The organism is Epilithonimonas caeni DSM 17710 (assembly GCF_000426465.1).
Taxonomy (GTDB): Bacteria; Bacteroidota; Bacteroidia; order Flavobacteriales; family Weeksellaceae; genus Epilithonimonas; species Epilithonimonas caeni.
In genome coordinates this window covers 1-57,671 of sequence record NZ_AUFK01000018.1, presented here as the reverse complement: position 1 = coordinate 57,671, position 57,671 = coordinate 1, and the positions used below count along the sequence as shown (strand labels likewise).

Sequence of the window (57,671 nt, the reverse complement as noted above, 5' to 3'; positions counted from 1 at the left end):
TTAAATTAATTTGATTTGTTGGTTATTTCGGCTATTTTACTCTATTTTTGTGGAGTTCTCAAAACTATAGACCGAATTAAAATTGGATATTATTTGATTTTATCAACTTTATTTTAATTATTGTAGCTTCAAAAAAGTTCTGAGTGAAAAATCAAACAGTTAAAAAAATCATCAATGAAACTTACAGAAGAAAACCAGGAAAAGCTTTCTGTCTTAGAAAAGATTGCAAACGGAATTATTTGGTGGGTAGGTTCTATCCAGTCATTGGTTTTCCATACGATTTTTTTTATCGTCTGTTTTGCATTGCCGATTTTCAATATTGTAGAGTTCGAGCATATGTTGCTGGTACTTACTACAGTTGTCTCTTTAGAGGCCATTTATTTGGCTATTTTCATTCAAATGTCAGTGAACAAAAGTTCTGAACATATCGAAGATCTGAAAGAAGATGTTAATGAGATCCAGGAAGATATTGACGAGATCCAGGAAGATATTGAAGAGATCCAAGAGGACGTAGAGGAGATTCAGGAAGATGTTGAGGAGATCAGCGAGGACGAGGACAGCGAAGACCACAGCGAACGCGCCAGGACCGTAATGTTGAAAAGTAAGGTTACCAATAACAAAAACGACATCAAAAACCTGAAAGATAAGATCAAAGAACTGGAAGGTTTGATTGAAAGTCTAAAAAAAGAAGAGGAGTGATTTAGTTAAAAGCAAGTTGTAATTGTTATTAGCATTACAAAAAAAGCAAGACCAAAAAGTCTTGCTTTAAAATCATTCGATGAATGAAAAATATTATTTACCAAGGTAAGACTTAAGAATCTTACTTCTTGTATTATGTTTCAATCTCTTGATCGCCTTTTCTTTGATCTGACGAACCCTTTCTCTTGTAAGGTCAAAAGTTTCACCGATTTCTTCCAAAGTCATTGGATGTTTTCCGTTCAGCCCGAAATATAATCTCACCAAATCGGCCTCTCTCGGAGTCAAAGTTTGTAGTGCTCTTTCTATCTCGATCTGTAGAGATTCCAGCATTAGATCCTTATCGGGACTTGGCGATTCTCCGGAACGCAAAACATCATATAAGTTAGAATCTTCACCTTCCACAAGTGGCGCATCCATCGATAGGTGACGACCACTGTTTTTCATAGATTCCTTGATGTCCTCCTCGCTCATATCCAGAACTTCTGCCAGCTCTTCCGGAGAAGGCGGTCTTTCGTTCTCTTGCTCCAGGTGAGCATAAGCCTTGTTGATCTTGTTGATAGAACCAATCTTATTCAAAGGTAATCTTACGATTCTCGACTGTTCGGCCAGCGCTTGCAAAATCGATTGACGAATCCACCAAACAGCATAAGAGATGAATTTGAAACCTCTCGTTTCATCATATCTTTTTGCCGCTTTCATCAGACCAAGATTTCCTTCGTTGATGAGATCCGGAAGAGAAAGACCTTGATTCTGATACTGTTTAGAAACCGAAACCACGAAACGTAAGTTAGCTTTGATCAGTTTTTCAAGAGCAGCTCTGTCACCGGCACGGATCCTCTGAGCCAAATCTACCTCCTCGTCAGCGGTGATCAATTCAACTTTTCCGATCTCTTGCAGATACTTGTCTAGTGATGCGGTTTCCCTGTTGGTAACCTGTTTTGTAATCTTTAATTGTCTCATTATAAAAACCTCATTCTATTAGGTTGCATTATATTATACGATCATAACTTGCAAAAGGTTACAAAAATTTTACTTTTGTCAGATTTATATGAGATTTTAACGCTTTTTAAAACATATTAATACAATTTGGGCGTGCTCCGTTTTTTCCCAATGCTTTTCCCAATACAAAAACGGGTCGGTCTACGGGCAGTCGCTTCCCGATGACAAACTTTGCAAAGTTTGTCATCGGGAGAGCTCCAACAATGCCCTTCGCCCTCACGCATTTGCAATTCAGCGCTTGTAAAACATCTTCTCAAACTGCTGTGGCTTTGGAACACTACATCATCTTAACCAACTCAATTTCACAATTAATCCCCATTTCTCTGTAAATCAATCATTCTTAACAAAATTTTGGGAATCAAAATTCTCAGTATCAATTCTAATTGTTATTTTTGCCGGATGTTAAAAAATCTGTTCAGACTTTTTATTGGACTCACCTTATTTTCCTGTGGCAAAGAACCCATCCCGAAGCCAAAAGGAGACCTCCGCCTGGAATATCCAAATCCAAAATATTTGAGATTCGATTCACCTTGCAATTACTCTTTTGACTATTCGGATTTTTCCAGGGTGGAAGATGCCAAAGAAAATTGCTGGTATTATGTCAACTATCCAAAGATGAAAGCAAAGGTTTTCCTGACTTATTTCCCTATCAAAAATGATTTCCCGCTTCACGTGAAAGAAGTTGAGAAAATGGTTTATGAACACACGATCAAAGCAAGTTCCATCGATACCAAATTTTTCCAATACCCGGAGAAAAAAGTATATGGGAATTTTTATGTTCTGAAAGGTCAGACGGCATCTAATGTTCAATTTTTTGTGACGGATAGTACAAGGCATTTCGTAACGGGGAATCTGTATTTCAACTCCCGCCCAAGACCTGATTCATTGGGACCTGCCATCGATTACGTCAAAAGAGACCTTCTCCATATGATAGATTCCTTTGAATGGAAGAAATAAGATTTGAAATTTAGAAAATAATATATAAATATAAAAACTTAGGATTTCCATAACCGGGAATTCCGACATAAAAACTTAAAATATGAAATTACTAGCAGTAGGAACTGTAGCATTTGATGCCATCGAAACACCTTTTGGTAAAACAGATAAGATCCTTGGAGGAGCAGCAACTTTTATTGGTTTGGCGGCTTCTGCTTTGGATACAGACGTGAGTTTGGTTTCTGTTATCGGAGGAGATTTCCCTCAGGAATATCTTGATATGATGATATCTAAAAACATCAATGTTGATGGAGTAGAGGTTGTAAAAGATGGCAAAACCTTTTTCTGGAGCGGAAAATATCACAATGATCTTAATTCTAGGGATACTTTGGTTACAGAACTTAATGTTTTGGCAGATTTTGACCCAAAAGTTCCTGAACATTCATCGGAAGCAGAGGTTCTTTTGTTAGGAAATCTGGACCCTGTGGTTCAGCTTTCGGTTTTGGAAAGAATGAAAACGCAACCGAAACTGGTAATTCTTGATACCATGAATTTCTGGATGGATATCGCCTGGGATAACCTGATGAAAGTGATCGCAAAAACGGATGTCATTACAATCAATGATGAAGAAGCAAGACAACTTTCAGGAGAATATTCTCTTGTAAAAGCGGCTAAGAAGATCCACGAATTGGGACCAAAATATGTGATCATCAAAAAAGGAGAACATGGCGCATTGCTTTTCCACAAAGGGAAAGTTTTTGCAATCCCTGCTTTGCCGCTTGAGGAAGTTTTTGATCCAACAGGCGCTGGTGATACCTTTGCAGGTGGATTTGCCTCATATCTTACCAAGAAAGGTGATTTCAGTTTTGAAACTATGAAAACAGCGATCATCGTTGGTAGTGCAATGGCTTCTTTCACGGTGGAGAAATTCGGTACAGAAAGGATACAAGCGGTTACAAAAGAAGAATTGAGCGAAAGAATTCATCAATTTAAGGAACTGACTTCTTTCGAGTCTGTAATATAATTTAACCTAATCAAAATTTATCACTCAAAAAGGTGTTATAAATTAAAATATACAAAATGAAGAAGATTTTTTTTCCTGTTGTCCTAGCTTCACAAATGGCCTTTTCCCAATATCTTATCGTGGGTAATGACAGTATCTCTGTAAAAGATTATATGAGAGAGAATAAATATGGACTGGAGAATTCTGGTCCGGACAAATCTGTGAACTCTACAGTAGAATTTTTGCTACTGCAACAGTTGGCAAAAGAAAAGAAGGCAGACACGCTTAGTTTTTTTGTGAATACTGTAAATCAGAAATTATCAGAACTAAGAGAGCAAAAATTCTATCCAAAGAATTTGGTCGACCCGTTATTACAGGATTTTGTGAAATCCAGCAATAATGAGATCCAGGTTTTACTTTTCATAAAGGAGAAAAAAGCAGAAGACAAGACCGATTACAAAGCACTTTATAATGAGGTGAAAAGCGGGAAATTGAAGATGGAGGATTTCCTGGCAAAAAATGCCAATCCGGAAGCTGGCAAAGCATTTTATGTAAAACCGGGAATGCTGGATTACGAACTTTATCAGCAAGTAAAAAATACTCCGGTTAACTCTTATACCACTTTCATTGATAAACCGAATGTCGTAGCTTTTGCAAAGGTTGTAAACACAAGACCAAGTCTGGGATATATGATCTTCGGTGTCTTGACAATTCCGAATGATGCAAACTATGAAACAACAAAAGCCAAGATCTATAAAGAATTGGAATCGGGGAAGAAATTTCAAGAAGTCGTAAAAGAATTTGGAGCAACTGAGGATGAAAAGAAATCGGGAGGTGCAGTCATGGGATCTCCTATTTTACCGGATGAAGTTTATAATGCCTTGAAAGGTCAGAAAAAAGATTACTATACCAAAGTGCCGATTTTGTTCAACGACAAATATTTCATTTTCAATATTTATAATATTGAACCCTATACACTTACTGATGCAAATAAATCTTTTTTCCAGAAAGAAATGCTATCAACGAGCTATGGTGAGGAAATGACGGAGAAATTGACAGACTGGCTGAAAACTCAGAACAAATATACGGAAACAACAAATTTTGCGGAAATCAAAAAATCCTACCAGAACTATTTAAATCCAAAAGACACAAAAGAAGTTCTTTTCACTTACGGAAAAAACAAGGTGACCTATGAAGATCTAAAAAAAGCAATGGACTCCCAATACAAGAATCTTGAACAGATGCCAAGCAATCAATGGTCGGATCTTGTGAGTTATCAGGCTATGCAGTATATACTAGGGACTTATGCCAGAGGTTTTGAAGATCTTCCGGAGATAAAACCTGAATTGGATGAACTGAAGAAAAATCTCTATTCAGAATATATCTTCTCAGAATATCTTAAGAATGAGGTCAAGAATAATCCTCAACTTTATACCCAGTATTATAATGAGAACAAATCCAAATTTGTTTGGGAAAAGAGAGCTGTTTCCAGAGTAGCAGTTGTTTCTGATCCGAAACTTGTAAAAGATGTGGAGAAAGAACTAAAGGATCCTAAAAAATGGGAAGCACTCAAAACAAAGTATAAGGATCTGGTAAACGATAAAAATCAGGTCTTGGTCCATTTTGAGGAGGGAAAAGTCCAGGAATCTGCTGATATTTTCAAAAAGCATAATGTACCATTCAAAAAAGGAACATTTCTTACCAAAATTGGTGAGAGGGATGTGATCGTTACTATCGATGAACTTTTGCCGGAACAACAGATGACCCAGGCAGAAGCAGAGCCGGAAATGGATGATGCTGTTACTGAGAAATTATTACAAAAAACAATTGCTGATCAACGTAAAAAAACAAAAGTTGAAATTCAGCCTGCTTTCATGCAAGAACTGAATAAAAATTTTAAGAAATAATTATAATTAAAAATAGAGTAGAATTGGCTGATAATTCTAATTTTGCACCTTAATAAACAATAATAATGTCAAAATACACTAAATGTCTTTTTTTATTGTCAGTATTTATTTTCCTTTTCAGTGGAAAATTATCTGCACAATTACAAAAAGGTCAGCTTATAGATGGTATCGCAGCCGTAATTGGTGATGAGATCGTTCTGGAATCTGACATAGAGGATCAGGCGAACTATGCTAAACAGCAAGGCGCCAATGTCGGGGATAAATGTGATTTTATGGAAAGTATCCTGAATAACAAATTGCTGATCTACGAAGCTAAAAAGGATACGCTTATAGAAAACCGGTCTGCTGCTATAAAAGAAATGGCAGGTAATAAATATAACCAGATCTTGGGACAGTTTCCGGATGAAAAGGCGATGTTGGCGGCGTATAAATTCAGAACAAGTTACGAGATGAAAAATGCGATCGAGAAGATCGATGCGGATAATTATTACGGGCAGGCAAAGTACGGACGTATTACGGATAAAGCGGATGTAACGCCTAATGAAGTAACAGATTTTTATAATCAATTCAAATTCCAACTTCCGAATGTGAAGGATGAGGTATCGCTTTCCAAAATCAGTATCTATCCGAAATTAACTGAAGCCCATAAAAAAGAGATCGTAGATAAACTGAACAAGATCAAGCAGGACATAAAAGGCGGAGAGTCTTTTGAGAATATGGCAAGGATCTATTCAGAAGACGAAGGTTCTGCTGCTGTGGGAGGACTTTATAAGAATATCAATACAGGCCAGATGGTAAAGCCATTCGAAGCAGCGGCTCTTAATCTTCAGGAAGGTGAGCTGTCCGACCCGGTTGAATCCGAGTTTGGCTATCACCTGATACAATTGGTTAAGAGAAATGGTAAAAAATACGATGCCAGACATATTCTGATAAAAAGTACACCGAATGCAGAAGAACTTACGGCCGCTAAAAAAGAATTAGATAGCATCAGAACATTGATCATCGAGAAGAAAATCAGCTTCAAAGATGCAGCTTATAAATTCTCGGATGATAAGAGCAACAAATTCAGTGCAGGTGTGATTGCTAATAATAGTGATGGATCGGACAAATTGGAAAAATTAGGGCTAGATCCTACAATTTCTTATCAGATCGCTGGTCTTAAAAAGGGTGATATTACAGACCCATTTCAGCAAGAAGATTCTCAGAAAAGAAAAATGATAAGCATTATTCAGGTGAATGATATCATAGATGCACACCAGTTGGAGTTATCTACTGATTATGAAAGGATCAAGGATATGGCTCTAAACAAGAAGAAGAATGAAATTGTGGAAAAATGGGTCAATAATAAAATCCCTTCCATCTTCATTTCCATTGATAACAAATACAAGGATTGCAAGTTCCACAGCAATTGGCTGAAAAGTTCTGTAGTGGAAACTAAATGATAATCAATTTTAAAAAACAAAAGGATGGGCGTTTGCTCATCCTTTTTTAGTTTTTTGTAATAAATTTTTTCTAACCAAGATAAAAGGCCTTACAATATCAAATTGTGAGGCCTGTACATTTTAATTAAAAGAGTCAGTAGGATTAAACTTTTAAGATCTCGGCTTCTTTTACTTTCAGATGTTCGTCAGCTTTTTTCACGTAAGCGTCTGTAAGGTCTTGGATATCTTTTTCAACACCTTTTATAAGGTCTTCAGCTACGCCATCCAGTCTTTTCAGTTCTTTGTTACCTTCCTGTCTTGCGTTCCTGATGGTTACCTTTGTCTGGTCGGTTTCTCCTTTTGCCTGTCTTGCCAATTCGCGTCTTCTTTCTTCTGTCAAAGGAGGTACATTGATAATGATCACGTCGCCATTATTAGACGGTGCAAAACCAAGGTTGGAGTTGACGATCCCTTTCGCTATTGCTCCCAAAGCCGTTCTGTCCCAAGGCTGGATAGAAAGTGTCATTGCATCTACTACAGACACGTTCGCAACCTGGCTAAGTGGAGTCGGAGCCCCGTAATATTCTACCATCACATCCTGAACCATAGATGTGGAAGCACGTCCGGCCCTGATCTTTTGAAAAGCGTGTTCCAAATGCTTGATTGCAGCATCCATCTCTTGCTTTACCGATGCTACAATGAGTTCTAATTCTTCCATTGTATATTTAAAATTTGATAATTGACACATATTTTATGAATGATGGATTATATAATTAAGTGATAAATGATCTTAAATCAAAATATCAAAAATCGATCCTCATTTAAACGTTGACTAGTGTTCCTATATTTTCTCCGTCTACTAGTTTTTCCAGATTACCTTCTTTATTCATATCAAAGACGATAATTGGCAGCTTGTTTTCATGACTTAAGGTAAATGCCGTCATGTCCATTACTTTCAGGTTTTTTTCAAAAACTTCATCAAATGACAAGCTGTTGAATTTCACGGCATCTGCATTTTTTTCAGGATCACTATCATAGATTCCATCCACTCTTGTTCCTTTTAGAATCACATCAGCATCTATTTCAATTGCTCTAAGCGTTGCCGCAGTATCTGTTGTGAAATAAGGGTTTCCAGTTCCAGCCCCAAAGATCACAACTCTTCCTTTTTCAAGATGGCGAACCGCTTTTCTTTTGATGAAAGGCTCGGCAACTTTGTCCATTTCTATGGCAGATTGCAATCTTGTAATGATCCCGGCGTCTTCCAAAGCACCTTGTAAAGCCATTCCGTTGATCACTGTTGCAAGCATCCCCATGTAATCTCCCTGAACTCTGTCCATGCCTTTTGCAGCACCTGCTAATCCTCTGAAAATATTACCGCCGCCAATTACGATTGCAACTTCGCAACCCTTATCAACTACTTTTTTGATCTCTACTGCATATTCTTTCAGTCTATCATTGTCGATACCATATTGGCGTTCTCCCATAAGTGCCTCACCACTTAGTTTCAGAAGGATTCTTTTATATTTCATTATTTTTGTTGTTACTTTTTCTTAGTTTATCAGATCGAATTCCTCTTATCAGGCAAATTCAAATTTATTTTAAATTTTGACTGTGCAAATATAATGAAAGCAAAAGAATTACGTTAATGAAAAAGATAGTAGTGTAAAAATTTTGATTAGTATCAAAATAGATTATTTTTGCAAAGCCAAGATATAGTGTTGAAGAAGTTTTACTACCTTTTTTTTATCATAATTTCCAAAGTGGTTTTTTCCCAGACAGGGACCACGGTCTATCAGTTCCTTAATATTCCGATTTCTCCGAGGCAAGCCGTTTTGGGAGATGCTATCTCTGTTCGTGATTATGATGTGAACTTTACAGCTGCCAATCCGGCTCTGATGAACCTGGAAATGGATAAAATGTTATCTGTAAATTATGCTTCTTATCTTGCGGATACAAAGATCGGGAGCATTAGTTATGTTCGTGATATGGAGTATGGCCATCTGGTCTCGTTCAATGCAAGATATATGGATTATGGCTCTATGCCGAGGACCGATGAAAGTTCTAATATCAATGGTGATTTCTCTGCAATGGATGCATCAGTAGGATTAGGTTATGCCTATCAGTTCGAAGATGATTGGACAATAGGGATGAATGTAAATTATGTGACCTCTAAAATAGATACCTATTCATCTTCTGCCATTACAGCCAATGCAGGAGTTACCTATTATTTTGATAAGACCAATGAAACGTTGGCCCTGGTTTTTCGTAATTTTGGTTATCAGATTCGCCCTTATAATGGTGTAAGGGAAAAACTTCCTTTTCGCGTAGACCTTGGTTATACCAAGATTTTGAATGAGTTTCCTGCTGCGCTTACTATTACTGCACACGACCTGCAAGAGTTCAATATCTCTCCGGATACCGATATCAATGGACAGCCTACAAAATTCGGTAGGAAAGTTTTAGACCATTTGTCTTTGGGAGCCGAGTTGTTTCCTGGTCAGGCTTTTAATATTAGAGTAGGTTATAATGTGAAGAGAGGAGGTGATCTTGCTGTGCTCGACCAGAGAAATTTCACGGGATTATCAGCTGGATTCAGCATCAAGATCTCTTCTTTCAGGTTCGATTATTCTCATATGCGTTATCACAATGCTTCCAATGTCAACATGCTTGGTCTTACGATGGATCTTATAGAACTTGGAGGAAACAGGAGATAAAGTCAAGTTTCTAAAGAAGGATATTGAAAGTCAATATTTAAAGAATTAAATTTCTAGATCAAACAAATTCCTTAATGTCGAGAGCTTAAATTTTTTTAATTTTGTGGCATGACAAAAAAGCCGGTAATCGCTATAGACGGATTTTCATCTACAGGGAAAAGTTCTATTTCTAAAATCATTGCAAAAAAATTGGGTCTGATTCATATGGACACGGGTGCACTTTATAGGGGTGTTACTTTTTATGCTATTCAGAATTGTGTAGATGCTGACAAAAATGTAGACATTGATAAATTAATTGCTGATCTTCCAAAGATCAATCTGGAATTTCAGGATATTGATGGCGAGCTTAAACTTTTTCTTAACGGTAAGAATATAGATAGGGAAATCAGATTTCCACAGGTTTCGGACAATGTAAGTCAGGTAGCAAAAGAGGCTGATGTGAGAAGTTTTTTACTGAAAACGCAACGCGATATTGCTAAAAAAGGAGGTGTGATCATGGATGGCAGAGATATCGGAACAGTTGTCCTTCCAAATGCCGATTACAAATTTTTTATGACAGCAAGTCAGGATGAACGTGCCAGAAGGCGTTTTCTGGAATTGGAATTGGCTGGCGAAAAAACTGATATTGAAACAGTGAAGAAAAATCTCATCTCGAGAGACAAAATTGACAGCGAAAGAGAAGTCTCCCCTCTTAAACAAGCTGATGATGCCATTCTTATAGATAATACAAATATCAATAAAGAAGAAACGATAAAGTTGATTTTGTCCTATATCAAAAAGTTTTAACAAAATTTTAAGAAGTTTATTTTTTCTTTGGCATTTTAGTTGTAAATTTAGAATTATCAAATCGAAATTTTTAAATTAACTAAAAAATTATAAATAATGTCAAAAAAATCAAATTCAGCAGCGGTATTAGCTGCATTGTTGGCAGGAGCAGCTACAGGTGTAGTTCTAGGATTGCTTTATGCGCCAGAAGAAGGTAAAGAAACCAGAAAAAAAATCAGAGAAAAGGCGAATGACCTAAAAGATAAAGCTGTAGACGAGTATGGCAAAACATCTGAAAAAGTTAAAGATAAATACTCGGAAGTGTCCCACAATGTAAAGGATAAATATCAGTCTTTGTCTTCAACGTTCAAAGAAACAGCTCAAAATGTAGCTTCAACTGTGAAAGACAGTTATGATAAGTACAAAGATCAGATCGTTTCAAAAACTTCTGATGTTGTAAAAGATGTAGAGACCGAATTGGATGGTTTGAAATAATAACCCTTTAAATAGCTATAAAAAGGAATTTAGTTTCTAAGTTCCTTTTTTTGTAAATAAAAGTGTAATTTTATATTTAACAAGATTCTTATGATTGATATTATAAAAGATTATACAACCAAGCGATTGGATCTTCTCAAGTTGCAATTTACAGAGAAGTCTTCATTGTCAGCTGGCATCATCGCATTTCTTTCTATTGTTTTGATTGCATTCTCATTTTTTATTATTCTTTTCAATTTCGGGATTGCGTTTCTTATTGGGCAGTCTTTAGGTAATGCCGCTTATGGATTTTTGATTGTTGCCGGATTTTATTTTCTATTGATGTTGATCGTCATTGTCTTGAAGAAAAAAATTGTGACATCTATAGCAAATCAGGTAATAGAATTTTTAAAACATTAAAATTATGGCAACTAACTACAATAATCTGCAAGAGCTTAGAAATCAGAAAAAACTCCTGAAACATGAGATCGGAGAACTCGAGGATATTATTACTTTCAAAAGTAAGAAAGAAAGTCTAGGAGTGTTGACCCATGGTTTTACAGACAAGTTCTTGAAAGAAACAAAAAATGAGGATGGTGATACTTCTCTCTCTCTCGATACTCAGAATATTATGAGAGAAATATCTTCCGGGATTAAAGAATCCGCATCTAAAAAAAATATTCTCGGTCTGGCCAATGATAGTTTACGATCAGGATTGCTGGAGAATACGATAAAAATGGGCGTTGTAACTTTGGTAGGTAATTTTGCGAAAAAAAGTGTGATGAATAAAAATTGGAAAAGAAAAGCCTTAGGTCTTGCGCTGGTATATGTTGCACCCTATGCTCTGAGATTTATCAGAAAAAAACTAGACGACTATCAAAAGAATAAAGCAGCCTCTAGCCTCGAGAAACTAATTTGAATTTATTTCAATAGTGGATAATTTTTATTTTTTAGAAAAAATTTCCCCCAGTATGATTCCGGCGGACATAGATACGTTCAGACTTTCGGTAGATTGATTTTTGCCGAATCTTGGGATTGTGATCATTTTTGAAATAAGATTTTCTGTAGAAGCTCGCAGTCCGTTTCCTTCATTCCCAAATATCAATGAGAATTTTTCCGGAAAATCGGTTTCATATATATTTTCCCCGTTCATATCCGTCCCCAGGGTCGGATATGGATATGTTGATAGGTATTCTTCCAGATCTGTATAGCAAACATTCACTCTTAGAAAGGATCCCATCGTTGCTTGTATGACTTTTGGATTATAAACATCTACTGTATCATTGCTACAAATGATCTGTTCTATCCCGAACCAGTCCGCCAGTCTTATGATCGTTCCAAGATTGCCCGGGTCCTGGATGCCGTCTAATATCAATTGAATGGAAACCTCTTTTAATATTTTATTCTCTGGGATCTTACAAACCGCGACAGAATCTTTCGGATGTTGAAGAAAACTTATTTTTTTCAGTTCGTTGGGCAAGATTTTCTCAATTTCTTTCGTTTTAAAAGATAAATTTTCCGGATTTACGGAGTACAGATTTTCAATTTCATAATCAGAATTTGGCAGTTCTTTTATGATTTTATTACCTTCAACTAAAAACAAATTGTATTTTTGCCTGTATTTCTTTTTGTCCAGAGATTGTATAGTCTTTATAGTATGAGCCGTAAGCATATCAACAAATATTTTCAAAAGTATCATATATTTTATTATTCCACAATTTTAAGTGTGTTTTTGTATGCTTGTAACGTGACAAAAAAAGTTCCCGATGGTGACTATCTGCTTACAAAGAACAAATTCGAATATACCGATGGACAATTACTTTCGGATGAGATCCCAGATCTTGTCGCCCAGAAGCCTAATAAAAAAACGCTGTTTGCCATACCTTTGGGATTGATCCTCTATAATAAAGCCAATCCCAAGTATGATACCATTTTGAAAGAATATATGACCTATCCGAGTGAGATGAGAAATCAGAAACTCAGAGATTCCCTTTTCAGGAAATACGAACATCCGGAATTTGTGGGACGAAACCTTTTTTGGAATCGATTTTTTCATAGTGTTGGAGAAGCTCCTGTTATATATAGCGATGCTAAAACAAAACAAAGTGCTAAGAGTATTAATAATAAACTGATCAACAAAGGATACTGGGATGCGGAAGTTAAAACCAGTGTGAAAAAAGATTCTGCAGGTAAAAAAGCGGAGGTCAGCTATATCATTACTCATAAAGATCCTACTTATATCAAGGATTATTTTTATAATATACCAGATCAGAATATCAGAAGTCTGTATGAATTCCAATTCCATAAAAGTTTTGTTAAAAAAGGACAGATTCTGGATGAAAGTGTTCTTGAAAAGGAGATCACTAGAATCAATAATCAAATGAAGGAAGAGGGTTATTATAAATTCAATAATGATAATCAGGATATCTATTTTGTTGCAGATTCTCTGCATGGCAGAAAGAATGTTCCAGTTGTGATGAATATCATCCGAGATTCTCTCAACACACCTTACAGAAAATCGACAATTGGTAAAATTACAGTTGCAGTGGCAAGGAATATCAATGATGTCAATAAGCTTCCTTTGAAGGATAGTTTGAGAGGTATCAATATTTTGAGGAAAGATACTGCGTATTCTGTGAATTCTTTATGGCTGCCAATTATTTTAAAACCTGGCGAGGTTTATAAGCAGACCAATTTGGATCTCACCAGAAAGAATCTCATTGCTATGAATAATTTTACGATACTGAAAGCTTCCGATGATTTTAGGAAAGGCTCAGATAGTATCATAGATGTGGAATATGTTTTGAGTCCATTACGAAAATATGAGTTCAATATTGCTACTGATCTGCATTATTCTCAAATCCTGAATTTTGGTTTTTCGCCATCTGTAGATCTTACGTCCAGGAATATATTTGGTGGGGCGGAAAACTTGACGACAAGTTTTTCCGGGATCATAGGAACGACAAAAGATCCTAAAAATCCTGATGCATTTTTCAATGCCTACGAATTATCTGCCCAAACATCTCTTCAGTTTCCGAGATTGTTGGTTCCATTTAGAAAATATTATAAATGGATTCCAAAGAAATATTCCCCGATAACGAGCATAAATCTGGGAGCCTCTGTACAAAATAATATCGGATTGGGCAGGATCAACTTCAATGCAGGGCTTAATTACTTTGCCAATGTGGATAATGGAAGGATTCAGCATAAATTGACACTTTTCAATACACAGCTGAGTTTGACACAGAACAAAGATAAATATTATGATTACTTCCCTGCAGAAGATGTGATCAGGCAAACGGTGTTTGGTTGGTATGAAGATATCTATCCCGATGTAAACACAAATAATTATTCTTATGACCAGATCTCTAAAATGATCATCAATGACCAGGCATTTTTGTCATCTATTTCTACAGAGAATCAAGATACGATCAATGCTTTCAGACAATCATTGATCAATAAGGACAGACAAACTCAGGATGTTATCATTTCTTCGATCATCTATAATTTTACATATAATGAAATAGGGAAAAAAGATTACACAAATCCAATGTTTTTTAGTGGGAAAGTAGAATTTGCGGGAAATACGCTTAACCTTCTTTCTCGTAGAGAACACGAGGATGGAGTAGTTTCGGGTAATTCTAAAACAATTTTCAAGATCCCGTTTTCGCAGTTTATAAAATTTGACCTTGATTTCAAAAAATATTTCAGCTTCTTTAATGATAGGACTAAGCCTCACACATTGGCATTTCGTCAGTTTGTTGGGGTGGGGATTCCTTATGGGAATTCTTCTTCCATGCCTTTTGTCAGATCATATTTTAATGGTGGTGCTTACGATATCAGAGCCTGGGTTGCTTTCGGAGGATTAGGTCCTGCTGATTCCCAATTGGATGAGAGAGTGCGTTCTTATGCTATGGACAATGTGAAGCTCACAACCAGTATAGAGTATCGTATGCCCCTTACAGATATGTTTGAAGCAGCACTTTTTACAGATGCGGGTAATATCTGGGGGCTTAAGGATAATGGATTTGGCGATCAGTTCAAGTTCAAAAAATTTATTAGCCAGATGGGAGTCGGGAGTGGCTTTGGATTAAGGATCAACATTGCCTATGTCAATCTTAGATTGGACATGGCCTACAAAGTACATGACCCTAATAGACCGGAAGGAAGCCGATGGGTGATCAATAAAATAAAACCATTGCAGCCTACCGTTAACTTTGCGATTGGTTACCCTTTCTAAATCTGATATTTTACAATGCGTCTTTTCAAATTTATAATCATTATATCCTTTTGCCTGTTCGGTATCTATTCTATTTCCATGAATTTTGTGGATGAGAGTAAAAATTTTACTTATCGATCAGAGATAAACTATCCTGTGGACAAAGTTTTTCCTCAGTTCAATAATCTTCAGAACTTTACCACTTGGAATGATTATTTCACAGGAAAGAAAGATCTGAATTTTACATATTTTACACCTTATGAGGGAATTGGAAGTGCCATGAAGTATTCTGACAAGGATAACGGAGAATTTGGCGATTTTTTTATTCGTTATTCCAATCCCAATCGTACGCTTCGTTATCAGCTTTTCGACGGGGAGAATGAGAATCCTTATTTGATAGACGTCAAATTTACAGCAGCAGGCAATAAGACCAAAATGCTTTGGAATGTGCAAACTCCCAAAAGAAGCTATCTTGAAAGGTCTTTGAACCTAGTTGCAGAAGATTTTTTTGTTGAGAATATTGATAAAAGTGTGAAAAATCTTTATCAGTTATTAGGGAATAAAGTAGATAAAGAGCAGAAACTGGCATCTGTTAAATATGACAGCCTGATGGTAGAAAACAGGGAAGGAGGATTGCTATTAGGTGTTAATGTGAGTACAAGGAATACGAAAGATATACTTTTCAAAAACGTCATTATGAATCATGGTAAGGTTCTGAATTTCGTCAGGTCTGATCTTGGCAAAAAAGATGATGAATTCGGTGCGCCCGTATTGCTTATAAATCCTTCCAATCTCAAAGACAAGGAGGTCTCCTATTTTTATGGCGTTCCGTTGTCAAAAAGAGTTGCCGTAAGTGATAATAATTTCAACTTTCAGACCATGAACGCTTCCAAGGTCTATGTGATGTATTATCAAGGAAATTATAACAACAGGGTCAAAAATGTACAGCAACTGTTAAAACAGGCAAAAAAAGATACTTTGAGAAACGGTCTTCTTATAGAAGAGTTTCTTGAAGATCCAACTGAAAATCAAGACGTAAAGCTTAAATTATCCTTGCCAGTTTTCCGATAGGTCAATCTGATAAATATCACGTATATTTATCGCAATAAATCATTACATTTAATGCTGATCAACAAAAATTTAGTAATTTTGTTGGCAATTATTTAAAATTAAAATTTTAACAGATAATCTGTAATAATGGATAAATTTTCATTTCTAAATGCCGTACATGCTCAGTTAATTGACGATATGTATGAGCAGTACAAAAAATACCCTGATGCTCTAGAACCTTCTTGGAAAGCATTTTTTCAAGGTTTCGATTTCGCTTTAGAAAATTATGGCGAAGATGCAGAGGTTACAGCAGTATCTACAGGTTCTGCACCGGTTCAATATGCTCAGCAAGCTGTTACAAACAACACGGTTTCAGAAGATATCACAAAAGAATTCAAAGTTGTAAATCTAATCGAAGCTTATCGCTCAAGAGGACACCTTTTTACAAAAACCAATCCTGTAAGAGAAAGAAGACATTACTTTCCGACACTTGATATAGAAAATTTCGGATTGTCCAAGGACGACCTTAATAAAAAATTCAATTCTGCAACTCAGACCGGGATGCCTGGTCCTGCAACTTTGCAAGAGATCATCACACACCTTCAGAACATCTATTGTGATTCTATCGGTGTGGAGTATATGCATATTCAGAATGTAGAAGAGAAAAAGTGGATCATGGAATGGGTGAACGTCAACGAAAACCACCCCAATCTTTCTGCTAAGGAAAAAACTGAAATTCTTTTCAAATTGAATCAGGCGGTTGCGTTTGAAAATTATTTACATACAAAATTCGTGGGACAAAAACGTTTCTCTCTGGAAGGTGGTGAATCTTTGATTCCTGCGCTTGACCAATTGATCACGCGTTCTTCTCAGTTAGGTGTTGATGAGGTTGTTCTTGGGATGGCTCACAGAGGACGTCTGAATGTATTGACCAATATTTTCCAAAAGTCTTACAAACAGATTTTCTCAGAATTCGAAGGAAAAGAGTTCGAAGAAGATGTTTTCTCGGGTGATGTTAAATATCACTTAGGTTCTTCTAAGAAAATCACTACAGCAAACGGAGAAGAAGTAAGAATCAACCTTACTCCGAATCCATCGCACCTTGAAACTGTTGCCGCACTTGTAGAAGGAATCTGTAGAGCTAAAGTTGACAATACTTACAAAGACGATTATTCCAAAGTTTTACCAATTGTGATCCACGGTGATGGTGCAATTGCCGGGCAGGGTATCGTTTATGAGATTGCTCAGATGATGAACCTGGAAGGTTACAGAACAGGTGGTACAGTTCACATTGTTGTCAATAACCAGGTCTCTTTTACAACCAATTATATGGATGCAAGATCGTCTGTCTATTGTACTGATATTGCAAAAGTAACAGATTCTCCTGTGATGCACATCAATGCTGATGATGTAGAAGCGGTGGTTCATGCGATCAGATTTGCCGCAGATTTCCGTGCGAAGTTTGGCAAGGATGTTTATATCGATCTTTTGGGTTATAGAAAATATGGCCATAATGAAGGCGATGAACCAAGATTCACTCAACCGAATCTTTATAAAACAATTTCAAAACACCCAAATCCAAGAGAGATCTATAAAGACCTTTTGATCAAGGAAAATGTAGTTTCTGATGAAGTTTTGAAAAAAATGGAGCAGGAGTTCAAAGCGTTGCTTGATGAGAACTTTGATGCATCCAAAGAAATAGAGAGAAACACGATGGACATCTTTATGAAAGATGACTGGACAGATTTCCCAATCGGAGGAAAAGGTTGTGTTTCTAATTCTAAAGTTGATACGACTTACGATCTGGAAAAACTTAAAGAGCTAGCAATCAAGATTTCGACACTTCCTGCAGATAAAAAGTTCATTAATAAAATTACCCGTCTTTTCGAAAATAGAGTCAAGATGGTAGAAAATAATTCTTTGGATTGGGCATTAGGAGAGTTGTTAGCTTATGCAACACTTTTGACTGAAGGCTACAATGTAAGAATCTCCGGTGAAGATGTGGAAAGAGGAACATTCTCTCACCGCCATGCTGTTGTGAAAACAGAAGATACTGAAGAAGAATACATCCCGCTTCGTCACGTCAACGAGCAGAGATTTGATGTTTATAACTCTCACTTGTCAGAATATGGCGTCTTAGGTTATGACTACGGTTATGCGATGGCTGCACCGAAAACTTTGACAATTTGGGAAGCTCAGTTCGGAGATTTCACAAATGGTGCTCAGATTATTGTTGACCAATATTTGGTTGCTGCCGAAGAAAAATGGAAGATCCAAAACGGATTGGTAATGATGTTGCCACATGGTTCAGAAGGCCAGGGTGCAGAACACTCTTCCGCAAGGTTGGAGAGATTCCTGACACTTTGTGCCAATGAAAATATCATTGTTGCAAACATTACTTCTCCTGCAAACTATTTCCACTTGCTGAGAAGACAGATGAAATTCGGATTCAGAAAACCATTGGTTATTATGACACCGAAATCTTTATTGAGACATCCAAAAGTAGTTTCTCCATTGGAAGATTTAGCAAACGGAAGTTTCCAACCGGTTTTGGACGACCCGACTGCCGATGCTGCAAAAGTTGAAAGAGTGGTGCTTTGTACAGGTAAGTTATATTACGATCTATTAGCTAAGAAAGAAGAGATCAATGATGATAAAGTAGCTTTGGTAAGATTGGAGCAGGTTTACCCATTGGATCTTGAAAAAATCAATTCGATCTTTGATAAATATAAAAATAAGAAAGAACTGATCTGGGCTCAGGAAGAACCTGAAAATATGGGTGCTTGGAGTTTCATTCTTAGAAACTTCAGAGATACAGGTATCCAGCTGATTTCTCCGGTTGCAAGCGGAACTCCTGCTCCGGGAAGTCACAAAATGTTTGAGAAAAATCAAACCAAAATTATCAACGAGGTTTTTCAAACAGAAGATGCACCTGCAAAAAGACCAGTAACAGCTTAATAAAATTAATAAACTATAAAGAATAACAATCTTAATAGGATTGTTCTGAAATTAAAAACAATTATTAGTATGTCAATATTAGAAATGAAAGTTCCTTCACCGGGAGAATCAATCACAGAAGTTGAAATTGCAACGTGGTTAGTACAAGATGGTGATTACGTAGAAAAAGACCAGCCGATTGCAGAGGTAGATTCTGACAAGGCAACTTTGGAACTTCCTGCTGAGCAAAGTGGAATCATTACTTTGAAAGCAGAAGAAGGAGAAGTGGTACAAGTTGGTCAGGTAGTTTGTCTTATCGATATGGATGCTGCAAAACCAGCAGGAAGTGCTGCAGCAGCTGAGGCTCCGAAAGAAGAACCAAAAGCAGAAGTTAAAAAAGAAGAGCCTGCTCCGGTAAAAGCAGAAGCTCCAAAAGTTGAAACTTATGCTGCTCAAACACCTTCGCCTGCTGCTAAAAAAATCCTTGACGAAAAAGGGATTGCTCCAAGCCAGGTAACTGGTACAGGCAGAGATGGCAGAATCACGAAAGATGATGCTGTAACTGCTTCTGTTCCTGCAATGGGAAATGCTCCGGCTGGTGGAAACAGAGCCCAGACAACTACAAAACTTTCAGTTCTTAGAAGAAAGATTGCTGCAAGATTGGTTTCTGTTAAAAATGAAACGGCGATGTTGACAACTTTCAACGAGGTTGATATGTCTGAGATCTTCAGGATCAGAAAACAATACAAAGAAGAATTCGCTGCAAAACACGGGATTGGACTTGGCTTTATGTCTTTCTTTACAAAAGCTGTAACAAGAGCATTGAAACTTTATCCGGACGTGAATGCTTCTATTGATGGTGATTTCAAAATCAATTATGATTTTGCAGATATCTCTATCGCAGTTTCCGGGCCAAAAGGTTTGATGGTCCCTGTTCTTAGAAATGCTGAAAATATGACCCTTAGAGGTGTTGAAGCTAACATCAAGGATCTGGCAACTAAAGTTAGAGACGGAAAAATCACTGTTGACGAAATGACTGGTGGAACATTCACGATTACAAATGGTGGAACTTTCGGTTCTATGATGTCAACTCCGATCATCAATCCTCCTCAATCTGCAATCTTAGGAATGCACAACATTATCCAAAGACCGGTTGCAGTTGACGGGCAAGTTGTTATCAGACCAATGATGTACGTTGCAATGTCTTATGACCACAGAATCATCGACGGAAAAGAGTCCGTAGGTTTCTTGGTTGCTGTGAAAGAAGCGATTGACAATCCAGTGGAATTCCTAATGGATGGCGACGAAAGAAAAGCATTAGAATTGTAAGAAATTACAAACAAGATATTTAAAGAGAGCATTTTGCTCTCTTTTTTTTGTTAAATAATTATTATTTGGGCAGCTATTTCCGCCTTCCGCTCCCAATCTTTTTTGCAGAACCATTTGATATTAAATAGAAATTTTGCACAAGCAAAAAAGGATTTCCGCTCAAGTCGGGCTGCAGATTCGACATCAAAACAACAGTTGCCTTAAAAACATATTATTGTCATTCTGAAAGAATCTAAACTTAGCTGTCGAGATTCCTCCGGAGTGACAAACACACTTTTATGATTATGAAACTTTGATGAGTTTTGAAGTTTATGCTGAGCTTGTCGAAGTACCTTTGCGAACCTTAAAGATATTTTCAATAATTAATAAAATCTTTGTGTTCTTGGCGTTCGAAAAATTTTTCGAGTTAATCGAAAACAATTTCGAAAATCCACAATTATTCCTTACTTTTGAACAATGGAAAATTTCATCGTATCCGCACGCAAGTACCGTCCGCAAGAGTTTGATACTGTTGTTGGACAATCTCACGTTACGGATACTTTGGAGCATGCTATAGACGAAAGTCAGTTGGCTCAGGCATTATTATTCTGCGGACCGAGGGGTGTAGGTAAAACGACTTGCGCCAGGATTCTTGCCAGAAAAATCAATGAAAAATCCGGCGCAGCAGATGATGACGGATTTGCATTTAATATCTATGAATTAGATGCGGCTTCCAACAATTCTGTGGATGACATCAGAGAATTGATAGATCAGGTCAGATTTGCGCCTCAGGTCGGAAAATATAAAGTTTATATTATCGACGAGGTTCATATGTTATCTCAGGCTGCTTTCAATGCGTTTTTGAAAACTTTGGAAGAACCACCTGCACATGCGATCTTTATTCTTGCAACGACTGAGAAGCATAAAATCATTCCAACGATTCTTTCAAGATGTCAAATCTATGATTTCAAAAGAATCACGATTGAGGATATTCAGGAACATTTGAGAAAAATTGCTGAGAAAGAAAGCATCACTTACGAAGATGATGCGCTTTACCTAATCGCCCAAAAAGCTGATGGAGCATTGAGAGATGCTTTATCAATCTTTGATAGGTTGAGCACATTTTCTCAGAAAAACATCACGCTTGAAAAAGCGGCAGAAGTTCTCAATATTTTGGATTATGACCAATATCTGAAAATTGTAGATTTGGCGAAAGAGAATGATATCCCAAGTGTTTTGACCGCTTTTGATGAAATTGTTAAAAAGGGATTTGACCCACATATTTTCATTGCAGGACTAGGAAATCATTTCCGCGACCTTATGATGGCACAGAATCCGAAAACTCTGAATCTAATTGAAGTTGGAGAAAAAACAAAAGCTAAATTTGCAGAACAATCTCAAAAATGGTCTGCACAGCAATTGATTGATGGAATTGAGATTTGTAATTTTGCTGACATCAATTATAAGAATTCTAAAAACCCGAGATTGACCGTTGAGATTGCATTGATGCAATTATCAAGTCTGACAGCGGGTTTGGAAGCTAAAAAAAAAAGTTCTTAATATTAGCCCCGCTTCTTGAAGCTAATTTAATTTCCGATAATAGGCCTGTTTCTACCGAAACAAAAGTTTTGGCTGAACCAAAACCAGAACCTGTAAAATCTATTTTTGAAGAACCAAAAAAAGTTATTCAAAAAGCCTCTGAGCCGATTGCAAAGACTAATTCTGGTTCCAAATTCAGTATAAAAGCAGCTTTAGAAAAGAAAGAAGAGATAGAAAAGGACAAATTTTCGGAAGTTAAAGATGAGAATCTTCCTTCCAATCATTTTTCACAAACGGACATTGATAGAGAATGGGGGATTTTTCTAAAGAATATTGCTAAAACCAATACCTTGGCGTATAATGCAATCAATACTTTTAAGTTAGAAAAATCAGATGAATATCAGATTACAGTCAAATATTCTTCCGAAACGGCCAAAGGAGAGTTTGATAAGTTAAGCCCCGAATTTTTCAATCATTTCAAACATAAGGTCAACAACTTCAAGATTGAAATCGAATATCAAACGGATCTGTCAATTAAAAAAGAAGTGATGACCAAACGGAAAATATTCGAAAAATTTGTAGAGATCAATCCTCTTTTGAAAGATTTAGACGACTTGATGAGGTTTGATTTGACATAAGCTGAATCTTATTAAATTTTGGAAAATTCCTGCAATTTATTTTCATATCCTGTTGTCTTTTTTTGATAAAGTCTGTGGGTCTTATTCCATTGATCTCCATAAAAAGATTGGAAAAATTGGTTCTGGAAGCGATACCGCATTTCTCGGCTAAAGTTTCTATTTTGTAATTGAGATAGACCTTGTCATTATATAACTTATTGGTAATATAATTGATGCGAAGTTCTCCGAGGTATCTGTTGAAATTCACGCCTTTATACTCATTGATGATTTGCGAAAGATAGGTTGAATTGGTATTTAACTTATGTGCTAATTTGTTGATGGTCAGGCCGTACTCAATAAAACCGTGCTTTTCCTCAAAACTTTGCAATTTTTTAAGGATGTTGTTTACCATTGTTTCATTTAATGCGGATTTGTCCTCGTCTTTTATTTTTGTGATAACTTGTGTAGGTGGTAAATATGAATAATTGATGATCTTTTCCTCCAGGATCTGATAGTTCAGTTTGATTTTCTGCTCGTTTTTGAGCCTTATTATAATACATATTGCAAGACTAATGGCTAATATGATCAGCCCTGCAATGATGTTTATTCCCCAGGAAGTCACTTTTTCTAATTTTTCCTTTTCGTCAAGTAATGTTTTTGTGTCATACTCTTTGTGAATAGTTGAAGAAAGATATGCGAAATCTTTTGAAATAAGCTGGTCTGCATTCAGGAGTTGTTTGGTGTAATATAATTCATTTGCGTTATTTTTTTCATTTTTATAATGATGAATAAGTAATTCGTAGTTCTCTCTTAATTCCGGAAGAATAAAATTATGTTTGTTGAAAACAGAATCTACTTTTTGAAAATAGAGTAATGCTTTCTGAGGGTTATTGATAGCTAAATATGACTTGCCAATATAAAAATAATCTACTGTTGCCCATGCAAAATCATTGATCTTCACAATTGGAGGTAAGGACCTTTTTAATGAAACCAATGCATTCTGATAATCCTTCTTCCGAAATTCCTCAATCCCTTTTTCTTTTAAGAAATATCCATATTCCTGGGAAAGATCTTCGTCATTCTTGGTTCGCAACAAACCTCTTGTTATTAGGGAATCAACAGAATCATATTTTTTCAGATTTCTTTGACATACTATTATCCTGTGCAAGGTGTTGTAGTATCCTTTTTTGTTGTTAAATATTATATTGGGGTGAGCCTTTTCTTGCAATTTTTTGAAGAAAAAACTATTCGCTTTTTGAAAGTGTACCAATGCAGAATCGTAATATCCCAGATGACTTTTCACAACTCCAAGATGGTAGAGGATCTCATTTTTAAGATAACCATCCTTCGAGTCTTTGGAGTATTGATAGGCCTTTAAATATTCCTCCAGTGCGGGTTTGTATTTTTTATAATTGAAATAATAGATGATTCCTTTCCCAAGATAAGCATCACTGATCAGATCATTGTTCTTGGTCAATAGACTTGCCATGATCGTGCTGTCGGCATACATTAATTTCTGCTTTTCCGAAGAAGAATAAAATACAGCATCTTCATAGGCTTGTGTCAGATGTTTATTGTTGTTTTCTTGCTTTGCAAGACGTATGTAATTATTGAGGTATTTGAAAGCCCGAATATCATTTTCCGGATAATTTTCGTAATTCTTTTTGATCTTGTAGTAATTACTGATCTCTTCTTTTTGAGAATAGTATATCCCGAAAAAGAAGTATGTTATTAAAAAACAAACTTTTTTCATCTTGTCGAGTGTTTTATGGGGATTAATTTTTTGTATTAAAACTAGCTAAAATTATGCTAAAATAAAGGGAAGGGCAGTTTTTCATTTCTTTGAATAAATTAAAATAATTGCTGTATTTATTTACATATAAATCAATTGGTTAAGTATTGTTAGTCATATTGATAAATACGTGCTTATTCCTAAATAAGCACCACGATGGTTTTTATGCTTGCATTTTGTCGCCTAAATTCGGTGTCAGAATTCTAATATAAACCGGCCGGGATAACCTTTAAATCTAAAATTATGAATAAGATTATCTCAACAATTTCAATTTTAATAGTTATGGTCACAATGTGCTCTTGTAGAGAAAGCGATGTTGACCTTCCAGTAGAGAACAGCAATATGTCAGAAAATAGTTCTGTTTTTCAAAAAACTAATGATAGCATACTAGCTCCAGATAGTTTAAATCTCGCAAACCAACCATTGCCTGCTGATCCACCTCCCAAGAATGGACACCAATGGTAAAACGAGCTGTAATCATAGCTGTTGGTTTTTTATTGATCAACAGATAAAAATATCCAATTATCATAAAGAATCCATGAGTGCTGGAAATATTTAAGTTCTGTGATTTGACAAAACTATAGAGACTTTATTTTTTGCCTTTAAAATAACTTTTTAACTCATATGACATGGAAAATAGAATTCGCATATTCGTGATTTCATTATTATCGAATATCATATTTGCACAAGTAGGGATTAATACAACTGATCCCAAAGCTACATTGGACATCAATGGAAATCTGAAAATTCGGGATGTGACCAATATACCTTCAGTAAGTAGCAACCATACTTTTTTGGTAAGAGATAAGACGACGACAACTGGAGACTTTGAAATTAAAGAAATTAATTCTGACATTTTGGTAACCGGTAATGCTAATGCATATTATGCTTCAAAAAGCGGCTCTTGGTCACTGATCGATTTGGGACTTGGTAATTCTTGGGCTAGAATTAACCTTACGGGATCTGCAGATACTAAGTTAGGAAACCCAGCACTGTTTAATACGGGCGTTTATACAGCACAACAGGCAGGAACCTATTCTGTCTACTATGAATTTCAATTTGCATCAGGAGTTAATTTAGAGGTGTTAGGAGGCAAGAGATTGGGCATATTGAAAAATAATGCTGTATGGGATGAAAAAATCTTTGATGGTGTCAGGCTGGTTTTACTCACAATTAATATTGCTTCATTACCAATTACGTCTACTAAGTTAAGTTCTATAGTACAATTAAATGCCGGAGATACATTGACGTTTGCGGTTAATACTTCTGGTTTGCTACCAGCAGATATTAACTTGCTAGGACAAGCGAAGGTGAATGTCTATATTTATAAAATCTCCAATTAACATTAAATTATTTTCTTATAAACTAAAACACAAGTCCGATTCTAAGCAGGATACAAATGTTGAAATTAAATTTATTAGAGCAGGGGTTTCCCTGCTTTTTGTTTTTATGTGTTTTATGAAATTGATCTTATTATGAAAGATTTATAAATTTAATGACTTGTGGTTTCACATTAATTTATATATTTGTCCAAGATTTCTCCGATAAAAGGAGAATTAATATTAATCAAAATAAGCTAAGTATCCTTTTAGTAAAGGATTTATAAAAATGGAATCGAACAAATTTCCATATTTCACCACTACAGCATCTGTCTTTTATTGGGACGGATTGTTTAGCTTTTTTGGAACTTATCACAGAAATTTTAGAAACTATTACCGATTTTATTGGTTTAGCTAACTAAATTTCTTTCTCAAAAAACTACGGAAATATTCACTTTTCCGTGACTCATTTAAAAGCTTTAAACGTTATTTTTTGGAAAAGAATTATAAATCAAGATTTATAACAGATATACTATTGAATTAATTTAAAATATATAAAATTAGAAATATGAACCTTAATGAATTGAAGAACGACTGGATCCAAGACTTTGCAAATCCAATGATTATCGCAGGACCTTGTAGCGCAGAAAGTGAATCTCAAATGCTGGAGACGGCAAAGAGGCTGAAAGAAAGTAATGCAGAGATCTCTGCTTTCCGCGCAGGGATCTGGAAACCTAGAACAAAACCGAATGGCTTCGAAGGAGTAGGTGTGATAGGCCTTAATTGGTTGAAAAAAGTAAAAGAAGAATTCGGATTCAAAACAGCAACTGAAGTTGCGAATGCTCACCATGTTTTTGCTGCCCTGGAAGCAGATGTTGATATCCTTTGGATTGGAGCACGTTCTACGGTCAACCCATTTACAGTTCAGGAAATTGCCCAGGCTTTAAGAGGTACCAATAAACCGGTTTTGGTCAAAAATCCAGTGAATCCAGATCTGGCACTCTGGATCGGTGCTTTGGAAAGATTATTAGGTCAAGGTGTGGAAAATATCGGTGCAATTCACAGAGGTTTCTCAACATATCAAAAAACCAAATATAGAAATATCCCGAACTGGCAGATCGCCCTGGATTTCAAAAATCAATTCCCTAATATCCCTTTGTTCATCGATCCTTCGCATATTTGCGGTAACAGAACTGGTTTGGCGGGCGTGGCTCAGGAAGCTTTCAATGTTGGCTACCAAGGTGCGATCATAGAAAGCCACTGCGATCCGGATAATGCCTGGAGCGATGCCTCTCAGCAGATCACGCCTGAAGTTCTGGCTGAAATGATCAATGATCTCCAAGTTCGTAACTCTGATATTTCCGGATACGAGGACGAGATGGGGAAACACAGAACACTGATCAGTGATATGGATTTCCAGTTGATTGAACTTTTATCTCAAAGAATGAAAGTTTCTGAAAAAATTGGAAAACTTAAAAAAGAGAATAATATTGCTATTTTCCAGCCGGAACGTTGGAAGATAATTACAGAATATGCTACTCAGAAAGCTTTTGAAACAGGAATGTCGCAAGAATTCATAGAAAAAGTTTTCAAAGCAATACACGAAGAAAGTATCGAGGTTCAGAATCATATTATGATTGACAAGTAGTCTCTCTGGTTGAGCAAAAAGAAAGAAGCTATTATTGGCTTCTTTTTTTGTAGATGCTAATTTTAAATTTCTAAATTTGCCAAATAACTAAAATTCTACTGTTTGAAAGGAATTATCATCAAATCCACAGGAAGCTGGTATCAGGTTTTGGAATCTGAGACAAAACAGATCTATGAGGCCAGGATCCGTGGGAAATTCAAATTAATAAAAACAAGGCTTACAAATCCTCTTGCAGTTGGAGATGAAGTCGAATTTTCGTTGGAGCAAGATGATGTTGCTTGGATCACCAAAATTTTTCCGAGAAGAAATTATCTCATCAGAAAATCAGTAAACCTTTCCAAAGAAGCTCATATTATTGCTTCTAATGTGGATGTTGCCTGTTTTATCTACACTTTGAAATTTCCTGAAACCTCATTGGGATTCTTGGATAGATTTCTTGCTTGTTGTGAGGCATATAATATTTTGCCCTTGATCTTATTCAATAAAATGGATACTTTGAACGATGAGGAGAAGGATATTGTAAAGAACATAGAAGCAATGTATCAGAATATCGGTTATGATACGTTGAATATTTCTTCTTATACAAAACTTAATCTTAATTTTTTAATCGATAAAATAAAAGATAAAACGTCTGTTTTCTTCGGACATTCCGGCTGTGGGAAATCAACATTGGTTAATGCTCTGCAACCGGACCTCCATATCAGAACAGGTGAGATATCAGAATCTGTACTCAAAGGGAAGCATACAACAACATTTGCTCAGATGCATTTTTGGGATTTTGGTGGATCGGTTATCGATACGCCAGGTGTTCGGGAATTTGCTATGATAGACGTTGAAAAAGAAGAGATCCAGCACTATTTTCCAGAGATCTTCCAAAAAGGCAGAGATTGCAAATATCATAATTGTATGCATATCAACGAGCCAAAATGTGCAGTTGTAGAAAGTCTGGAAACCGGAGAGATAGAAGAAACCAGGTACATTACCTATCTCAAACTCATGGAAGAGGCGGAAGAGATTAACCAGAAATAAAAAAATCCTACAAAAGTTAATTTGTAGGATTTTTTAGTTTTTGAGATATTAGAATTTCCAGCCTAGTGTAACAAAGAAATTACTTCTGGTATTTTTTACTTTTGAAACAGCTTCTGCATCACTTAACAATTCTGTTCCATTTGTAGAATAATAACCGGAAGTATATGTTCCTTCAGATGTAGTTATTAGTTTACCAAACAGGAATGGACTAGAATATGTTGAGGTTATGTTCTGATAAGAAGCATCGATGTAGAAAGCTTTGAAATCATAACCAATACCTGTTCCGATGATATTTCTTTTTCCAACAAAAAGATTGGAATAGGATTGATTGGAAGCAGAACCGTTATCATTATAACTAAGCGTTGACATATTATCAAAACTATTTCCTTGATACGCATATCCACCTCTCAGACGGAAATCCATAATTCTGTATTCCGCACCTATTCTGACTTCTGAAGAATTTTTATAGGTCTCTTTGAAGAAATCATTGAGCTCAGCTTCTGCGGCTCCGTATTCTTTATATTTAGGCTTTGTGATTCCCTGGATAAAATCCACATTCAATGCAAAATTCTTACTCGGAACAAAAGCAGCACTGATGCTTGCCTTCATAGGTGTGGACAGCTTTCTATCTTCATAAAATCTGTCATAATAGCTATCATTAAGATAATATTCGTTGTAATACCTATCCATAGTCCACCAGGTAGGGGTTTCTATCGCAGCACCTACTCTGAACTGATTACTTACTTTTGCAATAACTCCAATGTTGGCTGAAAAACCATCGGCTTTTTCTTCGAAATCTGTAAATTGCTTATCAAATCTTATCAAACCATTTCCATTTCCAAAGTTGGCAGAATCATATTGATTGATGTATGAATTGTGGAAATTAAGACCTGCACCAAAATATAATCTGTTGTCATAATTGGCACCAACAGTAAAACTGGTTTTGGAAATATCGCCATATCTATCATACCAATGTCCTGCTAATGTATAATTGGAAGAATTGATGGTTTCGGTTGGAGTACTTGCAATTTGAATATTCTGATTCCCTTGAGATTCTACATAATTATCTATAGATTGTGTGGAATAATTGATTCCAATGTTGACAAATTTCCATTTAGAATTTGTATTACCAAGATTTATTGTTAATACGCCGCCACTGTTGTTAAGGTCTGTTTTGTTGATCGTATAGTTTGATGAATTGCCACCAAAAGTTGTCTTGTTTTTATTGCTATTGATCCCAAGTGTCAGATTAACATCACTGGCAATAAAAACTCCAATGCCGGCAGGGTTTACACTCGCAGAGGAAATATCGCCTCCCAAGGCTCCCATAGATCCTGCCATCGAATTATATTTGGCAGTTCCATTGATTGGATTTCCCGAATAAACATCAGCGGTATTTGTGATTACCGATACATCCTGAGCCTTGAAATAAACAACGGAAACAGGGATGCTTAACAGTAACAAAGTCTTTCTTATCATTTTAATATTAAATATTATTTTAAAATTAATCCTATCTTCTTCCACCACCTGATCTCATTCCGCCTCCCCCGGAACCGCCTGATCTCATTCCACCACCGGAATTGAAGCCTCCTGAGTTGCCTCCTGATCTTGTAGGGGCATTATAGGAATCATTTCTGAAACCTCCATTATTTTGCTGTCTTATACTCCCGTTGTTTGGATAATTGGATTGACTTCTAATTCCTCCGTTATTAGGGTAAGAATTTCTAATTCCCCCATTGTTTGGATACTGTCTTACACCGCCATTAATAATGTTTGGGTTTCTTCCACCTCCAGAATTATTAGGGATTCTGATATTATTATTTCTAATATTTCCGTTATTGACTCCTGCAATACTTTGTGGAGTTCTGAATCCCGCGGTACTGTTGATTCCTCTAAGTCCGTTATTTCTGCCACTGCCCTGAGGTAACATTCCGCTTAATCTGCTGCCATTAGCACCGGATCTGTGGTATACTGGTCTATAGTATCCATTTCCATAATATGGATAACCGTAGAAGCCGCCATAATAGCCTCCCCAGCCACCATAGCCATATCCCCAGAATGGATCATAAAAACCTCCCCATCCCCAAGGTGAATAGAATGAGCTTCCCCATCCCCAACCGAAGCCCATGCCCCAGCCAAAAGAATTGAAGCCGCCATTCCAACCCCAGCCATAGTTAGGATAGCCCCAGCCACCCCAGCCGAAACCTCCGCCCCAGCCCCAATTATTAAAACTGGTATAGTTGGTTTCTGACCCTGTGAAAGTTCCCCAATCAGAATCGCTGCTTAGGCTATATCTGTTTTTTTGCTCCTGAATGTTTTGTTGATTGTTGTCATAAAGACTTGGGTAAGTATCTTGGTAGTTATAATAATCATCAACTTGGTTACCATAATTGCCGGAATATGATCCCGCAGGAAGAGAATCTTTGTTCGGGTCATAATATACACCATCGGTTTCTGAATAGCCTCCTGTATAGATCACACAGGAAGTCAACAGAAAGCTGCTGGAAATCAATATCAAACCTTTTGATTTGATGAAATTGAAAAAGCTTTTATTGTTGATATTTTTCATTTTATGAGAAGTATTAAGTTTCCTATATTTGCATTTCTTAAACAAGACCAAATTTTATACCATTTAAATTGTTTAAATACGTGTAAAATTAGGCTTTTTATTTAGATTATAAAGTTTAAAAAAAGTTAAAATCATATCAAAAAAAATTATGGCAAAATTAACATCAAGGGCGGAAGATTATAGCAAATGGTATAATGAATTGGTTGTTAAAGCAGATTTAGCAGAGAATTCTGGCGTTAGAGGATGCATGGTTATCAAACCTTATGGTTACGCAATTTGGGAAAAGATGCGTGACGAGATGGACAAAAAGTTCAAAGAGACCGGACATCAGAACGCTTATTTCCCTCTTTTTGTTCCCAAAAGCCTTTTTGAAGCTGAAGAAAAGAATGCGGAAGGTTTTGCCAAAGAATGTGCTGTAGTTACACATTACAGATTGAAAACTGATCCAAATAATCCGGGTAAGCTAATTGTAGATCCCGAAGCCAAATTGGAAGAAGAACTGATCGTACGTCCAACTTCTGAAGCAATTATTTGGAATACTTATAAAAACTGGATCCAGTCTTATAGAGATCTGCCGATCCTGATCAACCAATGGGCGAATGTTGTAAGATGGGAGATGAGAACAAGATTGTTCCTGAGAACTGCTGAATTCCTTTGGCAAGAGGGACATACTGCTCATGCTACAAAAGATGAAGCAATAGAAGAAACTGAAAAAATGATCGAAGTTTATGCGAAATTTGCAGAGGATTTTATGGCAATTCCGGTAATCAGAGGAATCAAATCCCCTTCAGAAAGATTCGCCGGAGCGGATGAAACATATTGTATCGAAGCTATGATGCAGGACGGAAAAGCATTGCAGGCTGGAACTTCGCATTTCCTTGGTCAGAATTTCGGAAAGGCTTTTGATGTGAAATTCACAACAAGAGAAGGGAAAATAGAACATGCTTGGGGAACGTCCTGGGGTACTTCCACAAGATTGATGGGAGCTTTGATCATGACTCACTCAGATGATCTGGGTTTGGTTTTGCCTCCAACTTTGGCACCGATTCAGGTTGTGATCGTTCCGATTTTCAAAGGCGAAGAACAATTGGCCCAGATCAGTGAAGTGGCTTTGGATATTCAGGCCAAATTGAGAGCGAAAGGGATTTCTGTGAAGTTTGATGATGATACTCAGAACAAACCAGGTTGGAAATTTGCCGAATATGAATTGAAAGGTGTTCCGTTGAGAATTGCAATGGGGCCGAGAGATCTGGAAAACAGAACAGTTGAATTGGCAAGACGTGATAACCTGACAAAAGAGTCTGTTTCAATCGAGGGATTGGAAAATTATATCGAAGAATTGCTTCAAACAATCCAAAAAGATATTTATAACAAAGCTTTGGCTTACAGAGAAGAAAATATTACGAAAGTTGATTCTTACGAGGAATTCAAAAAAGTTTTGGAAGAAAAAGGAGGATTTATTTTGGCACATTGGGACGGAAGCGAAGAAGAAGAGGAGCAGATCAAACAAGAAACCAAAGCAACGATCAGATGTATTCCTTTGAATAATGAATTGGAAGCTGGCGTTTCATTGATATCTGGTAAACCATCCAAACAAAGAGTTGTATTTGCAAAAGCTTATTAAACTAAATTTTATTGATACCCTTGAATCCGAAGATTTTCTTCGGATTTTTTTGTTTGGATAAATATTTTTTGTCTGAAATATTTATTTAAAGTTAAATATTACTCTGTTAAAGTTTTATTAAAATTATTAATAATGAAATGATGTGGATTAATATTTGGTAATATTACAAACATCAATCACAAAAAATAAACTATTATGTCAATCAACTTAATCGACCTCATTAAAGGTCAATTGGGACCGGAAACGGTTTCCCAAACAGCGACTCAACTTGGAGAAAGCGAATCAGGGATCTCAAAAGCTATTTCTGCTTTATTGCCTGCTGTCATTGGAGGTTTTGCTAATAACAATACACAATCGGAACTTTTCAACACGGTAAAAGAAGCTGCTTCTTCCGGTGTTTTGTCAGGTCTTTTAGAAAATCTGAATGGAAACAATCCTCTTATTTCCAAAATCTTGAGTCTGATTTTCGGAGATGGAGATAAGCTGGCTGCTATCACGAATTCGGTATCTTCTTATGCCGGAATTAGAAACGAATCTACGAACTCTCTACTAAACCTTGTTACTGGAGCAACTGCCGGAACTTTAGGGAAATATGCGGTAGATAATAATATGGATGTTTCATCTTTCGGAAATCTACTTGCTGGGCAAAAAGGATTTTTATCTTCCATATTACCAGCAGGATTTAGTTTTGCATCTTTAGGCTTGGGGAATTGGTTTGGAACAGTGGATGCAGAAGCAATAAATGTAGTCCCTGAACCTCAACAAACACCTATTGCTGATGTAAATCCCGTAACGCCTATCACAGAAGAGCCTGTAGTGACAGGAACTCCAAAAATTGATGTGACGAGAAGTGGAACAACTCACGAGATTGTTTCTCATAATGATTCTGGAGGAAGCATCTGGAAATGGTTACTGCCATTACTTTTATTGTTGCTTCTGGGATGGTTTTTCTGGAAACAATGCAATAAAAAAGCAGAGCCTGCACCAGTTGCAACGACTGTTGATTCTACAACAATTGTAGTGGACTCCACCAATTCTGCGGGAAATACAGTGGCGACGACTAAGGAGACTTTGGTCGTAACATTGCCAAGTGGAAAAACTTTGCAAGCTTATAAAGGCGGAATCGAAGACCAGATCGTTGCTTTCCTTAAATCTGATGAATACAAAAATGCAACAGAAGCTCAGCTTAAAGAAAAATGGTTCAATTTTGATAATCTTAATTTCGAATTTGGTAAAGCAGTTTTGACACCGGAATCTCAAGTACAGCTGGATAATCTTAAATTGATTCTTGCAGAATTTCCAGATGCTAAAATAAGAATAGGGGCTTATACGGACAAAAAAGGAGACGAGGCTGTAAATTTGAAATTATCCGGGGAAAGAGCTGACGTTGTAAAGTCTTCGCTTAATTCTCCACAGGTTTTGAATGCGGAAGGTTATGGTTCCAAATTTGCCAAAGTTCCTGCTGAAGCTACTGACAAAGAAAGAGAATCTGACAGAAAAACAGCTGTAAGATTCACAAAGTAAAAATAATTTCGAATTAATATAAACTGCCAATATTTGGCAGTTTTTTTATTGTTTTATTGCGGGTTAAGAAAAGTATTATTAAATTTGTTAGTCTAATCTAACAATGAAAATTATTTGAATAATTCTGATATCAAGAAAGGCTGGAGAAAAGATAAAAGTTCGAACTCCCTTCAAGAAGTTTTTTCCAGTGTCAATGTTCCGGAAAATGCAAGTTCCTGGAAAAAATTTATGGCTTATGTAGGGCCGGGATTATTAGTGGCTGTTGGTTATATGGATCCCGGAAACTGGGCGACGGATATTGCTGGGGGGGCACAGTTTGGATATACTCTTTTATCTGTGATTTTAATATCGAATCTATTTGCGATTGTTCTGCAGCATTTGTCCGTTAAATTGGGCGTTGTTGCTGAGCGGGATTTAGCACAAGCTTGCAAAGACCATTTTCATCCGAGTGTTAATTTTGTTCTTTGGATCTTTTGTGAGATTGCAATTGCAGCTTGCGATCTGGCAGAAGTTATAGGTTCCGCAATTGCTCTTAATCTCTTATTCGGCATTCCATTGAGTGTGGGAGTTGTGATTACGGTAATCGATGTTTTTCTTATTCTTTTTCTACAATCGAGAGGCTTCAGGTATATAGAAAGTATAGTTGGAGGGTTGATATTTGTGATTTTCGCGTCGTTTCTGTACGAAATAATTCTAAGTAAACCTGATATTTTTCCACTTCTGGAAGGTTTGATCCCTAAGAAAGAAATCATAACCAATCCATCAATGCTCTATATTGCAATCGGGATTTTGGGAGCTACGGTTATGCCTCACAACCTTTATTTGCACAGTAGCATTGTTCAAACTAGAAATTACCCTAGAACAGCTGAAGGTAAAAAAGAAGCTCTGAAGTTTGCCACTTGGGACAGTAGTTTATCTTTGATGCTGGCATTTTTCATCAATGCTGCGATTTTGATTATTTCTGCGGCCACTTTCCACACTTCCGGAAACAAAGATGTAGCTGATATCAATGATGCTTATATGTTGTTAACACCGCTTCTGGGAACTACTTTGGCAAGTATTTTCTTTGGAATTGCATTGTTGGCTTCTGGACAGAATTCTACTTTGACGGGAACTTTGGCTGGTCAGATCGTGATGGAAGGCTTTCTGAATATCAGGCTTAAACCTTGGGTCCGAAGATTGATAACTAGACTAATTGCTATTATACCAGCTTTGATCATTTCAATCCTGTATGGTGAAAAAGGAACTGCGGAATTATTGGTTTTCAGTCAGGTTATTCTGTCCATGCAACTGAGTTTTGCAGTTGTTCCACTTGTGATGTTCACTGGAAGCAAGGTTAAAATGGGTGAGTTTGCCAATAAAATGTGGCTCAAAGTTTTGGCTTGGGCTATCAGTGGAATTATTATCATTTTGAATCTCTATCTTCTGAAGGAAACGCTTTTCACTTAATTCAAAAACATTATAAAAAACAAAAACCGGAACTTTTGAAGTCCGGTTTTTTTGTTTTTTATAATATTAAGCGTTTATCCTAATTTTTTAGAATCTGCTACAAACTGAGCTAATCCGGAATCTGTAAGTGGATGCTTAAGCAGATTAAGTATTGATGGGAGAGGAGATGTGATCACATCCGCCCCGATCTTAGCACAATTGATGATGTGCATAGGGCTTCTGATGGAAGCGGCAAGAATTTCTGTATCAAACATATAATTGTCGTAAATGGTTCTGATCTCTTCAATCAAATTAAGGCCATCAACAGAAATATCATCCAGTCTTCCTAAGAACGGAGAAACATAAGTTGCGCCGGCTTTTGCCGCTAACAATGCTTGTCCTGCTGAGAAAATAAGCGTGCAGTTGGTTTTGATTCCTTTGTCGGAAAAATATTTAAGGGCTTTTACACCATCCTTGATCATTGGGATCTTCACCACGATTCTCTCGTGAAGAGCTGCCAACTCGTCACCTTCTTTGATCATTTCCTCGTAAGTGGTAGAAAGAACCTCTGCAGAAACATCGCCATCAGAAATATTACAAATATCAACGTAATGTTTATTGATAGCTTCTTTTCCTGAGATGCCTTCTTTTGCCATTAGGGAAGGATTGGTAGTAACGCCGTCTAGGATTCCAAGGTCTTGTGCTTCTCTGATCTGGTCCAGGTTGGCTGTGTCGATGAAAAATTTCATATATAGAATTTTATAAAATTATTTGTAAATATATCATTTTAATTAGCATCGGTAAAATAAAAAAGAAGCCCGAAGGCTTCCGTAAAATTTATTTTAATGCTGTTTCTTTAGCTTTGAATTCGTTGTACTTAGCCGTGTTTTGAGTAGTCATGTACATTCCCTTTAGAAGCGTTACAACTTCTTTGTTGCCTGGATTTTGTTCATAAAGCTTTTCCGCATAAGGCAACGCTTTTTGGAATCTTGCCCTTCTCTGCTCCAGAACTTTGTTTGCCTCATCAATTTTACCGGCTTTTTTCAAATCTCTATAAGAGTTGATCGCCGCTTCATCTTCTCCGATGATGGCAAAAACAAGATTGTTAAGTGCATCAGGATATTTAGGGTCTATTTCTATCAATTTCTTGAAAGTAGCTTCAGCCTCTGCCTGTTTGCTGGGATCCTTGCTAAGCATCACACCAAGGTTGTAAAGACTTTCCTTATCATTTGGATTGCTTGCAATTTTAGCTTTCAAATTACTTACAAACTGGTCTGTTTTCCCGGATTTGAAGTAAGAGTTGCTTTGCGTTTGGGCAAGGCTTTTATTTGCAGGAAATTTTTTAAGACCTTCAGTTGCAATAGCTGCCGCCTCATCATATTTCTGTTGTTCAAATAATAAGGATGCCGTCACATCATAAAGTTCTTCTTGCTTGCTGGGTGTCGTTTCTGTTTTGAAATCTGAGTAACCTGCACCATCAGCTGTTTTCTTATATAGGTCAAATGCAGCTTTGTCAAGTGTTTCCTTCTCTCCGGCTTTGTTCTTTGCTGTATAAATAGTTTCAACACCTGTATATCCTGATTTGATCAAAGACTCAAGGATCTCTATAGATTGTGCTTTTTTATCTGGGGTTTGGGCATAAGCTACTCCTGCATAATATAAAAGATTTTTGTTATCTTCACCTGCGGCTTTGAACAGATAATAAGTTTCTGCAAATTTGTCTCCGGCAACATCGAATTTTTTCTCATTATAACTTGTGGTTGCAGTTTGATTTGCTTTTCTCAAAAGAGGATCGATTGCTTGTCTTAATTTGTCTCCCAAAGCAGGCGAGTATTTTTCCTGTTTCAAAGATAATCCGGCCCCGAATTTATCTGCAGCTTCTTTTCCTACGAAATAGACTTTGTTTTTTTCAGCATCTTTTCCCGTGAAGATCTGCTCTTTGCCTAAAGAAGATATTTTAGCAAGATATTCTGCTCCTTCTGTATTCTTTCCGGATTTAAGTAATGAAAATCCTTTTGCATAATAATATTGTTCAAGAACGGATGGCTCCAACAAATAGGTTTTATCACCAAAAATACCTTCTGCTTTTGATATTTCTGAATTCGCAGTTGAAAGGTCGCCTGAATCAACTGCTTTTACAGCATTAGCGATTTCTTTTTTCTGAGCAGATACTAATGCTACAGACAAAACTGCTAAACTTAAAATTAATCTTTTCATATGTTAATTTTTATTTTTTATTCGTTATCATTATCAGAAGATTCTTCGGTATTTTCATTTTCAGGATTTCCCGGAGTGTCTTCTGCTTGCGATTGATCTACTGTTGTTTCGGTATTATTATCATTGTTTTCCAGACCTTCTTCATTTTCATCTTCTACATCTCTATCCATTTCAACTTTGGCGATAGCTGCGATTTCGTCTTTAGTTTTAAGGTTGATGACTTTCACACCCTGGGTGTTTCTGCCCATCACACGCATCTCATTCATATTCATTCGGATGGCAACACCTGATTTGTTGATGATCATCAATCCGTCTTCGTCTGTTACGCTTTGAATAGCTATTAGATTACCGGTTTTCTCAGTAATATTAAGAGTGATCACACCTTTTCCTCCACGGTTTGTTACTCGGTAGTCTTCAACCGCTGTTCTCTTACCATAACCTCTTTCCGAAACTACTAGAACAGTATCATTTTCCAAATCGTTTACAACAATCATTCCGATTACCTCGTCGTTGTCTTCAAGGGAAATACCTCTTACACCAATTGAACTTCTACCAACTGCTCTTGCTTTTTCTTCAGGGAAACGGATACATTTTCCATTTTTGGTAGCAATCATGATCTCAGAATTTCCGTCTGTCAATCTTGCCCCTAATAAAGCATCGTTGTCACGGATCTCGATGGCATTCACACCATTTGTTCTTGGTCTGGAGTATGCTTCCAAAGATGTTTTCTTGATGGTCCCGTTTTTGGTGATCATCACAACATTCATCTGGTTGATGTATTCTTGATTCTTTAAGTCTTTTGTTCTGATGTAAGCCTTGATCTTGTCATCTGGTTCTATGTTGATCAAGTTCTGAACAGCTCTTCCTTTTGCCGTTTTGGAACCTTCCGGAACTTCGAAAACCCTCAGCCAGAAACATTTTCCTTTTTCTGTGAAGAATAAAAGGTATTCGTGGTTGGTTGCCGTTACAATATATTCCAGGAAATCCTCATCTCTTGTAGTTGCAGCCCTGTTTCCGACACCACCTCTGGATTGTACTTTATATTCGGAAAGAAGCGTTCTCTTGATATAACCAGCATGAGAAATCGTAAGAACTACTTTTTCATCAGGAATAATATCTTCGATAGAGAACTCTCCACCAGAATAGTCGATCTCTGAACGTCTCTCATCACCGTATTTTTCTTTGATCTCAAGAAGTTCGTCTTTGATGATCTGATAACGTCTTGGCTCGTTTGTAAGAATATCTTCCAGGTCTTTTATCAAGGCCATTATTTCTTCATACTCCGCACGGATCTTGTCCAGTTCCATTCCGGTAAGACGAGCCAAACGAAGGTCTAGAATCGCCTGGGCCTGGATCTCGGAAAGTTCAAATTCCGCAATCAAACCTTCTTTTGCGGCAGCAGGGTTTTCACTGTGACGGATAATTGCAATCGCCCTGTCAAGAGAATCCTGCGTTCCTATTACTTTCATGAAACCTTCAAGGATGTGGGCTCTTTCTTTGGCTTTCCTTAGTTCGTATTCTGTCCTTCTTACGATCACTTCGTGACGGTGGTCTACGAAATGATGAATAAGGTTCTTCAGATTCAGCTGCTCCGGTCTTCCTTTGACTAGTGCAATGTTATTCACTGAAAAAGAAGTTTGCAGAGAAGTATATTTATATAAAAGATTCAATACGACATTTGGTATCGCATCATTCTTTAATTCATAAACGATTCTTAATCCGTTCCTGTCGGATTCATCACGGATCTCATAAATTCCGGGAAGCTTTTCGTCTTTTACCAATTCGGCAGTTCTGGCGATCATTTCTGCCTTGTTCACTTGGTAAGGCACTTCTGTTACAATGATGGCATTCCTGTTTCCAATTTCTTCGAAACCAACTTTTGCTCTTAGAACGATACGTCCTCTTCCGGTATGGAAAGCATCACGGACACCATCGTAACCATATATAATTCCGCCTGTGGGGAAGTCTGGTGCGATGATGTGCTTCATCAATTCATCGATCGTAATTTCTTTGTCATCGATATAAGCACATATTGCATCTATACTTTCAGATAAGTTATGGGGCGCCATATTGGTCGCCATACCAACAGCAATTCCGGAGGTTCCGTTTACCAAAAGATTTGGAATTCTTGTAGGAAGAACGGTAGGTTCCTGCAAAGAGTCGTCGAAGTTATTTTGGAAATCAACGGTATCTTTATCAAGGTCGGCAAGGATCTCGTCAGATATCTTCTTAAGTCTTGCTTCCGTGTAACGCATTGCTGCAGGTGGATCGCCATCCATTGACCCAAAGTTACCCTGACCGTCGACTTGTTCGTAACGCAAACTCCACGGTTGCGCCATTCTTACCATTGCATCGTAAACCGAGCTGTCGCCGTGCGGGTGATATTTACCTAGAACGTCTCCAACAATTCTCGCAGATTTCAGATGTTTTCTGTTAGAAAATACATTGAGGCCATACATACCGTAGAGAACACGTCTGTGCACGGGTTTCAGTCCGTCTCTTACATCTGGTAAAGCTCTTGATACAATTACCGACATCGAATAATCGATATAGGAGGTTCTCATTTCGTCAACAATGTTGATCGGTATTAACCTTTCTCCTTCCTTATGCATAAATATTTTTAATTTATTGTAAATCAGAAATCTACATTAGATTCTGACCTGTTGAGTTTTTCTGTTTTTTATAACGGGCTAATTTACAAAAAAAAACCGATTTTTGCATTCTGAATTTATCAACATTAATCATAAAAAATTAAAAATATGAGCATCCTTAGCGTTACATTCCACACGACAGAAGATAGAATAGAAGAGTGGGATATCTATGTGGAAAATGATCTGCATCAAATGGTGGAAAATCTCATTGATGTAGAAAAATATATACTGTCTGAAGTTCATTCCGATATGGTAAATGAAGGTAAGAACACCAACCTTTTTCTATTGTTTGATAATGACGATATCCGCGATCAGTTTATGGAAAGCGAATTGGTGAATCTTGAGGAAAGAATTTCGCAAAAATTTGGTCCCGAAGTGATGGTCTTTCCTACTTTTCTTAATCCTAAAAAGAAAAGATTTTAAATAATTCATTACTTGGGAGGAATAATTTTTGGAGTTACTTTGTAGCTCCTTTTATTTCTATAGATATGTTTGATAAGCAACAACGAAAACTAAAAAGATCTGCAAGGCTGATTTCTGTATTGAGTAAATATGGTTTCAGAGACTTGATTTCTCGAATGGGAAAAAAGCCTGAAATAATTTCTGACGAAATCATTTCAAAAGGAACCGTTTATGAAAGAATCCGATTGGTCTTAGAAGAATTGGGGCCAACTTTTGTGAAGCTTGGACAGACATTTAGCAACCGTGAGGACCTGCTTCCGCCGGATCTGATCCATGAGCTTCAGAAACTTCAGGATCGTGTAGAAGTTGTTGATATGGATGTAGAGGAGATCCTTGAAAATGAATTCAATATTTCAGTTAAGGAACATTTTGCGGAGATCATTTCAAAACCTTTGGCAACCGCATCTATTGCACAAGTTTATAAGGCAACTTTGATCTCTGGCGAAGATGTTATTCTTAAGATCAAAAAGCCGGATGTTCTTAGTATTATAGAAGACGATCTGCTTCTCATTAAAGATTTGGTCAAGCTGATCTCAGCCTATTCTGAAATTGCTTCTAAATTGAATTTGAAACAAGCCATTGCTACCTTCGAAAAGTCTTTGCTGGAAGAGGTTTCTTTGGTTAACGAAAGGAATAATATCAAGCAGTTTTCCCTGAATTTTAAAAATAACAAGGAAACCTACGTTCCGGTTGTCTATGACGAATTTTCCAATAATAATGTCCTTTGTATGGAGTTTATCGATGGGATCAAAGTCACAGACAGAACCGGACTTTTGAAATATAATATTGATCCAATCAAAATTTCTGAAATTGGACTAAGGTTATTCGTTTCCCAGATTTTGGATTACGGATTCTTCCACGCCGATCCCCATGCAGGAAATATTTTGGTGAAAAAAGATGGGAAGGTGGTTTTCATAGATTTCGGTGCGGTCGGGAAAATTCAGCCGAATGATAAGGAAATCCTTGAAAGTCTTATCGTTGCTTTCGTGGCGAAAAATTCTAATAAAATCGTAAGGTCTCTCAAAAAGATGGCGGTCAGCTATGAGATCCCGGACGAAAGAAAATTTGAAAATGATGTAGAAGAGGTTTTGAATTTCGTTCACAGCAGTTCTTTGAAAGACATTGATCCGCATATCATCATCAACAAAATGAAAGATGTGTTGAAAGACAACCAACTTTATATGCCGGATTATTTTTACCTTTTATTCAAAGGAATTGGCTTGATAGAAGGTGTTGGAAGAACGATCAATCCTGATCTGGATATTGTGAAAAGCCTGCATCCTTACACTAAAAAGATACTCACGAGGAAAATTAGCCCCAAAAAACTCCTGAAAAACGGAATGGATAAGATCATTAATTTCACAGATAATGTGGATGAAATTCCGAAAGAGCTTCGCTCAGTTTTGCAGAAATTAGATGATAATAAATTTACCATTTCAAGTGAGATCAAAAATATTGAAAAGACCAATCAACTGATCAGGTCTAGTATTGTCAATTTGATTTTAGCGATGGTCTTGGGAGCGAATATCGTGGCAACGGCAATTGTTTTTGTTTCAGAATCCGGTCCCAGGATCGGAGAAATGTCCTTGGTCGCTGTTTTGGGGTCAGTGTTTTCGGTTGTACTTGTTGTCATTCTTTTACTAAGAATTACGCGGAGATAATTTGTAATAATTGTACTTCACACCGTTTAAAAAATACTTGTTTTGATACCTGTTAATGATATTCAAATAAATACATTAAATTTGCACCAAATTTTAGACGAAATACATTAATTAAAAGCACTCAATACGGAGTGCAACAAAACAATTTTATGAGTGTACCTCAAGCAATTACAGAGCTGATTACTCTTGCAGACGGCAGAGAAATCACAATCGAAACAGGGAAACTGGCAAAACAAGCCGATGGATCTGTAGTAGTAAAAATGGGCGGAACTATGCTTTTAGCAACAGTCGTAGCCAACAAAGAAGCCAATCCCGGCGTGGACTTTTTACCTTTAACAGTTGATTACAGAGAAAAATTCTATGCAGGTGGTAAAATCCCCGGAAACTTTTTCAGAAGAGAAGCTCGTCCTTCAGACCAAGAGATCTTAACGATGCGTTTGGTAGACAGAGTTTTGAGACCTTTGTTCCCAGAGGATTTCCATGCGGAAGTTCAGGTGATGATTTCATTGATTTCTTATGACGGAGAGTCGATTCCTGATGATCTGGCAGGTCTTGCGGCTTCTTCCGCCATCGCAATTACTGATATTCCTTTCAACGGACCAATGTCTGAGGTAAGGGTAGTAAGAATCGATGGTAAACTATCTATCAATCCTAATTATGCTGACCTTAAAAATTCTGACCTTGATATTATGGTTGGAGCGACTAAGGATTCTATCGTAATGGTGGAAGGGGAAATGAAAGAGATCACTGAAGCAGAAATGCTTGAAGCGATCACTTTTGCCCACGAAGAAATCAAAAAACAAGTAGAGGCCCAGGAAAGATTGGCAGCCAAAGTTGGAAGATCTTTCCCTAAAAGAGAATACAACCACGAAGTTCACGACGAAGCGATCCGTGAAAAAGTGTGGAAAGAAACTTATGATAAAGTTTACGAAGTAGCGAAAACACCTTCCAGTAAAGAAGAAAGAGGTGAGAAATTCAAAGCGGTCCGTGATGAATTTTTAGCTCAATATGTTGATGATGCAGAAGAGCTGGAAAGAGTAACTCCTTTTGTAAAAGTATATTACCACGATGTGGAAAAAGAAGCGATGCGTCAGATGATCTTGAATGATAAGATCCGTCTTGATGGTCGTGACCCACAAACGATTCGTCCAATCTGGTCAGAAATCGATTATTTGCCTGGAGCGCACGGTTCTGCTATCTTCACAAGAGGTGAAACACAATCTTTGACTGCCGTAACTCTTGGTTCGGTAAAAGATGCGAACATGGTGGACAGTGTAATGGTGAATTATGACGAGAGATTTTTCTTACATTATAACTTCCCTCCGTTCTCAACCGGTGAAGCTCGTCCTTTGAGAGGAACTTCAAGAAGAGAAGTTGGTCACGGGAATCTGGCTCAAAGAGCTTTGGCCAATATGATCCCGGAAGAAAACCCTTACACGATCCGTATCGTTTCTGATATTCTGGAATCAAATGGTTCATCTTCTATGGCAACTGTTTGTGCCGGAACTTTGGCATTGATGGATGCTGGTGTTCAGATTCACAAGCCGGTTTCCGGGATTGCAATGGGATTGGTGACCGATGTGAAAACAGGGAAATATACTGTGCTTTCTGATATCTTGGGAGACGAAGACCACTTGGGTGATATGGACTTCAAAGTAACCGGAACAGCAGACGGGATCACCGCTTGCCAGATGGACATCAAAATCCAGGGACTTTCTATGGATATTATGGAGAAAGCGCTTCTGCAGGCAAAAGAAGGAAGACTCCACATCCTAGATAAAATAACGGAAACGATTGCCGAGCCAAGAGCTGATGTGAAACCACACGCTCCGAAAATGGTGATGATGGAAATCCCTAAAGATTTCATAGGTGCTGTAATCGGACCTGGTGGAAAGATCATTCAGCAGATGCAGAAAGATACTGATACGGTTATCGCTATCGAAGAGATCGGAGAGATCGGAAGAATCGAGATTTCCGGTGTCAGCAGAGAGAAGATCAATGAAGCGATTGCGAAGATCAATGAAATTACTTTCGTACCGGTCGTAGGTGAAGTTTACAAAGGTAAAGTGGTGAAGGTTATGGATTTCGGTGCTTTCGTAGCGATCGCAAAGGGTACTGAAGGGTTACTTCACATCTCTGAGATCGAATGGTCACGTCTCGATAAAGTTCCTTATAAAGAAGGCGATGAGGTTGAGGTGAAATTCATGGGTTATGATGACCGTAAGAAAATGAAACTTTCCAGAAAAGTTTTGTTGCCAAGACCACCAAGACCAGAGAAGAAGGAAGGTGAGCAAAGAGGTCCAAGACCGGAAGGGCAAAACAGACCCGACAGACCAGCGAGACCGGAAGGAAATGTAAATCCTGAAGGAAAAGACCAACCAGGAGAACATAAACCTTTGAATGAGGCTTAAGATTTGTCTTAACTATTATATGAAACCACCGAATTCCGGTGGTTTTTTTATTTTAATGTCTTATTGGCAGTATTATTATTCAAAGAGAAAAAGCTTGATATATAAAAGGAAATGTTTATTACCCATTTACGAAGAAATATTTTTTTCTTTAAATGTTTAAATGCAAATGCAATTATCTTTGATTTATTCGAGGAAAAAATATAATAAAAAGAAATACTATATACAATAATCAAGTAGCCAATACCATCGTATTCTTCTACAAAGGCCTTATAATTACATATTGCCCAAAATGTTGGTACTACGACATCAATTAGTACTATAAACACTATAAATAAACGAAGTGTATAAAAAGCAATATCGATATCATCAATATTATTATTCAGACTTTTAGGGTCATCTTGCAACTTTGATCTTGAGGACATAGGTATTTGTGTTTTTAATTGTTTTTTCAAATATAGAATTTATTTTGAATTGCAACATTTTTTTTGGTTAAATATTTTGTTGTCAGGATGTTATGTTAAATTGGAAAATGGGAAACCCTAGCGGGAGGCCAGGGTTTGGGTTTGTCGTGAGGGAGTGTGGATCCCAGCTATCGGGATTCAGTAAGCACTACATTACATGCCGACATTCGTTTAATATCTTATCATTAGTACCCCCGTAGCTGTACGATAGAGCGCTCCAACAGGCAAACCTGCAGCAGATGCTTCCGTATTGTCTGCATATACGCCACATCCTTCTATAACTGCAGGCGTTATATCAGCAGCCTGTTTTACAATATGTAATTGAGCTGCAGGAGTAATTTGACCAATACCAATTCTTCCCTGAAAGTAATTTTTAGTATCTGCTCCTTGAGAATATAGATTATAGGCATTAGCTGCACTTACACCTGGTGTTTTATAGGCATTGATGTAAACACCATATGCATTATTTATGGTTGTATTACCTACACTATCTGCATCCTGATACAAGTTGATATTAATTCCTTTTACCACATTAATATTCTTGGTACTTGTTCCCATTATTTCATTAGATGCCGAAAAAGAAGTAAGATTAGTCACATTGATGATACCTGAAGCTCCTGTAAGCTGATTGGCACTGTTGTTACCAACCATATCCCTAGAATATAATGTACCACCATTTGCATTAAACTTTATAATAGAATTTACACCTATGGTATTTACATTTGCTCTGAAAGAACGTCCTGATGGTACATTAACATTAATCTCACCATCATAAATACGAAGTCCGGCGGTTTGTAAATTTCCCCCTGTTGCATTGGCATTTAGTCTGCCTGAGACGGATGAACCGTAATTCATATTAATATTTCCTCCTGTTGGAGTAATATTCATGAATGTTTGTGTGCCATTAAAACCATAAGTATTGTCTCTGCCGGTATTCAAATTATACTCAAATTCACCTGCCGTACCTTGTTTCTGGGTAGTAGAAACATCATAAACCTGTGATAATATACCTGCCAGATAATGTGGGCTACCTGCTGTTGAATTATCCGTTATTGTGTTGAAAATTCCATATTTCTGACCTTGCCTGTTGGTTGTGGACTGGTTGAAAATACCATAAGAATTTCCAGGAAGATTACCTGCCTCTATATTTTTCACACTAAGTTTTCCCTCTCCATAGGAATCTCCTATAGAAACACTTCCCATCTGATAGATATCTTGCAAATTGTCACTTGCCTTGGTACCTGTCCCGGAAATCATCCAGGGCTCTTGCCTCATCGAGTTCCATTTTATCCCGTCATGATAATAGTATCCTATTTCTGTTACATCTTCTGTATCGTCTATAAGATTGTCAGAATTACTCATTAATTCTGTTACATAAACAATAGAACCTTTCTGATCAGCCGCATATTTATCATTTTTTGAAAATAACTGATCTGCCGTCAATCTTGGTGCAATAATTCCCTCTGCAGTGGTGCCATCTGTCTTCTTTGCGGTAACATCCAGTGTAGCTTTTGGCTCCGGATTATTGATGCCCACTTGTGCAGAAACAAAGTAAAATGAAAGGAAGGATAATGAGGTTAGAATTCGTTTTTTCATACATGTGTTTTTAGAATCGTTAGTGTTTGCTCGAAAAATTTTGTGATGCAAAGGAACTCCAACATGCATATTGAATGGAAGCAATGTGCTTTTGAAATTATTAATTCTGAAAATATTAAAAATTAAAATGTTGAAAATCAGAATTTTACAATGGTTGAATTAATGACTGTTTTCTCAGTTCCAAAACTTATTTTATCTAACTTTGCTCAACTTTACAAATGAAATGAAAAATTATTTTTTACTTTTTTTACTGTTTATTTTTTTAGGAAATGCTCAGTTAAGCAATAAGAAAGAAGATAGTATCATCAATAAATTAAATTCATTAAAAAATCCTGATGAAAAAATCTCTTTAACCCTACCTTTATTAAAAGAGAATCATTCTGAGAGTTTTAAAGCTTATGCCTGTGATTTTTTAGCCAATAGCTATATTGAAAAGGGAGATAAAAAAACGGCAGTAAGTTATATGATCAAAGCCCAGGATTTTGCAAATAGATCCAGCGATTTATTCTGTAAAGCGATTATTGCCAGTAATACTGGTGAACTTTATGGACGGATGGCTCTATATTCCGAAGCAGAAGAATATCTTATCCAAGCTCAAAAATATACTGAAAATTTGAGCCCCCCTCAGAAAAGAGATATAACCTACAGAATCTATGCAACCTTAGGAAATATCTATTTAGAAAATAATCAATTTGATAAAGCAATAAAAGTTCATAAAAAATTTCTAAGACTTGTTGATACCGGAAAAATATATAATAAAAGAAATAAAGAATGTAATAATCTTGTTGCATTTTCCTGTGATGCGATTGGGACAGCCTACAATGGGAAGAAAATGTTTGACAGTGCAAAATTTTATCTGAATAAGGGGGTTGAGGCCAGTATGATAGCTCCCAACCAAAGATATATCAATTATTTACATCATAGTCTGGCAGAAACAGAGAAAAATCTGGGCAATTATTCTCAGGCTTTAAACCACTATAAAATGGTACTCACCTTTTTTCCTCCGGTAGAAATGAAATCTGAAGTATTTGAAAGTATGAGAGATCTTTATCTGAAACTTCAGGATACAAAAAATGCGGGTATTTATGCAGATAGTGCTAGACATTACAAACAATTAATAAGTACTCAGAATAAAAAGGGACTTGATACTGCTGTCAATAAAATTAAAAAAGATAAGATCGCAATTATTACTGAAAAGGAAAATAAAATTTCAAATCTGCTATATCTGCTATTGATCTTTGGAATACTATTGATCATCAGTACTTTTTGGTACTTTTTTAAACTGAAAAAACAGAAAAAACTTTATCAGGAATATGTAAAACAACTTCATACTCAGCATCCAACACAGACTGAAGTAATTATTGAAGGTTTATCAACGGGTACACAAACATTGATAAACACGCAATTAGAATTAGATATTCTAGAAAAACTTAATGGGTTTGAAAATGAAGAAATGTTCCGGGACAAAGATATGTCACTTCCTAAATTAGCATCACATCTTAATACCAATTCCAATTATCTTTCCAGAATTATCAACCAACATTATAATAAAAATTTCAACAGCTACATTAACGAATTAAGAATTAACTATATCACAAAAAAAATAATTGAAAACCCAACATACCGAAATTACAAGATAAGTTTTCTCGCTGAGGACTCGGGCTTTGTTTCTCATAGTGCTTTTTCTACAAAATTTAAGGAAGTTACGGGTTTATCTCCTTCTCAGTTTTTATTATTATCCTCATCTGATAAACGGATGACCTAGTAAAACAACGATTTCACTTGAACAACTTTATTATTCATTGATAGTAAAGTTGTCCTCATTATGCCCTTCTAAAATTAATAATTTCAAAAGGGTTTTTATTTTTTCACGTCTGCTGTTGGAGTTCCTTTGCATCACAAAATTTTTTGAGCAAACACTAACAATTCTAAAAACACATATATGAAAAAACAAATTCTAACCTCATTATCCATCCTTTCATTTTACTTTGTTTCTGCACAAGTGGGTATCAATAATCCGGAGCCAAAAGCTACACTGGATGTTACCGCAAAGAAGACAGATGGTACTACGGCGGAAGGTATTATAGTTCCCAGACTGAAAGGAATTGAATTAAAATCGAAAGACAATAAATATTCTACAGATCAAACAGGCGCAATCATATATATCACTGAGGCTTTAGATGGGAATAACACAACCACCGCCACCACTGATGATGTCACTCCTAAGACTATTAATGTCACAACATTAGGATACTATTATTTTGATGGAACTGTTTGGATAAAATTTACCCCTTCATATGTAGAACCATGGTATAATAGTGCCACAAATACAGAAGCTACTGCCAATACCCAGAACATATATCAGATGGGAAATGTGAGCATAGGAACAAATACTACAGGGTCCGTACAGCTTAATGTAACAAAAGCAGAAGGGAATTGGAATGCTATTGAGGTAAATGCAAGCCCCATTACTGAAACCCCCGCTGAATCCAGGGGAATTTATTTAAGAGCAAATGCAACAGCCAATTTAGCAGGAAACAACCGTGGAATCTGGGTTGAAGCCAATCCTTCTGCTCAGGTATTTGACAACTGGGGACTGGATATTACTGCGAATCCAAAATCTTCAGCAACTATAAATGGTAATAATTATGGTGTTTCAGTAAACTCAAGACCAGGTGGAAAAGTTTCAGGCAATAACTATGGAATATATTTAAATACGGACATTCAACCTACTGCTAATATTATGGGAAATTCCTACGGAGTTTATATTCTTACCACAGATACTTCCGGAACAGTGTCCGGAAACAGATATGGTATTTTTCAGGATAATGAGGGAACAGGTACATCAATCACATATAATTATATTAAAGACAATTTAGGCATTAACTCTCTAACTCCTAAAGAAAAACTGGATGTAAACGGAGCTGTGAAAATTTCAACATCCTATATTTCAAATACCATCGTAAACGGATCAACTACTCCTATTCCTCAAGGAGGAGCCGGAACTATAATATTCCAAAATTCTCATTTTTTCGGCTGGAATGGCTCAGCATGGAAACAATTGGATAACTAATAACATGTAAAAGAGAGCACAAGTTATTTAATTATACCAGGGGCTTGGAAACTCTGGATTGGATTATTGGTTCGTGCGGTAACGGGAAAGGGCAGATTGCAGATCTGTGTTATCGGGAGCAAATGGGTGAAAAAAATATCCGTCTTTTTGAGACGGATAATGATTTTAGTTTGTCAATTTATCAAGAAGAAACTTCCAGCGTGGGTTTTCCGGTTCCAATTCCTGCGCCTTTCTGAAGCATTCGACTGCTCTTTTCCTGTTATTATTCCTTTTGTAAACTTCGCCAAGATTTTCATAGGGGAGAGTAGAAGCTGGATATTCGGTGACATTCAGTTCGAATATCTTAATAGCATCATTTATTTTATTGGCTTTCCTTAATTCGTGACCGAGATAATTGAGCTGATTTTCATTGAAATATAGATCTGGTGCTTTTGAGATTTTCAATCTTTTATATAGATTGATTCCTCCATCTACACCAGATTGATTGACCGTTGTTCGCAATGTATCCAGTAGTTTCCAGGGATATTTATAAGGTGTTATCTTCGAAGTAGGATCAATAATGTGATTACCAATATCGGTGACACCATTATTGGAATTCGACAGAACAACAACACCGAATCCATTCTTTTTATCAATCCCTAAAAATGTCCTGAATCCTGGCGTTCCGCCGTCTTTGAAAATAATATACCTTCCATCGTCATTTTGCAAGGTCCAGCCGAGTGTGACATAACCTCTATTGCCGTCTTTTTTAGCTTGCTGCAGATGTGTGAGTTCCATTGCCGGATAAATATCGGATTGGATGAATCCCAGATTGGCAGCCACAAAAGTGAGCATATCATTGGCTGTAGAACGGAAACCGCCGCCGGCCTCAATCGCACCCAGCTCGATAAAATCGACAGGTTCACCGTATTCCGAATGCCCGGTTGCTGCTCTTTTTTTGATTTCCGGAGTGAAGGTGATCACGGTGCTTTTCATCTTTAAAGGCTTGCAAATGACATCCTGCACAAAGGACTCGTAATTCTTTTTATGAGCCACAGAAGTCAGAATTTCACCCAAAACGCCGTAAGCAACATTGGAATACTGCCATCTGGAATCGATGTCAAAACCCGGTTTGAAATCTGAAACATATTCATATAACAGTTTCACGCTATAATCTGCATAAGGCTGGTCTAAGTTTTTCGGGTCAACATTGTAAGGAAATCTCGGGAAAGTTGACCGATGGGTGGAGAGATTGGATAAGGTAATCTCTTTTCCGTTTCTTGTAGGTGATCTTACATTTTTCGGAAGATATTTTGAGATCAGGTCGTTCAGGTTAACTTCGTGCTTCAAACTCATATTCGCCAATAGGAGAGAAGTAAAAACCTTTGTGATAGAACCGATTTCATAAACTGTATTTCCATCTGGCAAAGCGGGATTTTTATCACTCAAAACGCCTTCAGAATAGATTTGTCTTCCGTTTTTATCAACGATTCCGACGACAATACTTTTGCTTCTTTTGTTGTTAACTTCTTGCTTGATTATCGCTTTTATACTGTCTGCAGGTAATTGTGCAAAAGTGATCTGTGATGCAAAAGTCAATAATATTAGGATTGATTTCTTCATTTTTGTTTAATGTTCCAGAGTTAAGACAACTCAAGGCTATGGATAATTACATTGGGTTAATATTGATATAATTCTTCCCTGATTTCTATTAATGTTCTCTCAACTTTTTCTTTATCAGGAAAATCTGGTAATGAAGAACTTTTCGCTAATAAGTTCAATTCTTTGATTAATTGGTCAGCTAATAAAAGCAAATCATCATAATCCCGATTTCCGGCTTTGATATCCAAAAGCTCATTGCGGTTTTTAACACGTATTTCAATCTTATTATTCTTGAAAATATTAACAGCCGATTGCAAAAGCCGAATCGTATGCATCATATTTTTGCTGTCGTAGTTTTTTCCGTGCTTTTGATTGGTATTGTATCGGTCTTCATTTCTTTTTGCTACCCAATCCCAATATTCTTTATAACTTTTGCAGTAAGTAGAATAGGCGTCCTGATTGAAAAATAAATAGGCTTCTGGCTTTTCTTCTTTTGGAACGGATGATAGACTGACTTCGTTAGAATCTTCATTTTTAAAAATTCCGTTGTAGTTTTTATCTCCGATTATATCATAAAACAAAGCAAAAACGCCTTTTGAATTTGGCATTTTTACCAAACCGCAATTTTCCTGTACAAAGCTTCTTACCTTTAACCAATCTTTAGCTGCAATTGAATTTGAGTATTCCAAAACCACACAAAAATCAAGAATCCCTTTTCGTCCTTTTTCAACCGGATTCACAATCTTTTTATTAAGTCCTCTTGCTTTCTGAATCTGAGTTGACGCATATCCGCCAAAAGTATCTTTACAAAGTTTTGACAGAAAATCTTCTTGACAAAACTTATCCATTATCGGATGTTTGTAAAGAATACAATCTTCTGGTGTTGCGAGAATTTCCAGAATATTCGGATTGTTTTTTAATAGAAGTTCAACAAAACGCCCGATTTCATAATAGACAATATCATTAGTTTCATTAGAAATCTGCTGAATATATTCTAAACCATAAAATAAATCTTTCGGCAAATAAAAAACGCCTTTTATATCTGTATCCGAATTTTCCGTTGCCAATCCGAAAGACTTGCTTCCGGAAATGGCTTCGAAAAGGATGAGGTTGTTTTCTTTTAAAAAATCAATGGTTATCATGATTATGATTTTAATAATTCTACAAATACTTTTTCAGCTTCTGATTTATCAAGATTTCCTGCTCTCAAAGTTTTTGCTTTTTCTGAAAGATTTTCTATCTCTGATTTGAGATACTCAAAAAGTTCCCAATCCTGAGTGTGGAAATATTTTTCTCCGTTCTCAGATTTTACATTCAATAAAAATTGAACTTTATCAAATATATTTTCAGGCAACAAATCTAACATTTCGTGAAATATTAACGGCGGAAAAGTTCCTTTCTCAACCACCCATTTTGAGGCTAAAGTTGTCCTTAAGCAATAGAAATAATCTTTAAGCTTCACTTCCTCTTTATTACACGATTCCAAATATTTTTTACTTATTGATAAATAATGGAAAACTACCGAAACAGGAGAAAAAGCTTCTTTTGCTAAAGGTAGCACCTTTTCCAAAAAAGCATCGTTTTTTATATAAAGTATATGTGAAAACAAATGCTCCAAGAGTGGAACGTTGGATTTGTTCAATAAATGAAAAGTCTTCTTCAAATCCCAACCAGAACCATCCAAATCATCTTCTGTCATAAATTCTATCGTGTCCCGTTTTTCCCAAGGGGAAAGATACCAGTCTACCGGATGCTTGTATATAAAACGTATATCATAATCGCTGTCTGGAGAAGCAAATCCCCAAGAACGACTTCCTGATTCTATCGCGAAAAGTATCTCTATATTTTTCTCTTTTTCAAGAGTTTTTAATTTATCTATTATTTTTGTTTTCATTGTTTTTATTTTTTAGGATAAAAAAATGTGTTACAGAATTTCTTTTAATGGAATCTTGAAATGATTTTTCAGAATAAAAATTTTTGTACTCTGAATATTTTCTAGCATTATCTTCTGTTGTGATTTTTACCCAAATTTTAAATTGTTTTTTCTTTCTGGCTTTCTGAAATCGAACAAAATCCTTCAATTGATTTTCAATTTCCTGCTTTTCAGTTTTTCGCCATTTTTTGTTTCCGATTCTTTTTAGAAATGGACGCAAATGTTTTGCATATTCAAATGAACGATATTTACCTTTGTTGTAGAGATTTTTCATAGTCTGCTTTTAAAGTTATGGAAACTAATAAATTTATTTTCTAAATTTCTTCTTCCTCTTCCAGGGCGCATTTTTCCCAACATCTCCTGCCATAATACAACCATAAGGCATCACTTCATCCAGAATTTCGCAAAGTCCGTATTCTTCAATTTGTGCCCTTACATTTTTGGCGCTTTTGTAGGCACTTGGCAATTCGGAAATATCAATTTCATTGGTGAAAAATCTGATATCCAGACCTGGTGTTTCCTCAGCAAAAACTTCATCAATGGTTTTATGTGCCAGAGATTTTTTATGAAAACTTCTGCTGAAGTTTCTCCCTGCTCCGTGAGGAGCAAAACCTAAATTTCTGTCGTTCGTTGTCCCTTGGACAATCAATACAGGTTCCGCCATATTCAGAGGAATCAGTCTTGGGCCTGTAATATCCGGCAAAAATTTGTCGTCCAGCGGCGTTGCTCCTTTCGCATGGTAGAATAGATCTCCGTCTCTGAATACAAAATTATGTTCGTTCCAATATCTGTTCAGTTTTTCGATATTTAATTTTTCCAAAGTCGCGTTATGGATGGATTCGTGGTTTTCTTTAGTCCATTTTCTGATTAATTGCAAAGCTTCCCAATATTGCTGTCCTTCCTCAGTTTCAAACGGAATCCAGGCGTTTTCCTTCAATGTTTCCGGCGAAAGTTCCATTCGGAAGCGGTTGGCGACTTTCATTCCTTTGTCGTACAATTTTGCACCAGGCGCTCTGGAACCGTGATGTGTCACTAGCATTGTGTTTCCCGTGTTTTTAGAAATTCCGACAAATAAAAAGTGGTTTCCGTCACCCTGAGTTCCCATATGCGAACGAGCGATGCTAATCAGGTTTTCATCATTCAGGAAAAGATTTTCTCTGAAAGCATCCATCAAATCCTGAGACATCGGCATTTGTTCTCCTCTTGGTCTTCCTCCGTAACCGAAATGCGTGATAGAATGAGCTGCATTCAAAACTTCTTTCGGATTGATTTTTCCAAAGTCCGTCAGCATCACAGAACAGCAGATATCTGCGCTATGAAATCCCGGATGAATCGCATTTTTCGCCACCACAACGCCGCCAACAGGGATATGACCTTCCGGTCCGGTTGGACAAGCATCCGGCATAATCGCACCGCCAATTAAAGTCGGAGTTTTCATCAGGACATTCATTGTGTTGATGACTTTTTCTACGTTGTCATTTTCGCTTTCATCTTCTGCTCTGATGTTGATGATAAATTCAGCAGGAATATCCAATAATGAAATTGGTTCCGGAGATCTAAACTGTTCCAGATATTCTTTCATTTGAGTTTCATCAAGGTTATTTTCGTTGATATATTGCAAAGCTTCGGCAAACCATTTTTTCGGTGTGAATCCTAAAGCGATCAAATCATTTCCTGTAATTGTTTTCATTTTGTTATTATTTGATGATGCAAAGTAAGTATGCAGGTGCGCAATGTTTTTGCGTAGTGAAATTATTTAGGTATTTTTGATGAAATTTTATTAAAATGATTTTAGAACAGCTGAAAAACTCACCAGAAATAATTGATTTCAAAGGTGTCATTGCTTTTATTGATGAAAATTATGATTTTACCCCAACAAAGTTCACAAATGGAAATACAGTCAATGAAGCCGATCAAAATAATGGTTCGTGCAAAGTTTTCAGTTTTGCAAAATTGAATCAACTTTCGAAGGAAGAGACTTTGGCTTTATTCGGAGATTTTTACAGAACTGATGTTTTACAGAATCCAGAAAGGACAGACCATCAGAATATCAGAAATTTTATCGAGTTTGGTTGGGACGGGGTTTTGTTTGAGGGAGAGGCTTTAGCTAAGAAATAATTTTTAACACAAAGGCACAATGGAAATAATAATATTATGTTTTTAAAGCGCTAGGATTTTATCTTCGAAATTAAATTTTGAGTCTTTTGCCTTAAAAATATTTGAATTAAATAAAATTTGTGCCTTTGTGTATAACTTAAATTCAACAAAATGTCTTCAAATAAAAACGCACTTATCCGTTACAAAACGTTAGACAAATGTCTGAAGAATAAGTATAAAAAATATACTTTGGAAGATCTGATGGATGAATGTTCCGAAGCTTTGTTTGAATTTGAAGGCAAAGAATCTTTTGTTAGTAAACGAACCATTCAATTGGACCTTCAGAATATGCGAAGTGAGAAGTTCGGTTATGAAGCGCCAATCGAAGTTTATGAAAGAAGATATTATCGATACAGCGATCCGGATTACAGTATTCATAATATTTCCGTCAATGAAAATGATTTGAAGGCAATGAATAACGCCGTCCAGATTCTGAAACAGTTCAAGGATTTTTCAATGTTCAGGGAGATGAACGGTGTAATCCAAAAATTGGAAGATTCGATTCAGTCGACCAATCAGAAATCCATTATTCATCTTGATAAAAACGAACAGCTAAAAGGTCTTGAACACATTGATATTCTTTACGAAAGTATCCTCAATAAAAAGGTCTTGAATATTCTTTACAAAAGTTTCAAAGCCAGAGAATCCAATAAGTACATCGTACATCCACAATTATTAAAGGAATATAATAACCGTTGGTTTCTCATCTGTTGGCACAAGAACAAGATCATGAATCTAGCCTTGGACAGAATGGAAGAAATTACCATTGAAGACAAAATCGAATATATCGACAAAGATTTCAATGCGGACAGATATTTCGGAGAAGTGATCGGCGCAACGGTTTCCGAGACACAACGTCCTCAAAATGTGATTTTTTTTATCACTCAAAAGCACGCGCCTTATGTGAAAACCAAACCTTTTCATCATTCTCAGGAAATTATAAAAGAAGACGAAATGGGAACAACTTTCAAAATCTGTGTTCAGCTGAATTTCGAATTAGAAAGAACGATCCTCGGAATGGGAGAGTTTATCAAAGTTTTGGCTCCCAGAAAATTAAAGCAAAGAATTTATAAAAGCTTAAAAGAAGCCGTTCAGAATTACAGTTCTGATGAAAATCAATAATGGCGCATTTCTTGTAATAATCTTAAAAAATTTAAAGATATGAAATCAAGATTGTTAAGAATGGCACTCACTTGGCTTGCCCCTTTTGTTATCGGGTATATCGTGAACAAGATAGAAGAGAGGACGAATAAAAATAAAATTAAAAAAAACTATTAAAGCATAAACCAATAACCACTGATTTTCGGTGGTTTTGTTTTTAGCAATTTATGTGAAAAATAAAATCCTAATTCCAATTTTTATCAAAAAAATAACATTTTGGCTTAAGTTTTGGATTTTCAGCACAAATAAATAAATTATGAAAAAATATATCAATATTCTTCCATTATTCCTAATCTTAGGATTGTTAACAAGCTGCGAAGCAATAGAAACAATTTTCAAAGCCGGTATGTGGTGGGGAATTATCCTTGTAGTCGGTGTGATCGGCTTAGTAATGTGGCTTCTATCAAGGGGTAAAAACTAAAAAAGCGGGAAATATTCTAGTCATGGTCGGAAGAAATTCCGACCATTTTTTATGTTTTAAAAACTTTACCTGGGTCGCCTCCTGCAAATATGATTAGAATAGCAGTTATCATATCCCGGAGCTCCATGGCTATTCGTCTTTTAGCGGTTTTGTAGCCCAGATTATTGGCTTTTTTGTAGATCAACAAAAGCATCGCTGCAATCATTGTCATATAGACCATCACTTCAATCCCGTTCTTGTTCATTGAAACCAGGTGACTTAGGTTGAGTTCCTGTTTCAGGAACCTGAAAAACACTTCAATGTCCCACCGCTTTCTGTAATAATCAGAAATTTCCTTGGCAGAGAGTTTAAATTCGTTGGTCAGA

General features: G+C 36.5%; 50 protein-coding genes (1 of these 50 running past the window's edge). 32 read left to right on the top strand and 18 right to left on the bottom strand.

Translation table 11 applies throughout. The features are described from left to right. Together K319_RS0112030 and K319_RS0112025 are read left to right on the top strand one after the other, a co-directional pair. A protein-coding gene (locus tag K319_RS0112030) for a TIGR01777 family oxidoreductase (protein WP_027383824.1) crosses the window boundary here: on the top strand, positions 1-9 show its 3' end. It extends 894 nt beyond the left edge of the window; the window shows 9 of its 903 coding nt (coding positions 895-903); its start codon lies off the left edge, out of view; it ends in the stop codon at positions 7-9. Positions 10-174: 165 nt separating this feature from the next. Beyond that, a complete protein-coding gene (locus tag K319_RS0112025; RefSeq protein ID WP_027383823.1) occupies positions 175-699 on the top strand; it encodes a coiled-coil domain-containing protein in 525 nt (174 codons plus the stop codon). A gap of 93 nt (positions 700-792) precedes the next feature. Here K319_RS0112025 and K319_RS0112020 read toward each other — a convergent pair whose 3' ends face one another. After that, the gene (locus K319_RS0112020; RefSeq protein ID WP_027383822.1) at positions 793-1,659 is read right to left on the bottom strand and encodes a sigma-70 family RNA polymerase sigma factor; all 867 of its coding nucleotides are present in this window, start codon (positions 1,657-1,659) and stop codon (positions 793-795) included. Between the two features lie 438 nt (positions 1,660-2,097). Here K319_RS0112020 and gldD point away from each other — a divergent pair, with 438 nt between their 5' ends. From gldD to K319_RS0112000, 4 genes are all read left to right on the top strand, one after another. Continuing rightward, on the top strand, positions 2,098-2,655 hold the full coding sequence (gene gldD, locus K319_RS0112015) for a gliding motility lipoprotein GldD (protein WP_027383821.1): 558 nt from the start codon (positions 2,098-2,100) through the stop codon (positions 2,653-2,655). 82 nt (positions 2,656-2,737) lie between these two features. After that, positions 2,738-3,658 (top strand): PfkB family carbohydrate kinase, encoded by a 921-nt coding sequence (locus K319_RS0112010; protein ID WP_027383820.1) that lies wholly within the window; start codon positions 2,738-2,740, stop codon positions 3,656-3,658. A 56-nt stretch (positions 3,659-3,714) separates the two neighbouring features. Further along, the gene (locus K319_RS0112005; protein WP_027383819.1) at positions 3,715-5,544 is read left to right on the top strand and encodes a hypothetical protein; all 1,830 of its coding nucleotides are present in this window, start codon (positions 3,715-3,717) and stop codon (positions 5,542-5,544) included. Between the two features lie 65 nt (positions 5,545-5,609). Then, positions 5,610-6,986, top strand: a complete 1,377-nt coding sequence (locus K319_RS0112000) for a peptidylprolyl isomerase (protein WP_027383818.1) — start codon at positions 5,610-5,612, stop codon at positions 6,984-6,986. A 142-nt stretch (positions 6,987-7,128) separates the two neighbouring features. Here the strand turns inward: K319_RS0112000 and frr are convergent, their stop codons facing one another. Together frr and pyrH are read right to left on the bottom strand one after the other, a co-directional pair. Continuing rightward, positions 7,129-7,683 carry a ribosome recycling factor gene (frr, locus tag K319_RS0111995; RefSeq protein WP_027383817.1) on the bottom strand — a complete coding sequence of 185 codons (555 nt, stop codon included), beginning with the start codon at positions 7,681-7,683 and terminating at the stop codon, positions 7,129-7,131. A gap of 103 nt (positions 7,684-7,786) precedes the next feature. Next, the gene (gene pyrH, locus K319_RS0111990; RefSeq protein WP_027383816.1) at positions 7,787-8,494 is read right to left on the bottom strand and encodes a UMP kinase; all 708 of its coding nucleotides are present in this window, start codon (positions 8,492-8,494) and stop codon (positions 7,787-7,789) included. A 189-nt stretch (positions 8,495-8,683) separates the two neighbouring features. On the opposite strand from pyrH, the gene porQ reads away from it, so the two are divergent. The 5 genes from porQ to K319_RS0111965 all read left to right on the top strand — a co-directional run bounded on the left by porQ (position 8,684) and on the right by K319_RS0111965 (position 11,837). Continuing rightward, on the top strand, positions 8,684-9,679 hold the full coding sequence (gene porQ, locus K319_RS0111985) for a type IX secretion system protein PorQ (protein WP_027383815.1): 996 nt from the start codon (positions 8,684-8,686) through the stop codon (positions 9,677-9,679). A gap of 108 nt (positions 9,680-9,787) precedes the next feature. Beyond that, entirely contained in the window at positions 9,788-10,465 is a 678-nt protein-coding gene (gene cmk / locus K319_RS0111980) for a (d)CMP kinase (protein ID WP_027383814.1), read from the top strand. A gap of 96 nt (positions 10,466-10,561) precedes the next feature. Next, on the top strand, positions 10,562-10,939 hold the full coding sequence (locus K319_RS0111975) for a YtxH domain-containing protein (protein WP_027383813.1): 378 nt from the start codon (positions 10,562-10,564) through the stop codon (positions 10,937-10,939). A 90-nt stretch (positions 10,940-11,029) separates the two neighbouring features. After that, positions 11,030-11,338, top strand: a complete 309-nt coding sequence (locus K319_RS0111970) for a hypothetical protein (protein ID WP_027383812.1) — start codon at positions 11,030-11,032, stop codon at positions 11,336-11,338. A gap of 4 nt (positions 11,339-11,342) precedes the next feature. Next, positions 11,343-11,837 (top strand): hypothetical protein, encoded by a 495-nt coding sequence (locus K319_RS0111965; protein WP_027383811.1) that lies wholly within the window; start codon positions 11,343-11,345, stop codon positions 11,835-11,837. Positions 11,838-11,861: 24 nt separating this feature from the next. Here K319_RS0111965 and K319_RS0111960 read toward each other — a convergent pair whose 3' ends face one another. Next, positions 11,862-12,590 (bottom strand): TrmH family RNA methyltransferase, encoded by a 729-nt coding sequence (locus tag K319_RS0111960; protein ID WP_027383810.1) that lies wholly within the window; start codon positions 12,588-12,590, stop codon positions 11,862-11,864. On the opposite strand from K319_RS0111960, the gene tamL reads away from it, so the two are divergent. The 6 genes from tamL (at position 12,576) to K319_RS21105 (ending at position 22,609) form a co-directional block, all read left to right on the top strand. Beyond that, positions 12,576-15,158, top strand: a complete 2,583-nt coding sequence (gene tamL / locus K319_RS0111955; RefSeq protein WP_027383809.1) for a translocation and assembly module lipoprotein TamL — start codon at positions 12,576-12,578, stop codon at positions 15,156-15,158. The genes K319_RS0111960 and tamL overlap by 15 nt on opposite strands. A 15-nt stretch (positions 15,159-15,173) precedes the next feature. Continuing rightward, complete coding sequence (locus tag K319_RS0111950; protein WP_027383808.1) at positions 15,174-16,208, top strand: SRPBCC family protein; 1,035 nt, start codon at positions 15,174-15,176, stop codon at positions 16,206-16,208. A 126-nt stretch (positions 16,209-16,334) separates the two neighbouring features. Continuing rightward, positions 16,335-19,145: a 2-oxoglutarate dehydrogenase E1 component gene (locus K319_RS0111945; protein WP_027383807.1), complete on the top strand. Its 2,811-nt coding sequence runs from the start codon at positions 16,335-16,337 to the stop codon at positions 19,143-19,145. Positions 19,146-19,214: 69 nt separating this feature from the next. Beyond that, positions 19,215-20,453 carry a 2-oxoglutarate dehydrogenase complex dihydrolipoyllysine-residue succinyltransferase gene (odhB, locus tag K319_RS0111940; protein ID WP_027383806.1) on the top strand — a complete coding sequence of 413 codons (1,239 nt, stop codon included), beginning with the start codon at positions 19,215-19,217 and terminating at the stop codon, positions 20,451-20,453. Positions 20,454-20,909: 456 nt separating this feature from the next. Beyond that, on the top strand, positions 20,910-21,992 hold the full coding sequence (gene dnaX / locus K319_RS0111930; protein WP_027383805.1) for a DNA polymerase III subunit gamma/tau: 1,083 nt from the start codon (positions 20,910-20,912) through the stop codon (positions 21,990-21,992). A 68-nt stretch (positions 21,993-22,060) separates the two neighbouring features. Continuing rightward, entirely contained in the window at positions 22,061-22,609 is a 549-nt protein-coding gene (locus tag K319_RS21105) for a hypothetical protein (protein WP_051230640.1), read from the top strand. Here the strand turns inward: K319_RS21105 and K319_RS20340 are convergent. Beyond that, complete coding sequence (locus K319_RS20340; RefSeq protein ID WP_051230638.1) at positions 22,557-24,341, bottom strand: helix-turn-helix domain-containing protein; 1,785 nt, start codon at positions 24,339-24,341, stop codon at positions 22,557-22,559. The genes K319_RS21105 and K319_RS20340 overlap by 53 nt on opposite strands. A gap of 282 nt (positions 24,342-24,623) precedes the next feature. Here K319_RS20340 and K319_RS0111915 point away from each other — a divergent pair, with 282 nt between their 5' ends. The 4 genes from K319_RS0111915 to rsgA all read left to right on the top strand — a co-directional run bounded on the left by K319_RS0111915 (position 24,624) and on the right by rsgA (position 28,376). After that, the gene (locus tag K319_RS0111915) at positions 24,624-24,845 is read left to right on the top strand and encodes a hypothetical protein (RefSeq protein WP_027383803.1); all 222 of its coding nucleotides are present in this window, start codon (positions 24,624-24,626) and stop codon (positions 24,843-24,845) included. 164 nt (positions 24,846-25,009) lie between these two features. Then, entirely contained in the window at positions 25,010-25,723 is a 714-nt protein-coding gene (locus K319_RS0111910) for a hypothetical protein (RefSeq protein WP_027383802.1), read from the top strand. Between the two features lie 544 nt (positions 25,724-26,267). After that, positions 26,268-27,347, top strand: a complete 1,080-nt coding sequence (locus K319_RS0111905) for a chorismate mutase (protein ID WP_027383801.1) — start codon at positions 26,268-26,270, stop codon at positions 27,345-27,347. A gap of 102 nt (positions 27,348-27,449) precedes the next feature. Then, entirely contained in the window at positions 27,450-28,376 is a 927-nt protein-coding gene (gene rsgA, locus K319_RS0111900; RefSeq protein WP_027383800.1) for a ribosome small subunit-dependent GTPase A, read from the top strand. Positions 28,377-28,424: 48 nt separating this feature from the next. On the opposite strand, the gene K319_RS0111895 is transcribed toward rsgA, so the two are convergent. After that, a complete protein-coding gene (locus K319_RS0111895) occupies positions 28,425-29,855 on the bottom strand; it encodes an OmpP1/FadL family transporter (protein WP_027383799.1) in 1,431 nt (476 codons plus the stop codon). A gap of 31 nt (positions 29,856-29,886) precedes the next feature. Next, a complete protein-coding gene (locus tag K319_RS0111890) occupies positions 29,887-30,945 on the bottom strand; it encodes a hypothetical protein (RefSeq protein ID WP_027383798.1) in 1,059 nt (352 codons plus the stop codon). Positions 30,946-31,093: 148 nt separating this feature from the next. Here K319_RS0111890 and proS point away from each other — a divergent pair, with 148 nt between their 5' ends. The 3 genes from proS (at position 31,094) to K319_RS0111875 (ending at position 35,542) form a co-directional block, all read left to right on the top strand. Further along, on the top strand, positions 31,094-32,569 hold the full coding sequence (gene proS, locus K319_RS0111885) for a proline--tRNA ligase (protein WP_027383797.1): 1,476 nt from the start codon (positions 31,094-31,096) through the stop codon (positions 32,567-32,569). A 195-nt stretch (positions 32,570-32,764) separates the two neighbouring features. Next, the gene (locus K319_RS0111880) at positions 32,765-34,093 is read left to right on the top strand and encodes an OmpA family protein (RefSeq protein WP_027383796.1); all 1,329 of its coding nucleotides are present in this window, start codon (positions 32,765-32,767) and stop codon (positions 34,091-34,093) included. A gap of 114 nt (positions 34,094-34,207) precedes the next feature. After that, entirely contained in the window at positions 34,208-35,542 is a 1,335-nt protein-coding gene (locus tag K319_RS0111875) for an Nramp family divalent metal transporter (protein ID WP_027383795.1), read from the top strand. A 74-nt stretch (positions 35,543-35,616) separates the two neighbouring features. Here the strand turns inward: K319_RS0111875 and fsa are convergent, their stop codons facing one another. From fsa to gyrA, 3 genes are all read right to left on the bottom strand, one after another. Next, positions 35,617-36,270, bottom strand: coding sequence for a fructose-6-phosphate aldolase (gene fsa, locus K319_RS0111870; RefSeq protein WP_027383794.1), 654 nt, complete (start codon positions 36,268-36,270; stop codon positions 35,617-35,619). An 88-nt stretch (positions 36,271-36,358) separates the two neighbouring features. Then, positions 36,359-37,738, bottom strand: a complete 1,380-nt coding sequence (locus K319_RS0111865) for a tetratricopeptide repeat protein (protein ID WP_027383793.1) — start codon at positions 37,736-37,738, stop codon at positions 36,359-36,361. Positions 37,739-37,755: 17 nt separating this feature from the next. Continuing rightward, positions 37,756-40,350, bottom strand: coding sequence for a DNA gyrase subunit A (gene gyrA, locus K319_RS0111860; RefSeq protein WP_027383792.1), 2,595 nt, complete (start codon positions 40,348-40,350; stop codon positions 37,756-37,758). 147 nt (positions 40,351-40,497) lie between these two features. Between gyrA and K319_RS0111855 the strand changes: the two genes are divergently transcribed. The 3 genes from K319_RS0111855 (at position 40,498) to K319_RS0111845 (ending at position 44,923) form a co-directional block, all read left to right on the top strand. Beyond that, complete coding sequence (locus K319_RS0111855) at positions 40,498-40,812, top strand: DUF4286 family protein (protein WP_027383791.1); 315 nt, start codon at positions 40,498-40,500, stop codon at positions 40,810-40,812. 65 nt (positions 40,813-40,877) lie between these two features. Further along, entirely contained in the window at positions 40,878-42,512 is a 1,635-nt protein-coding gene (locus K319_RS0111850) for an ABC1 kinase family protein (protein ID WP_027383790.1), read from the top strand. A 149-nt stretch (positions 42,513-42,661) separates the two neighbouring features. Beyond that, positions 42,662-44,923, top strand: a complete 2,262-nt coding sequence (locus tag K319_RS0111845) for a polyribonucleotide nucleotidyltransferase (protein ID WP_027383789.1) — start codon at positions 42,662-42,664, stop codon at positions 44,921-44,923. Positions 44,924-44,970: 47 nt separating this feature from the next. Here the strand turns inward: K319_RS0111845 and K319_RS0111840 are convergent, their stop codons facing one another. Together K319_RS0111840 and K319_RS0111835 are read right to left on the bottom strand one after the other, a co-directional pair. Beyond that, the gene (locus K319_RS0111840; protein ID WP_156907095.1) at positions 44,971-45,375 is read right to left on the bottom strand and encodes a hypothetical protein; all 405 of its coding nucleotides are present in this window, start codon (positions 45,373-45,375) and stop codon (positions 44,971-44,973) included. Positions 45,376-45,555: 180 nt separating this feature from the next. Further along, entirely contained in the window at positions 45,556-46,980 is a 1,425-nt protein-coding gene (locus K319_RS0111835; protein WP_027383787.1) for a hypothetical protein, read from the bottom strand. A 223-nt stretch (positions 46,981-47,203) separates the two neighbouring features. On the opposite strand from K319_RS0111835, the gene K319_RS20335 reads away from it, so the two are divergent. Continuing rightward, on the top strand, positions 47,204-48,745 hold the full coding sequence (locus K319_RS20335; protein ID WP_034671723.1) for a helix-turn-helix domain-containing protein: 1,542 nt from the start codon (positions 47,204-47,206) through the stop codon (positions 48,743-48,745). 177 nt (positions 48,746-48,922) lie between these two features. Then, positions 48,923-50,053, top strand: a complete 1,131-nt coding sequence (locus K319_RS21100; RefSeq protein WP_027383786.1) for a hypothetical protein — start codon at positions 48,923-48,925, stop codon at positions 50,051-50,053. Between the two features lie 165 nt (positions 50,054-50,218). Here K319_RS21100 and K319_RS20325 read toward each other — a convergent pair whose 3' ends face one another. The 5 genes from K319_RS20325 to K319_RS0111800 are packed head-to-tail and all read right to left on the bottom strand — an operon-like array spanning position 50,219 to position 55,257. After that, the gene (locus K319_RS20325; RefSeq protein WP_051230636.1) at positions 50,219-51,655 is read right to left on the bottom strand and encodes a serine hydrolase; all 1,437 of its coding nucleotides are present in this window, start codon (positions 51,653-51,655) and stop codon (positions 50,219-50,221) included. Between the two features lie 56 nt (positions 51,656-51,711). After that, entirely contained in the window at positions 51,712-52,773 is a 1,062-nt protein-coding gene (locus tag K319_RS0111815) for a DNA polymerase beta superfamily protein (protein WP_027383785.1), read from the bottom strand. Positions 52,774-52,778: 5 nt separating this feature from the next. Further along, positions 52,779-53,528 (bottom strand): nucleotidyltransferase domain-containing protein, encoded by a 750-nt coding sequence (locus K319_RS0111810; protein WP_027383784.1) that lies wholly within the window; start codon positions 53,526-53,528, stop codon positions 52,779-52,781. Continuing rightward, entirely contained in the window at positions 53,506-53,841 is a 336-nt protein-coding gene (locus K319_RS0111805; protein ID WP_027383783.1) for a hypothetical protein, read from the bottom strand. Before K319_RS0111805 ends, K319_RS0111810 begins: the two co-directional genes overlap by 23 nt. Positions 53,842-53,874: 33 nt before the next feature. Continuing rightward, positions 53,875-55,257, bottom strand: a complete 1,383-nt coding sequence (locus tag K319_RS0111800) for an RtcB family protein (protein WP_027383782.1) — start codon at positions 55,255-55,257, stop codon at positions 53,875-53,877. A 95-nt stretch (positions 55,258-55,352) separates the two neighbouring features. On the opposite strand from K319_RS0111800, the gene K319_RS0111795 reads away from it, so the two are divergent. The 3 genes from K319_RS0111795 to K319_RS0111785 all read left to right on the top strand — a co-directional run bounded on the left by K319_RS0111795 (position 55,353) and on the right by K319_RS0111785 (position 57,306). Then, positions 55,353-55,685, top strand: a complete 333-nt coding sequence (locus tag K319_RS0111795) for a HopJ type III effector protein (protein WP_027383781.1) — start codon at positions 55,353-55,355, stop codon at positions 55,683-55,685. A 150-nt stretch (positions 55,686-55,835) separates the two neighbouring features. Continuing rightward, positions 55,836-56,846, top strand: coding sequence for a helix-turn-helix transcriptional regulator (locus K319_RS0111790; protein WP_027383780.1), 1,011 nt, complete (start codon positions 55,836-55,838; stop codon positions 56,844-56,846). Between the two features lie 295 nt (positions 56,847-57,141). Further along, positions 57,142-57,306, top strand: coding sequence for a hypothetical protein (locus K319_RS0111785; protein WP_027383779.1), 165 nt, complete (start codon positions 57,142-57,144; stop codon positions 57,304-57,306). Positions 57,307-57,355: 49 nt separating this feature from the next. On the opposite strand, the gene K319_RS20320 is transcribed toward K319_RS0111785, so the two are convergent. Then, positions 57,356-57,671: IS4 family transposase (locus tag K319_RS20320; protein WP_027384182.1), on the bottom strand; the 316-nt coding region annotated here is incomplete at its 5' end.

What these genes read in the sequence shown, in the direction of transcription:
- K319_RS0111880 (WP_027383796.1), top strand. Translation starts at nt 32,765, where the DNA reads ATGTCAATCAACTTAATCGACCTCATTAAAGGTCAATTGGGACCGGAA.
- K319_RS0111855 (WP_027383791.1), top strand. Translation starts at nt 40,498, where the DNA reads ATGAGCATCCTTAGCGTTACATTCCACACGACAGAAGATAGAATAGAA.
- K319_RS0111805 (WP_027383783.1), bottom strand. Translation starts at nt 53,841, where the DNA reads ATGAAAAATCTCTACAACAAAGGTAAATATCGTTCATTTGAATATGCA.
- K319_RS20325 (WP_051230636.1), bottom strand. Translation starts at nt 51,655, where the DNA reads ATGAAGAAATCAATCCTAATATTATTGACTTTTGCATCACAGATCACT.
- tamL (WP_027383809.1), top strand. Translation starts at nt 12,576, where the DNA reads ATGAGCCGTAAGCATATCAACAAATATTTTCAAAAGTATCATATATTT.
- K319_RS0111910 (WP_027383802.1), top strand. Translation starts at nt 25,010, where the DNA reads ATGGAAAATAGAATTCGCATATTCGTGATTTCATTATTATCGAATATC.
- K319_RS0111970 (WP_027383812.1), top strand. Translation starts at nt 11,030, where the DNA reads ATGATTGATATTATAAAAGATTATACAACCAAGCGATTGGATCTTCTC.
- odhB (WP_027383806.1), top strand. Translation starts at nt 19,215, where the DNA reads ATGTCAATATTAGAAATGAAAGTTCCTTCACCGGGAGAATCAATCACA.
- gldD (WP_027383821.1), top strand. Translation starts at nt 2,098, where the DNA reads ATGTTAAAAAATCTGTTCAGACTTTTTATTGGACTCACCTTATTTTCC.
- K319_RS0112005 (WP_027383819.1), top strand. Translation starts at nt 3,715, where the DNA reads ATGAAGAAGATTTTTTTTCCTGTTGTCCTAGCTTCACAAATGGCCTTT.
- K319_RS0111785 (WP_027383779.1), top strand. Translation starts at nt 57,142, where the DNA reads ATGAAAAAATATATCAATATTCTTCCATTATTCCTAATCTTAGGATTG.
- K319_RS0111795 (WP_027383781.1), top strand. Translation starts at nt 55,353, where the DNA reads ATGATTTTAGAACAGCTGAAAAACTCACCAGAAATAATTGATTTCAAA.
- K319_RS0112000 (WP_027383818.1), top strand. Translation starts at nt 5,610, where the DNA reads ATGTCAAAATACACTAAATGTCTTTTTTTATTGTCAGTATTTATTTTC.
- K319_RS0111975 (WP_027383813.1), top strand. Translation starts at nt 10,562, where the DNA reads ATGTCAAAAAAATCAAATTCAGCAGCGGTATTAGCTGCATTGTTGGCA.
- K319_RS0112010 (WP_027383820.1), top strand. Translation starts at nt 2,738, where the DNA reads ATGAAATTACTAGCAGTAGGAACTGTAGCATTTGATGCCATCGAAACA.
- K319_RS0111915 (WP_027383803.1), top strand. Translation starts at nt 24,624, where the DNA reads ATGAATAAGATTATCTCAACAATTTCAATTTTAATAGTTATGGTCACA.
- K319_RS0111835 (WP_027383787.1), bottom strand. Translation starts at nt 46,980, where the DNA reads ATGAAAAAACGAATTCTAACCTCATTATCCTTCCTTTCATTTTACTTT.
- cmk (WP_027383814.1), top strand. Translation starts at nt 9,788, where the DNA reads ATGACAAAAAAGCCGGTAATCGCTATAGACGGATTTTCATCTACAGGG.
- K319_RS0111790 (WP_027383780.1), top strand. Translation starts at nt 55,836, where the DNA reads ATGTCTTCAAATAAAAACGCACTTATCCGTTACAAAACGTTAGACAAA.
- K319_RS0111950 (WP_027383808.1), top strand. Translation starts at nt 15,174, where the DNA reads ATGCGTCTTTTCAAATTTATAATCATTATATCCTTTTGCCTGTTCGGT.
- K319_RS0111800 (WP_027383782.1), bottom strand. Translation starts at nt 55,257, where the DNA reads ATGAAAACAATTACAGGAAATGATTTGATCGCTTTAGGATTCACACCG.
- K319_RS0111865 (WP_027383793.1), bottom strand. Translation starts at nt 37,738, where the DNA reads ATGAAAAGATTAATTTTAAGTTTAGCAGTTTTGTCTGTAGCATTAGTA.
- K319_RS20340 (WP_051230638.1), bottom strand. Translation starts at nt 24,341, where the DNA reads ATGAAAAAAGTTTGTTTTTTAATAACATACTTCTTTTTCGGGATATAC.
- pyrH (WP_027383816.1), bottom strand. Translation starts at nt 8,494, where the DNA reads ATGAAATATAAAAGAATCCTTCTGAAACTAAGTGGTGAGGCACTTATG.
- dnaX (WP_027383805.1), top strand. Translation starts at nt 20,910, where the DNA reads ATGGAAAATTTCATCGTATCCGCACGCAAGTACCGTCCGCAAGAGTTT.
- K319_RS0111945 (WP_027383807.1), top strand. Translation starts at nt 16,335, where the DNA reads ATGGATAAATTTTCATTTCTAAATGCCGTACATGCTCAGTTAATTGAC.
- frr (WP_027383817.1), bottom strand. Translation starts at nt 7,683, where the DNA reads ATGGAAGAATTAGAACTCATTGTAGCATCGGTAAAGCAAGAGATGGAT.
- K319_RS0111890 (WP_027383798.1), bottom strand. Translation starts at nt 30,945, where the DNA reads ATGAAAAATATCAACAATAAAAGCTTTTTCAATTTCATCAAATCAAAA.
- K319_RS0111895 (WP_027383799.1), bottom strand. Translation starts at nt 29,855, where the DNA reads ATGATAAGAAAGACTTTGTTACTGTTAAGCATCCCTGTTTCCGTTGTT.
- fsa (WP_027383794.1), bottom strand. Translation starts at nt 36,270, where the DNA reads ATGAAATTTTTCATCGACACAGCCAACCTGGACCAGATCAGAGAAGCA.
- K319_RS0111845 (WP_027383789.1), top strand. Translation starts at nt 42,662, where the DNA reads ATGAGTGTACCTCAAGCAATTACAGAGCTGATTACTCTTGCAGACGGC.
- K319_RS0112025 (WP_027383823.1), top strand. Translation starts at nt 175, where the DNA reads ATGAAACTTACAGAAGAAAACCAGGAAAAGCTTTCTGTCTTAGAAAAG.
- K319_RS0111960 (WP_027383810.1), bottom strand. Translation starts at nt 12,590, where the DNA reads ATGCTTACGGCTCATACTATAAAGACTATACAATCTCTGGACAAAAAG.
- K319_RS21100 (WP_027383786.1), top strand. Translation starts at nt 48,923, where the DNA reads ATGAAAAAACAAATTCTAACCTCATTATCCATCCTTTCATTTTACTTT.
- K319_RS0111810 (WP_027383784.1), bottom strand. Translation starts at nt 53,528, where the DNA reads ATGAAAACAAAAATAATAGATAAATTAAAAACTCTTGAAAAAGAGAAA.
- K319_RS0112020 (WP_027383822.1), bottom strand. Translation starts at nt 1,659, where the DNA reads ATGAGACAATTAAAGATTACAAAACAGGTTACCAACAGGGAAACCGCA.
- K319_RS0111965 (WP_027383811.1), top strand. Translation starts at nt 11,343, where the DNA reads ATGGCAACTAACTACAATAATCTGCAAGAGCTTAGAAATCAGAAAAAA.
- K319_RS0111905 (WP_027383801.1), top strand. Translation starts at nt 26,268, where the DNA reads ATGAACCTTAATGAATTGAAGAACGACTGGATCCAAGACTTTGCAAAT.
- K319_RS20335 (WP_034671723.1), top strand. Translation starts at nt 47,204, where the DNA reads ATGAAAAATTATTTTTTACTTTTTTTACTGTTTATTTTTTTAGGAAAT.
- K319_RS0111850 (WP_027383790.1), top strand. Translation starts at nt 40,878, where the DNA reads ATGTTTGATAAGCAACAACGAAAACTAAAAAGATCTGCAAGGCTGATT.
- proS (WP_027383797.1), top strand. Translation starts at nt 31,094, where the DNA reads ATGGCAAAATTAACATCAAGGGCGGAAGATTATAGCAAATGGTATAAT.
- gyrA (WP_027383792.1), bottom strand. Translation starts at nt 40,350, where the DNA reads ATGCATAAGGAAGGAGAAAGGTTAATACCGATCAACATTGTTGACGAA.